General features: G+C 69.7%; 36 protein-coding genes, 2 tRNA genes, 3 pseudogenes and 1 riboswitch. Of the genes and pseudogenes, 13 read left to right on the top strand and 28 right to left on the bottom strand.

Annotated elements, in window-relative coordinates:
* The coding region (locus tag J1M36_RS11780; RefSeq protein ID WP_342358346.1) for a M23 family metallopeptidase at nucleotides 1–543 on the top strand (543 nt) is incomplete at its 5' end.
* 30 nt (nucleotides 544–573) lie between these two features.
* Here the strand turns inward: J1M36_RS11780 and J1M36_RS11775 are convergent.
* The 4 genes from J1M36_RS11775 to J1M36_RS11760 all read right to left on the bottom strand — a co-directional run bounded on the left by J1M36_RS11775 (nucleotide 574) and on the right by J1M36_RS11760 (nucleotide 3,994).
* A tRNA-Ile gene (locus tag J1M36_RS11775) sits at nucleotides 574–647 on the bottom strand.
* A 69-nt stretch (nucleotides 648–716) separates the two neighbouring features.
* Entirely contained in the window at nucleotides 717–1,871 is a 1,155-nt protein-coding gene (locus J1M36_RS11770) for a glycosyltransferase (protein WP_206479803.1), read from the bottom strand.
* 21 nt (nucleotides 1,872–1,892) lie between these two features.
* The gene (locus J1M36_RS11765) at nucleotides 1,893–2,843 is read right to left on the bottom strand and encodes a DMT family transporter (protein WP_241247077.1); all 951 of its coding nucleotides are present in this window, start codon (nucleotides 2,841–2,843) and stop codon (nucleotides 1,893–1,895) included.
* Nucleotides 2,844–3,082: 239 nt separating this feature from the next.
* Nucleotides 3,083–3,994, bottom strand: a complete 912-nt coding sequence (locus tag J1M36_RS11760; RefSeq protein WP_206479800.1) for a phage holin family protein — start codon at nucleotides 3,992–3,994, stop codon at nucleotides 3,083–3,085.
* Between the two features lie 241 nt (nucleotides 3,995–4,235).
* Here J1M36_RS11760 and J1M36_RS11755 point away from each other — a divergent pair, with 241 nt between their 5' ends.
* From J1M36_RS11755 to J1M36_RS11740, 4 genes are all read left to right on the top strand, one after another.
* Nucleotides 4,236–4,529 (top strand): hypothetical protein, encoded by a 294-nt coding sequence (locus J1M36_RS11755; RefSeq protein WP_206479792.1) that lies wholly within the window; start codon nucleotides 4,236–4,238, stop codon nucleotides 4,527–4,529.
* Nucleotides 4,530–4,537: 8 nt separating this feature from the next.
* Complete coding sequence (locus J1M36_RS11750; protein ID WP_206479777.1) at nucleotides 4,538–4,921, top strand: M20/M25/M40 family metallo-hydrolase; 384 nt, start codon at nucleotides 4,538–4,540, stop codon at nucleotides 4,919–4,921.
* 90 nt (nucleotides 4,922–5,011) lie between these two features.
* Complete coding sequence (locus J1M36_RS11745) at nucleotides 5,012–5,437, top strand: hypothetical protein (RefSeq protein WP_206479767.1); 426 nt, start codon at nucleotides 5,012–5,014, stop codon at nucleotides 5,435–5,437.
* A gap of 182 nt (nucleotides 5,438–5,619) precedes the next feature.
* Entirely contained in the window at nucleotides 5,620–5,811 is a 192-nt protein-coding gene (locus J1M36_RS11740) for a hypothetical protein (RefSeq protein WP_064846732.1), read from the top strand.
* 21 nt (nucleotides 5,812–5,832) lie between these two features.
* Here the strand turns inward: J1M36_RS11740 and J1M36_RS11735 are convergent, their stop codons facing one another.
* Both J1M36_RS11735 and J1M36_RS11730 read right to left on the bottom strand, forming a co-directional pair.
* A complete protein-coding gene (locus tag J1M36_RS11735) occupies nucleotides 5,833–6,633 on the bottom strand; it encodes an ABC transporter ATP-binding protein (protein WP_064846733.1) in 801 nt (266 codons plus the stop codon).
* A gap of 44 nt (nucleotides 6,634–6,677) precedes the next feature.
* Nucleotides 6,678–7,793, bottom strand: a complete 1,116-nt coding sequence (locus J1M36_RS11730; RefSeq protein WP_064846734.1) for an ABC transporter permease — start codon at nucleotides 7,791–7,793, stop codon at nucleotides 6,678–6,680.
* Nucleotides 7,794–8,047: 254 nt separating this feature from the next.
* On the opposite strand from J1M36_RS11730, the gene J1M36_RS11725 reads away from it, so the two are divergent.
* Nucleotides 8,048–9,493: a sensor histidine kinase gene (locus J1M36_RS11725; RefSeq protein ID WP_241247076.1), complete on the top strand. Its 1,446-nt coding sequence runs from the start codon at nucleotides 8,048–8,050 to the stop codon at nucleotides 9,491–9,493.
* A complete protein-coding gene (locus J1M36_RS11720; RefSeq protein WP_206399340.1) occupies nucleotides 9,414–10,037 on the top strand; it encodes a response regulator transcription factor in 624 nt (207 codons plus the stop codon). Before J1M36_RS11725 ends, J1M36_RS11720 begins: the two co-directional genes overlap by 80 nt.
* Here J1M36_RS11720 and J1M36_RS11715 read toward each other — a convergent pair.
* The 13 genes from J1M36_RS11715 to J1M36_RS11655 all read right to left on the bottom strand — a co-directional run bounded on the left by J1M36_RS11715 (nucleotide 10,006) and on the right by J1M36_RS11655 (nucleotide 25,810).
* Nucleotides 10,006–10,368, bottom strand: a complete 363-nt coding sequence (locus J1M36_RS11715) for a hypothetical protein (RefSeq protein ID WP_206479765.1) — start codon at nucleotides 10,366–10,368, stop codon at nucleotides 10,006–10,008. The two genes, J1M36_RS11720 and J1M36_RS11715, sit on opposite strands and share 32 nt — an antisense overlap.
* 264 nt (nucleotides 10,369–10,632) lie before the next feature.
* Nucleotides 10,633–10,908: a hypothetical protein gene (locus J1M36_RS11710; RefSeq protein ID WP_206479763.1), complete on the bottom strand. Its 276-nt coding sequence runs from the start codon at nucleotides 10,906–10,908 to the stop codon at nucleotides 10,633–10,635.
* A 141-nt stretch (nucleotides 10,909–11,049) separates the two neighbouring features.
* A tRNA-Asn gene (locus J1M36_RS11705) sits at nucleotides 11,050–11,125 on the bottom strand.
* 107 nt (nucleotides 11,126–11,232) lie between these two features.
* Entirely contained in the window at nucleotides 11,233–13,203 is a 1,971-nt protein-coding gene (gene dnaG, locus J1M36_RS11700) for a DNA primase (RefSeq protein ID WP_206479761.1), read from the bottom strand.
* Nucleotides 13,204–13,402: 199 nt separating this feature from the next.
* The gene (locus tag J1M36_RS11695) at nucleotides 13,403–14,737 is read right to left on the bottom strand and encodes an aromatic acid/H+ symport family MFS transporter (RefSeq protein ID WP_342358345.1); all 1,335 of its coding nucleotides are present in this window, start codon (nucleotides 14,735–14,737) and stop codon (nucleotides 13,403–13,405) included.
* On the bottom strand, nucleotides 14,734–16,053 hold the full coding sequence (locus J1M36_RS11690) for a deoxyguanosinetriphosphate triphosphohydrolase (RefSeq protein ID WP_193519821.1): 1,320 nt from the start codon (nucleotides 16,051–16,053) through the stop codon (nucleotides 14,734–14,736). Before J1M36_RS11690 ends, J1M36_RS11695 begins: the two co-directional genes overlap by 4 nt.
* A gap of 5 nt (nucleotides 16,054–16,058) precedes the next feature.
* Nucleotides 16,059–17,243: a tRNA dihydrouridine synthase DusB gene (gene dusB / locus J1M36_RS11685; RefSeq protein WP_064846741.1), complete on the bottom strand. Its 1,185-nt coding sequence runs from the start codon at nucleotides 17,241–17,243 to the stop codon at nucleotides 16,059–16,061.
* Nucleotides 17,224–18,075, bottom strand: a complete 852-nt coding sequence (locus tag J1M36_RS11680; protein WP_241247075.1) for a hypothetical protein — start codon at nucleotides 18,073–18,075, stop codon at nucleotides 17,224–17,226. The genes dusB and J1M36_RS11680 overlap by 20 nt, the downstream gene beginning before the upstream one ends.
* Nucleotides 18,076–18,158: 83 nt before the next feature.
* Nucleotides 18,159–19,520 carry a galactokinase family protein gene (locus J1M36_RS11675; protein ID WP_206479759.1) on the bottom strand — a complete coding sequence of 454 codons (1,362 nt, stop codon included), beginning with the start codon at nucleotides 19,518–19,520 and terminating at the stop codon, nucleotides 18,159–18,161.
* Between the two features lie 60 nt (nucleotides 19,521–19,580).
* A complete protein-coding gene (locus J1M36_RS11670; RefSeq protein ID WP_206479757.1) occupies nucleotides 19,581–20,993 on the bottom strand; it encodes a sugar porter family MFS transporter in 1,413 nt (470 codons plus the stop codon).
* Nucleotides 20,994–21,935: 942 nt separating this feature from the next.
* Nucleotides 21,936–22,913, bottom strand: coding sequence for a GNAT family N-acetyltransferase (locus J1M36_RS11665; protein ID WP_098053320.1), 978 nt, complete (start codon nucleotides 22,911–22,913; stop codon nucleotides 21,936–21,938).
* A 7-nt stretch (nucleotides 22,914–22,920) separates the two neighbouring features.
* Complete coding sequence (locus J1M36_RS11660) at nucleotides 22,921–24,303, bottom strand: glycine--tRNA ligase (RefSeq protein ID WP_098053321.1); 1,383 nt, start codon at nucleotides 24,301–24,303, stop codon at nucleotides 22,921–22,923.
* Nucleotides 24,304–24,613: 310 nt separating this feature from the next.
* Nucleotides 24,614–25,810, bottom strand: a complete 1,197-nt coding sequence (locus J1M36_RS11655) for an acyl-CoA dehydrogenase family protein (protein ID WP_098053322.1) — start codon at nucleotides 25,808–25,810, stop codon at nucleotides 24,614–24,616.
* Nucleotides 25,811–25,914: 104 nt separating this feature from the next.
* Between J1M36_RS11655 and J1M36_RS11650 the strand changes: the two are divergent.
* Nucleotides 25,915–27,101: pseudogene (locus tag J1M36_RS11650) on the top strand (AMP-binding protein).
* Between the two features lie 126 nt (nucleotides 27,102–27,227).
* Nucleotides 27,228–27,746, top strand: a complete 519-nt coding sequence (locus tag J1M36_RS11645) for a MarR family winged helix-turn-helix transcriptional regulator (RefSeq protein ID WP_064846749.1) — start codon at nucleotides 27,228–27,230, stop codon at nucleotides 27,744–27,746.
* A gap of 82 nt (nucleotides 27,747–27,828) precedes the next feature.
* Here the strand turns inward: J1M36_RS11645 and mmsB are convergent.
* From mmsB to J1M36_RS11630, 3 genes and pseudogenes are all read right to left on the bottom strand, one after another.
* Nucleotides 27,829–28,745, bottom strand: a pseudogene (mmsB, locus tag J1M36_RS11640) (3-hydroxyisobutyrate dehydrogenase).
* A 157-nt stretch (nucleotides 28,746–28,902) separates the two neighbouring features.
* The gene (locus J1M36_RS11635) at nucleotides 28,903–30,399 is read right to left on the bottom strand and encodes a CoA-acylating methylmalonate-semialdehyde dehydrogenase (RefSeq protein ID WP_206479756.1); all 1,497 of its coding nucleotides are present in this window, start codon (nucleotides 30,397–30,399) and stop codon (nucleotides 28,903–28,905) included.
* A 122-nt stretch (nucleotides 30,400–30,521) separates the two neighbouring features.
* Nucleotides 30,522–31,457, bottom strand: coding sequence for a DMT family transporter (locus J1M36_RS11630; protein ID WP_193519712.1), 936 nt, complete (start codon nucleotides 31,455–31,457; stop codon nucleotides 30,522–30,524).
* 145 nt (nucleotides 31,458–31,602) lie between these two features.
* On the opposite strand from J1M36_RS11630, the gene J1M36_RS11625 reads away from it, so the two are divergent.
* Nucleotides 31,603–31,839, top strand: coding sequence for an RNA-binding S4 domain-containing protein (locus J1M36_RS11625; protein ID WP_064846925.1), 237 nt, complete (start codon nucleotides 31,603–31,605; stop codon nucleotides 31,837–31,839).
* 4 nt (nucleotides 31,840–31,843) lie between these two features.
* Here the strand turns inward: J1M36_RS11625 and J1M36_RS11620 are convergent, their stop codons facing one another.
* Nucleotides 31,844–32,497: an alpha/beta hydrolase gene (locus J1M36_RS11620; protein ID WP_064846924.1), complete on the bottom strand. Its 654-nt coding sequence runs from the start codon at nucleotides 32,495–32,497 to the stop codon at nucleotides 31,844–31,846.
* Nucleotides 32,498–32,572: 75 nt separating this feature from the next.
* Between J1M36_RS11620 and J1M36_RS11615 the strand changes: the two genes are divergently transcribed.
* Nucleotides 32,573–33,421, top strand: coding sequence for an SGNH/GDSL hydrolase family protein (locus J1M36_RS11615; protein WP_206479753.1), 849 nt, complete (start codon nucleotides 32,573–32,575; stop codon nucleotides 33,419–33,421).
* A gap of 110 nt (nucleotides 33,422–33,531) precedes the next feature.
* Here the strand turns inward: J1M36_RS11615 and J1M36_RS11610 are convergent, their stop codons facing one another.
* The 4 genes from J1M36_RS11610 to J1M36_RS11595 all read right to left on the bottom strand — a co-directional run bounded on the left by J1M36_RS11610 (nucleotide 33,532) and on the right by J1M36_RS11595 (nucleotide 36,964).
* Nucleotides 33,532–34,689, bottom strand: coding sequence for a homoserine O-acetyltransferase (locus J1M36_RS11610; RefSeq protein ID WP_085106630.1), 1,158 nt, complete (start codon nucleotides 34,687–34,689; stop codon nucleotides 33,532–33,534).
* Between the two features lie 2 nt (nucleotides 34,690–34,691).
* Nucleotides 34,692–36,080 carry a bifunctional o-acetylhomoserine/o-acetylserine sulfhydrylase gene (locus J1M36_RS11605; protein WP_206479751.1) on the bottom strand — a complete coding sequence of 463 codons (1,389 nt, stop codon included), beginning with the start codon at nucleotides 36,078–36,080 and terminating at the stop codon, nucleotides 34,692–34,694.
* A gap of 76 nt (nucleotides 36,081–36,156) precedes the next feature.
* A riboswitch (SAM riboswitch) is annotated at nucleotides 36,157–36,277 on the bottom strand.
* Entirely contained in the window at nucleotides 36,242–36,583 is a 342-nt protein-coding gene (locus J1M36_RS11600) for a hypothetical protein (RefSeq protein WP_206479749.1), read from the bottom strand. (Overlaps the previous riboswitch by 36 nt.)
* A gap of 75 nt (nucleotides 36,584–36,658) precedes the next feature.
* Nucleotides 36,659–36,964, bottom strand: a complete 306-nt coding sequence (locus J1M36_RS11595) for a hypothetical protein (RefSeq protein WP_206479746.1) — start codon at nucleotides 36,962–36,964, stop codon at nucleotides 36,659–36,661.
* A 280-nt stretch (nucleotides 36,965–37,244) separates the two neighbouring features.
* On the opposite strand from J1M36_RS11595, the gene J1M36_RS11590 reads away from it, so the two are divergent.
* A complete protein-coding gene (locus tag J1M36_RS11590) occupies nucleotides 37,245–37,883 on the top strand; it encodes a VOC family protein (protein WP_064846920.1) in 639 nt (212 codons plus the stop codon).
* 51 nt (nucleotides 37,884–37,934) lie between these two features.
* Here the strand turns inward: J1M36_RS11590 and J1M36_RS11585 are convergent, their stop codons facing one another.
* Nucleotides 37,935–38,699, bottom strand: a complete 765-nt coding sequence (locus J1M36_RS11585; protein WP_342358344.1) for a CPBP family intramembrane glutamic endopeptidase — start codon at nucleotides 38,697–38,699, stop codon at nucleotides 37,935–37,937.
* Nucleotides 38,700–38,767: 68 nt separating this feature from the next.
* Here J1M36_RS11585 and J1M36_RS11580 point away from each other — a divergent pair.
* Nucleotides 38,768–41,102 (top strand): annotated as a pseudogene (locus J1M36_RS11580) (S9 family peptidase).
* Nucleotides 41,103–41,187 lie beyond the last annotated feature (85 nt).

Here is a 41,187-nt window from a genome sequence, read left to right as displayed (position 1 = left end):
CCCGTGCACCCGCCGTTTCCCGCACGCCCGCCCGGACGGTCCCCGCACCACGCCGTGTACTGCGCTGTGATGGCCGCGGTCCTCGCGCTTGGCTCGCTGCTGACCCACCCCGCGGCGTGGGCCTCTCCCGACTGGGCCTGGCCCGTGTCCCCGCGCCCGTCGGTGAGCCGGCATTTCGAGGCTCCCGCACAGAAGTGGCTGCCCGGCCACCGGGGTGTGGATCTACACGCTCCCCCGGGCACGCCGATACGTGCACCGCAGGACGGGGTCGTGAGTTTCGTGGGTGTCGTCGTGGACCGGGAGGTCCTCACGGTGGAGCATGGCGAGGGGCACAAGTCCTCATTCGAGCCGGTGTCCTCGTCCGTGCGAGTGGGTGACCGGGTGAGCCGGGGGCAGGTGATCGCCAGCGTGGCCACTCCCGGCCACGGCCCGGGCGGGGATGCGGTGCACTGGGGTGTGCGGGAGAACGGGGAGTACGTGAACCCGTTGCTATTCGTGGCGGACCTGCGGCCGTCGGTGTTGTTGCCGGTCCCCGGTGAGTGAGACCACAGTGAGCCGGCGTGGCATGTCCTGTAGGGCGGGTGGGGCTTGAACCCACGACCAAAGGATTATGAGTCCTCTGCTCTGACCAGCTGAGCTACCGCCCCCTGTGCGACCGCGAACGGATGTCGAGGTCGCCGCCCTACGCTACCGCATGCGCGGCGTCGCAGGGCCCGTCACGCCTCCCCGCCGGTGTAGAGCCGCTCGAACGTATCCAGTGTCTTGGCGAAGGAGTGGCGGGACACCATGTCCCGGCTGCGCTCGCCCATGGCCCGCCGCTGTTCGGGCGGGGCATCGAGGACCAGTTGCAGCTTGGTCGCGAGGTCCCCGGAATTGCCCGGGGAGAAGAGGTACCCGTTGCGCCCCTCGTCCGCGAGGTGGGGCAGCGCGCGGGCGTTGGCGAGCACCACGGGGGTCGAGGCGCTCATGGCCTCGAGCGTCACGAGGGACTGCAGTTCCGCTGTCCCGGGCTGGCAGAACACGTCCGCGCGGAGGTAGGCCGTGCGTAGCTGCTCGTCCGTGAGGAACCCCAGGAAGTGGACCCGGTCCGCGACACCGTGTTCGTGTGCGAGTTTCACGAGCCGGTCCAGCTGTTCCCCCTCCCCCACGATCTCGGCGTGGACGTTCTTCTCCCGCGGGATCAGGGCCATGGCCTCGATGAGTTCGTCCACGTTCTTCTCCACGGCCAGGCGTCCGCAGAACAGTACGATCGGGTGGTCCGGGTGCTCGATCTGCTCCCCCGCGGCGGCTTCGTAGTCACCGGCCTGGATCCCGTTGGACACCGCGATCGCCCGATCGGGGACACCGTTGTCGACCATGGTGCGCACCGCGAGCGGCGTGGGTGCGGTGATGACGTCGCAGCGGCCGTACACGCGGGCGATGTCCCACCACGAGACCTTGCGGTAGCCGCGCACGAACCACTGCGGGAACGGCAGGAACGGCTCGATGTTCTCGGGGATGAAGTGATTGGTCCCCACGACCCGGACACCACGGCGCACGGCCTCACGGACCACGAGTCGGCCCAGGATGTAGTGGCACTGGACGTGGACCACGTCCGGGCGGACGTCGTCGAACAACCGCGCGACCTCCCGCACGATCTCCCACGGGAAGCACAACCGGAAGTAGGGGTGGGTGAACGCGTGGTGGGAGCGGAACCGGTGCTCGGTCACCCCGGCGTCGTCCATGATCCGGGACGGGCCGCTCGTGGGCATGGGTGCTGCGACGTGGACCTCGTGACCCCGTTCCAGCATGCCGCGCGCGAGGCGGCGGGCGAACTGCGCGGAACCGTTGATGTCGGGCGGATAGGTCTCAGCGGTGATCAGTATTCTCAAGGCCTTGTGTTCCGTAGGGGATCAGCGATCGGTGGCGCGTTCGGTTCGTCGGGGTGTCGCCGTGTCCGCAACCGCCCCGCTGGTCACCGCGTCCTGCTGGGCGCGTGCGGCCGCCCGGCGTTGCAGGACCTCGGGGTGGTGTCGCGAGAGCACGACCACGCCGACTATAGCAACGAGACCCGCGAGCCCCATGGCCGTGCCGAGTGCCCCGGTGAAGGAGTCACCGGCCTCTCCCAGGACCACGAGACCCAGGGCCACACCCACCATGGGGTCCACCACGGTGAGCCCGGCGATCACGAGATCCGGTGGTCCGCACGAGTACGCGCACTGCACCATCCACCCGCCCAGCGCGGCGGCGACCACGATCATGAGCACGCTGGTCCACCGGATGTCCGCGAGCCCGCTGGACGTGATGGTGGTGGCGGTCAACCGGACGAGCACGGCCACGAAGCCGTAGAGGAGCCCCGCTCCCAAGACGTAGAACATGCTGATCCGGTGCCGGCGCACGAATAGCTCGCACACACCGATGAGCACCACGAGGCCCAAGAGCAGGGCGACCACCGTGTTCTCGGCACGCGTTCCGGGTACGTGGGTGGGATCCGTCCCGATCACGGCGCACACCACGAACGTGGCTCCACCCACGCTGCACAGGGCTACGGCGAGCCACGTGCCACGGTTGATGATCAGGTGGCGGTGCCGGGCGTGCAACAGCGTGGTGATGACGAGTGCGATCACCCCGATGGGCTGCACCACGGTCACGGTCGCAAGCGAGAGCGCCGCGACGTTCAGCACCGTTCCGAGGCCCAGCAGCGCGAGTCCGCTGAGCCAGCGTAGATTGCGCACGAGGGGCCACAGCCCCCGCGGCGTCAACGGTCCCTCGGTGTGCCCGGTGACCGCCACGGATTGCGTCTGCGTACCGAGCGCGAGGCACACCGCCGAGCTCAGTGCCAGAGCCACCGCGATCCACTGCATCACCGATTCATCACGTCCTCCGTCACGGTCTCATCGTAGAGCTCGGGGGCGCGGCGGGCCTGGGAGTTCACCGCATGTTCGCACCGGGGCACGAGGGATCCCATACCGCCGGATGAGACGCACCGGAGCCGGAGGAGTCGCGCACCCGAGTACGCCCCCGGACACGGTGGAGGCCGGGTCGCGACGATGGCGACCCGGCCTCCGGCACGGCTGGCGACTCACGCGAGCCGCGCACCCGATTACTTCTTGAGCAGCTTGCGCAGGAACACCAGGAACGCGGACCCGGCGGCCACAGCGACCGCGAGGGGCTGCCAGCGCTCGCTCAGGACGTCCTGGGCGGACGTGGAACCGGCGGGACGGACCCCCTGGGAGCCCCCCTTGGACGCAAAGGTCTGCTTGACCGACTCCTGGGTCTGGGTGAACGTGCGCTGGGTGCGGTCCACGAAGCCCTGCGTGGCGGCCTGGACGGAATCGGCGCGGTTCTGGGCGTCGTCGCGCAGGCTCTTGAGGTGCTCGCGGCGCAGCTTGAGGCGGTGGCGCAACTGCTCCTCGGTGGGCTTGACGGGCTTGACCTGGTTGAGGTCGTTGGCCGCCTCCTCCTTCTCCCGCTGCTTCTTCTGCTCGGTCTCGTTCATCTCACGCTGGACACGGCCCTCATTGTACGCGGAGCCCTCCTTGACCACACCGACGTCGTAGCGCAGCCCGAAGAGGGCCTTCTCGGGCATGAGCGGCAACGCGCTCTTGATCTTGGCGACCCCGATCAGCGCGAGCACGGCCAGGATGATGAGGAACAGCAGCGCGAGCAACAGCGCGGCCAGCCACGCGGGCATCACGTGGGACAGGCCCGCGATGGCGGCACCGATCAGGGCGATGACGGCGAGCCCCAGGAACACGAGACCGACCACCGCGAGCGCGGCGCCCACGCCCACCTTGATGCCCTTCTCCTTGAGCTCCAGGAACGCGAGCTGGGCCTCATCTTTGAGCTGCTTGGGGAGCAATCGGGTGAAGACCTTGACGACGTCCATGATGGACGCGGCACCCGGCTTCGTGGTGGTGCGAGTTCTTGCCCCGGACGTGTGTCCTGTGTGGCCGGATGAATGCCCGGTGCTGCCGGACGAGTGACCGCTGTTGGGGTCCACTGCATGGCTCATGCCGCCTCCGATGAGTACGTGGTGGTGCTGAACGGTTGATCTGATTTCAAAATACCATTCGGCCGCGCGCCCAGCGGGCAGGGACGGGCGCGACACCTCGGGCGTGACGGGGCTCGGAGCAGGTCAACCACGGGGGGCTGTGGAAAACTGAAATCGTTCATTGAAAGCAGATTCCTCCACATAAGTCAACATTGTGAGCTATTCAAAATCACGCATGATTCACCAAAGATCTTATTTTTGGGTGATTTCTTCGAGAGGGTTCACGGCCCCGCAGATCGAGGTCCCCGCGTCCGACGTCATCGACTGGCGCCGCCACATCCACGCCCACCCGGAGCTGTCCTACAAGGAGCACGCGACATCCGACTTCGTGGTGGAGACACTCCCGAGCTTTGGCCTCTCCCCCGAGCGCCCCACCGAGACCTCGGTGACGGTACTGATCCAGGGCCGGGGGCCGGGTAGCACAGTGGCGTTGCGCGCGGACCTGGACGCCCTGCCTTTGCAGAGGAGACCGGGGACTCCTTCGCCTCCACGGTGAACGGTGTCATGCACGCGTGCGGTCATGACGGCCACACGGCCATGCTGCTGGGCACGGCCCGGGTGCTGGGCACGGCCCGGGTGCTGAGCGGCCTCACGGACAGTTTCGACGGCGCCGTCACGCTGATTTTCCAGCACGCAGAGGAGACTCCCCCGGGCGGCGCCAAGGAGCTCGTGGGTCAGGGCGTGCTCGAGGGCGGGGACGCGATCTTCGGGGTGCACATGGCGAACCAGGCCACCGGCACGATCTCCGTGCGCAAGGGTGTCACCTCCACAGTGGCGGGCGGCTTCTTCGCGACCATCAAGGGCCAGGGTTCCCGCGCTTCCATGCCGCAGAACTGTGCGGACCCGGTGCTGGTCGCCGCGCAGATCGGCTACGACGCCGCGGTGTAGGCCCTGGGCGAGGACAAAGTCTCCTGGGGCCCGGGCACGTCCGCCTCCGACGACTTCGCGTACTTCGCGCGGGAGGTCCCCGCGTGCTTCGTGTTCCTGGGCGGTGGCATGGCCGAGGACCGGCTGCCCTCCATGAACCACCACCCCAAGTTCGGCATCAGGGAAGAGGCCCTCGAGGCCGGCGTGCGCACGGAGGTGCAGATGGCCCTGAATGATCCACGTTCCACTCCCGCGTACGACGGACACCCGACCATGAATCTCACGAGCACCCAGAAAGGCATCTTCGTCACGCTCGTGCCGGCGGCGCCGGAGCTGCCGGGCGACGGCGCGGCGTCGTCCTCTGCCGCGGCAGGCACGGAGGAGGGTGCCAACTCGAGTGCGAAGAAGGACGTCTCGATCCTCGACGCCTGGAAGAATCGCAACTCCCTGGTGCTGGGGCTGTGCCTGCTGCTCAACAACCTGGTGGGCGTGGGGCTGCTGACCTGGCTCGCCACGATGTACTCGCAACAGTTCTAGATCACCCCTACCGGGTGGCAGTACATGGTCGTGATGCTCGGTTACGGGCTCTCGTTGTGGATCGCCACCTCCACCGGGCCCGGCGTCGTCAAGAAGTGGTTCGAGAACAACGAGAAGGTGTTCATGCTGATCATGTTCGTGATCGGCGCCGTCGTAGACGCCGGGGGGGCACGACCGCGTTCGTGGTACTGGGTGCACTGCTCGTGCTCGGTGGTCTCGCTCCGTTCCTGCTCCGGGAACCCCGCACCCCGCTCGATCCGCAGGGTCCGCGCGCGGCGGGGCCCGATGCGGACGCCACGACACCCCCGGGCGAACCCCACGCGGGCGTGGACGCGGCCGCGGGCACCACGGGCCGACCCGACTCCCGGCGGTGAGCCCCGCCGGGAGAGGGCCCGTCAGGCCACGGTGGCAGCGACGCGACCGCTCGCCGTCGTGGCCTGTTCCGTGTCCAGGTGACCGTCCTGCATGCTCACGCATGCGTCCGCGAGGGGGACGAACTCGGTGTCGTGCGTGACCACGAGGGACGCCAGGCCGAAGGTGTGGGTCAGATCCGCGAGCAGTTCCATGACGCTGTGGGACCGCGCGTGGTCCAGCGCCGCGGTGGGCTCGTCCACGAGCAGCAGGTGCGGCCTGTTCATGAGCGCCCGGGCGATGTTGACGCGCTGACGCTGCCCACCCGAGAGCTGATGGGGGCGGCGGTCCGCGCAGTTCTCGAGCCCCACCTGTGCGAGCAGTTCGCCCGCCCGAGCGCGGGCCCGCGCAAGCTCCTTGCCCCTGGCCCCGGCCACGTGCGCGGCGAGTACGAGTTGTTCGCGGGCGGTCAGCGAGGCCAGGAGATTGGGTTGCTGGAACACCATGCCCGTGTGCTCCCGGCGGACCCCGGCGAGTTCGCGTTCGGGGAGCTCCTCGAGCCGACGGCCCGCCACGGACACCGAGCCGGAACTCGGGCGGACCAACCCGGCGGCCACGGCGAGCAGCGAGGACTTGCCGGACCCGGACGGGCCCACGAGCGCCGTCATGGTGCCCGCGGCCAGCTCGAGGGACACACGGTCCAGAGCTCGCACCGTGCGGGGTTCGCCCTGCTCGTCCGTGCCGTCCGGGTACTCCAGGCAGAGGTCGGTCACCCGGAGGGCGGGATCATCGGTCGAGTACTCATGCGGCCCGTCCGGGCGTGCCGCTGCGGTGTGGTTGTCCATGGGGTCTCCTGCGCGGTGACGGGGGTGACGATCGGAATGCATGCTCAGTTGCCTCCCAGGGCGATCATCGGATCCACGGTGGACACGCGGCGCACGACGAGCACGGACCCGATCAGTCCCAGCGCCAGGACACCGGCCACGGGCAGCGCCATGGTCGCAGCGCTCAGCACGAACGGGACCACGGACCCGGCGAGCGCACCGCCGGCGATCCCCAGGCCGCCGCCCACGAGCACGCCGATCGTGAGCACCACGACGGCCTGGACCAGGGAATCCCGCACCACGTAACCACGGCTCGCGCCGAGAGCGCGCAGCACAGCAATGTCCCGGGTGCGCTGGATGGTCCACACGGTCAGGAAGGAGATCACCACCAGGGCGCTGATGCCGTAGAGGAAGCCCTGCATCATGCGCAGCGAGCCCTGCTCCGACTCGTAGGCGGGCAGCGCCGCGAAGGCGTCCCCGGTGTCCATGGCCACGGTTGCGGTGCGCTCCGTGACCCCCTCGGGCACGGTGTCCGTGGTGAGGGCCAGGGCGGTGGCCTGCTCGGGGTCGTCGGTGTGGGCCACGGCGGGAAAGTCCCCCATGCTGAGCCACACGACCGGCACGTGGCTGTAGTACTCGTCCGCCACGACCCCGGTGACCTTCAGGGACGTGCCGGCCAGGGTCACCGCGTCCCCCACGCCCACGTTCATCTCGCGAGCCAGCGTCTCACTGAGCACGGCGGCGCCGTCCTGTGGGTGGGTGACCCCGTTGACGGCGCTCAGCCCGGGCGCGAGCCGCGAGCCCGGTTCGAGCGCGACACCGGCCACGGAGGTGGCCGATGTGGCGTCGGCGGAGGAGTTCGCCCCGTCCCCGGCCCGCGCGGTGGTCTGCACGAGGCCGAGCCGCTCCACGTGGTGCGCGCCCACGGTGTCACGCCACGCGCGCGTTTCGTCCGCGGTGATCCGGGACGTCGTGAAGGACGGGTCGGACGCGTCCCCCGCCGGGGCACTGAGCACGAACCGCTGCGCCTGCAACCGTTCCAGGGCCGAGGTGTTCTGGTGGCCTAGCCCGTTGGTCAACCCGGTGAGCAGTACGAGCAACAGCGTGATCAGGGCCACGACGGTCGCGAGCAACGCGAACCGCCCCTTGGCGAACGTGATGTCCCGTAGGGACAGGTACATGGTGATCTCCGATGGGTCGAGAAACTGTTCCCCTCAAGCTTCGCGGGACGCGGCCGCCGGTGGATCGCCCCGCGGGTGGAGACCGTCCAGCCCCTCGGGGGATGCCGCGCTCAACCAATCGGTTGACCCGGCGCGCTCGTCCCGTGCGTAGCATGGCGGGAGGTCGGGCTGTCTCGTGAGCTGCGGCGGCATTGCCCGGAGCAGTACACCGTGCTGAGATCGGGATGCCGCGCCCCCATCGGCACCACGCTTCGATGACGCGCTCGTCACCCGGCCACGACGACGCCGTCCCCGGCGCAGCACCCGATGACACGACCACCGCACGACCCGGAAGGAGCCCCCGAGTGCGCGAGGACCTCTCCACCCCCGCAGTGCTGAGCGCCCTGCGGGTCACGTTGCACGTGAGCTTCGCGGCGCTGTTGGTGCTCGCCGCCGTGCGCGCGGTGCTGCACCTGAGCCGGGCCCCTGGCGGCGGGGCGATGATCGCCGTCGTCCTGGGACTGAGCGTGCTGCTCGCGGCGGTCTACCTCGCGGGGACCCTGGTGGAGAACCGTGTGGCGCGGGGTCGTGCGAGCCGGGAATCCCTGCGGTGGGGTCCCGGGTGGCTCGGTCTCATCGCGGCGCTGTGGGCCGCGCTGGCCCTGCTGAGCCCGGACTTCTCGTGGGTCGCGTTCCCCCTGTTCTTCCTGTGCCCCGTGGTACTGCCCACCGCGGCGGCGCTGGTCGCGATCGTGGTGCTCACCGGCGTCGTGGTGCTCTCCCAGTACCTACATGCCGCCCCGGGGGCGTTCGCGGCGGGAATGGCGCTCGGACCCGCGATCGGTGCGATTGTCGCGCTGCTCGTGAGCTTCGGGTACCGCGCACTGTACGAGGACACCCGCCGCCACGTGCGCGCGATCCGCGATCTCGAATCCACGCGAGCTGAGCTGGCGCGCCAGGAACGGGACGCGGGGACCATGGCCGAGCGCGACCGGTTGTCCCGCGAAATCCACGACACCCTGGCCCAGGGCCTGACCTCGATCGTGCTAGTCTCACGGGCCGCACAGCGCTCGCTGGAGCGCGCGGAGCTCGACGCGGCCCGCGCGCAACTGGCCACGATCGAGGACACGGCCGCGGCCGACCTCGCGGAGGCGCGTCGGTTCGTACGGGACCTCGCCGCACCGGCACCGGGTGACTCCCTGCCCGCCGTCCTCGCGGAGGTGTGTCACCGCACCCGGGAGGCGGCCCGCGCCGTGGGCGCGCCGCTCACGTGCGAGTTCACGGTGGAAGGTGCCGTCCCCGAACTGCCCGCCCCGCAGCGCACCCTGTTCGTGAGGGCAGCGCAGTCCACCCTCGCGAACGTGACCTCGCACGCGCGGGCGTCACGCGCCGTCGTGACCCTCGCGGGCTGGGACGACGCCGTGACGCTGGACGTCGTGGACGACGGCGCGGGCTTCAGACCGCGTTCCGCCGCCGACGACGCACGCAACGACAGCTTCGGACTGGCCCACCTGCGACGCCGCGCGCACGAGCTCGGGGCCGTCCTGACCGTGGAGTCCGAACCCGGCGCCGGAACGGCTGTGAACCTGCGGTTGCCCCTGCCCGCGCCCGAAGCCACCCGCCCCCTGCCGAATGGAGATCATGACCACCCGCGTATTGCTCGTGGACGATCATCCCGTGGTGCGCGCCGGGCTGCGCGCGGTGCTCGAATCGGTGGGTGACATCGTGGTCGGCGCCGAGGCGCCGGACGGACGCGTGGCGCTCGAGATGCTGTCCCACGCGGGCGGCTCCGTGGACGTGGTGGTCATGGACCTGCAGATGGGTTCCGGGATGGGCGGGCTGGACGCGACCCGGCGCATTGTCGCGGCGGGCGGGCCCCCGGTGCTGATCCTCACGACCTACGACACCCAGGCGGACATTGTCGCCGCGCTCGAGGCCGGCGCGACCGGTTACCTCCTCAAGGACTCGCAGCCCGAGACCATCGGTGCCGCCGTGCACGACGCCGCCGCGGGCCGCCCCGTGTTGTCCCCCTCCGTCACGGCGCGGCTCATGCAGCGGGTGCGTTCCCCCGGCACGTCGCTGAGCGCGCGGGAGATCGAGATCCTGCGCGGGCTCGCCACGGGCGCGTCCAACAGGGCCCTGGCCAAGGAATTGTTCATCTCGGAAGCTACCGTGAAGACGCACCTTGTACACATCTACGACAAGCTCGGGGTGGACAACCGGACGGCGGCGGTCAACCGTGCGCGGGAAGAACACCTGATCTGACGGATGCGATCACCGCGGCGATCCGCTCGGGGTGATCCACCATGACGAAGTGACCGCTGCGTCGTCGCAACACGATCGTGTGCACGGGCGCTTCCCGGGACAGGTAGGTGGCCCGGGCGAGCACATGGCGCACCCACCGGGTGGTCCCGATCCGCGGCAGCCGTCCGTTCGCGGCCACCACCAGGACGTCCAGCTCCGGGTCCAGGGGCGTATGGGCGGCCAGTTCCTGCAACCGGTTCATGCACGCCACGTAGCCCGCGAGTTCCCGCAGGGACCCCATGAGGAAGTTCGGGGATGTCAGATCTACGCGCAGCTGCGGCCACGAACGCATGAGGCGTCCGCGTCCGGGCACGAGTCGCCCGGCCACGACGGGGCCCACCACACGCCACGCCGGAGCAGCACACGATGACCGGCCCGGAGCCCGCATCGAGGATCCGTACGGGGCCGCCCATAACTTCGTGGGTGCTGACATGATCCCCGATGCCCGACGGCGCGGAACCGTTGTCCTTTTCGTTGCGAGTTCCCGTGAGCGCAACCGCTGGGCGACGGGCACACCGGCCGCGGCGATGAGCCACACCGCGATTGCGAGAGGACATCACTTCGCGGGCCCGTTCGTCCCTCGCGTACCGTTCGGGAGAGCGCGCCACAGGGTCCGCAGCCGCGCAGAGGAGAACGCCGTCACCCCGGTGAGCACCACCCCGACCTCTGCGTCCACGGTTCGCAGTACGGTGGCCCCGGGGGGGTCCGCGACGACGTACTCGGACACGAAGGACGTCCACGGGTGCAGTTCCCGGTTCACGAGCGGATAGAGGACCCACACCGAGTACAACAGCGCCGCTACGGCGCACAATCGGCGAGAAGCCAGAGTCACGGAACCGGGTCACCCGGCTGAGTCGTGGGCCGCACATACGGAACAGCCGCCGAGTCTACTAGGCCGCGGCGGCTCCCGGAGGCGGGCGCCGCCCTGGATACGACGAAGGCCCCCTTCCGTACTGGAAGAGGGCCTCCGTGGTGGCTCCCCCGACTGGACTCGAACCAGTAACCCTTCGATTAACAGTCGAATGCTCTGCCAATTGAGCTACGGGGGAATGTACGCACTGCTGCGCAACGAGACGATACTTTACCGCCCCGTCGCGGCTTCCTCAAATCGAATCCCCGCCACCACCCGCAAGCGCCACACCCCTCTGAGTCGGGGTCACACCCCGGTGAGGCTGCGCCGCTGCAGTTCGAGGTCCAGCAGTTCGCGGTTGAGCTGTTGGTACAGCTCGGGTTCCCGTTGCGCGTTCAACCGGTTGAGGTGGGCCAGTTTGTCCGACTTCGCCCGGTTGATGTGCATCTCCACGAGCGAGGTGAGCACGCCCACCGCGTAGTTGCGCATTTGTTGCTCGGTGGCCGCGGGTAGCGGCGTGACGGACAGTTGTGCGAGGTAGCCGTGCAGCGGTTCGGGCAGGTGGGCGCGCACGTGTTCGAGCCACGTGCGACCGCCCTCACCGTGATAGTCCTCGTCCGCGCGGGCGGCCACCACGGCATCGTGCAAGACCTGGTGCACCCGGTACGTCATGCCGGCGGAATCGAAATGCTCCCAGTAGCCGTCCGGCACGAGGTCCGGGAGCTGGAGCACCACTTCGAGCGCCTCCCGTTCCATCCGGGACACGGGTTCGCGCGGATCCGGCAGCTCGGGCGCCTCGGGCCGGTGGTTCTCACCGGGGGCTGAGCCAGGCCCGGAGACAGGCCCCGAGCCATGCCTCGATCCGGCCGAGTCACCGCGGTGGCCACGAGCATCCGGACGGTCCGGGGTCGACCCCTGACCGCGCCCCCGCCCCGGTTCTCCCCGGCCGTTCTCACTGCGGGAGGCGGCGTCGACGGCGCGCAGCACCTCGTCCGTCTCGATCCCCAGCCACCCGGACAGCTCCCGCGCGTACGCGGGGCGCAGGGCGGGGTCACGGATCCCGGCCACGATCGGGGCGCACGCCCGCATGGCGCGGAGCCGACCCTCGAGGCTGTTGACGTCGTACTCGCGGATCGTGGCTTTCAAGGCGAACTCGAACAGCGGGGTGCGGGACTCCACGAGATCACGCACGGCCACGTCCCCGCGGGTCAGGCGCAGGTCACACGGATCCATCCCGTGGGGCTCGACCGCCACGTAGGTCTGGGCCACGAACCGCTGGTCCTCGTGGAAGGCGCGCAGCGCGGCCTTCTGTCCGGCGGCATCGCCGTCGAACGTGAACACGACCTCTCCCCCGGCGGAGTCGTCCGAGAGGAACCGGCGCACGATCTTGATGTGGTCCGCGCCGAACGCGGTGCCGCACGTGGCCACCGCCGTGGTGATCCCGGCCAGGTGGCACGCCATGACGTCCGTGTACCCCTCCACGACCACGACCTGTTTGGTCTTGGCGATCGGCCGTTTGGCCAGGTCAATGCCGTAGAGCACCTGGGACTTCTTGTAGAGCTGGGTCTCGGGGGTGTTGAGGTACTTGGGGCCGGGATCGTCGTCGTAGAGCTTGCGTGCCCCGAACCCGATGACCTCCCCCGCGACCGCGCGGATGGGCCAGATCAGCCGCCCCCGGAACCGGTCGTAGAGTCCGCGGTTGCCCTCCGAGACCATGCCGGTGAGCTTGAGTTCCTGGTCCGTGAACCCGTGATTGCGCAGGTGCTGCAACAGGTGGGACCACCCCTGCGGTGCGTAGCCGATCCCGTAGGTGCGAGCGGCGTCGTGATCGAAACCTCGCTCCCCCAGGAACCGCTGGGCCGCGGCGGCCTGCCGGGTGTAGAGGTTGCGTTGGAAGAACTCCGCGGCCACCTTGTGTGCGTCGAGCAACCGCTGTCGACGCCCTACTTCCTCCCGGTTGGATGCGGAACCCTGCTCGTAGTGCAGCTCGTACCCGATTCGGGCGGCCAACCGTTCCACGGTCTCCGAGAACGGCGTGTGGTCCATTTCCATGAGGAAGGAGATGACGTCCCCGGACTCGTCGCACCCGAAGCAGTGGTACGTGCCCAGTTGGGGGCGCACGTGGAAGGACGGCGTGCGTTCGTCGTGGAAGGGGCAGAGTCCCTTGTACGAACCGATGCCCGCGGGCTTGAGGGTCACGTACTGTTCCACGACCTCGCGGAGGTCCGTGCGCGCACGGACCTCGTCGATGTCTTCACGCTTGATCAGTCCGGCCACTCGGCCAGTTTAGGCACCCCGTCAAACCGGATCGCGCACTCGTCACGGATGTGCAGCGGCCCCCGCACGGTGCGCTCGTGGCGCAGCGTGCGGGAGCCGCTGCAGCGGACCGGAACGACTGGTTAACGGGCCCGCGAGGACACGCGATGACTCCGGCCACGGCGTCACCGAACGGTCCTGCGACGAACAGGGCGCGGGGTCAGCGAGCCGCCGGGGCGTCGTCGTTCCCGCCGACCACCATGCGGCGGTCCGGGGCACCCACGGTCTTGGAGCCGACCATGGCCAGGCTGCCCAGGGCACCGACCGCGGCGAACGCGAAGAAGCCCCACGGGTACGCGAGCCCGGCACCCAGCAGCGTGCCGCCCACGATGGGACCGCTGATCGCGCCGAGACGCCCCACCCCGGCGGACATGCCCAGGGCGGTCGCGCGCACGCGCGGCGGGTGGTTGGTCGCGGTGAACGCGTACACGAGCACCTGGGAAGAGAACACGAAGCACCCGGTCAGGAACACCATGACGTAGATCCCGGCCACGGGCAGCCGGATCGCGAGGGCCGCGAGCAGCACGGCCGAGGCCGCGAACCACATGATGCTCGCGATGCGGGGGGTAATCCGGTCCGCCACGCGGCCACCGATCCACAGCCCCACCACGGCGCCCACGTTGAGGATGAGCAGGAAGCCCAGCGCGTTGCCGAGGTCGTAGTCCGCGGCGCGCATGATCTGCGGCAACCACGTGTTGAGCCCGTACACGAGCAGCAGACCCATGAAGGACGCGATCCAGATCACCACGGAGTTGCGCGCGTACGTGCCGCTCAACAGTAGGGCCGCACCCTTCTTCTCGGCCACCACCTGGGCCGACGGCGCTGCGGCACCGCGCGCGCCCGAGGCCGCGGGGGCGGCGTCGCCGATCTCCAGAGGCACGTTGTAGTGCGCGGCCACCCGGCGGGCATCCTCGAGGCGGCCCTTGGACGCGAGGTAGGACGGGGACTCGGGCAGGAACACGAGCATGAGCGGTACGAGGATCAGGGCGGGCAGCGCGCCCACGATGAACATGGTGTGCCACGTGAAGTGGGACAGCACCCAGATCGCAAGCGCTGCGGTGAGCACGGCACCCACGTGGTAGCCGGTCATCATGACCGTGGTGGCGTTGGAGCCGCGGCCGGGGCGGGAGAACTCGGTGACCATGGAGATGCCGGTGGGCAGGCAACCGCCCAGGCCCAGGCCCGCGAGGAAGCGCAGGATGCCGAACCACAGGACGGTCGGGGCGAACGCGGCGGCGAACGTGAGCACCGAGAATACGATCACGGCGCCGATGAGCATCTTGCGCCGGCCCCAGCGGTCCGTGAGGTAGCCCATGCCCAGGGCGCCGACCATCATGCCGAACAGACCGGCGGTCGCGACCGCGGTGGCCTCACCGGTGGTCATCCCCCACGCCTGGTCCGCGAGCAGGGCGGGCATCACGGCGCCGAGCACCACGGCGTCGAAACCGTCCAGGGACGAGATGTGGGGCGCAGAATCGATGCCGCCGGACCTCACCAGAGCGGCTTGTCCCCCGTGCGCCAGTTGGTGCCCCGGATCCGGTCGTGCAGCGCGACCGCGGAGCGGTCCGTGAGGCACGCGATCTGATCGACCACAAGCCGCAACCGGGCGGCTTCACTGCCGGGGCCGTCCCCCAGGGCACGCCAGTCCGCGGCGAACTCGGGGGCCAGGAACCGCCCGTCCGTCTGCATCAGGGCGTCCACGAGGATCGTGAGGATCTCGTGCTGGTTGTCGTAGAGGGGCAGGGCGTCCCGCACGGTCATCACGAACGCGGTCGCGATGCCCTTGAGCACCCCGATCTCCAGCTCCGTCTCGCGCGGGACCACGAGGGACGCCCGGTACCGGGTGAGCCGGTCGTCCCCGGCCACGTCCCGGGTGGCCGCGACCGCGGACATCGCGAACCGGCCGATCAACTGGCTCGTCATGTTCTTCAGTCGTGCCAGATCCGCGCGTGTCCCGTGCAGACGGGGAATCCACACGGATGAGGACTCGAGCCGGGACAGCGCGGCGTCGAGCTCGTCCTCCGTGGCCGCGGGCAGGTACCAGCTGCGGGTGCACTCGATGACCCGGTGGCGGTGCGCGGGTTGCGTGAGGTTCTCGAGCTGCAGGGCGTGGGCCGCGACCGCGTCCTCGACGTCGTGGACGCTGTAGGAAATGTCATCCGCGAGATCCATGACCTGGGCCTCGATGCACTTGCGTCCGGGCACCGCGCCCGCGCGGAACCACTCGAACACAGGCAGGTCGTCCTCGTAGACTCCGAACTTGCGGTTGGGGCGCCCGTCCGGCCGGGGCGGGGCGTCCGCCGCGCTCCACGGGTACTTGCACGTGGCGTCGAGTGTCGCGCGGGTAAGGTTGAGCCCCGCGGGCTCCCCCGACGGCGCGATGATCTTGGGCTCGAGCCGCACGAGCAGGCGCAGGGTCTGGGCATTACCCTCGAAGCCCCCGATCCCGCGGGTCAGCTGCGCGAGCGCCGTCTCACCGTTGTGCCCGAACGGCGGGTGACCGAGGTCGTGGGACAGGCACGCGGCGTCCACGACGTCCGGATCGCACCCGAGCGCCTTGCCCAGCTCGCGCCCGATCTGGGCGACCTCGAGCGAATGGGTGAGCCGGTTGCGCACGAAGTCGTCCGACTGCGGCGAGACCACCTGGGTCTTGGCCGCGAGCCTTCGCAGCGCGGAACTGTGCAGCACGCGCGCGCGGTCCCGCTCGAAGTGACTGCGATGGCGGTTGTGGTGGTTCTCGGCGACGAACCGCTCGGTGTCAGTGGGCTCGTAGCCCGGGGGCAGGATCGCCAGACGGTCGGGGGTGTGCAGTGGGATCAGCCTCCCGAGACGTCGAGCTCGGCGGCCGCGAGACCCAGCCGTTCGGCGTCGCCCAGGATGCGGGAGTCAAGCCAGCCGTCCGGCAGGTGGGGCTTCTTAGGCGAGCCCGCTCGGCCCCGAGGCCCTTCGACGTCCGCGCCCGGGTAGGGGGCATCCAGGTCGAGTTCGTCGAGCAGTTCGCGCAGCGCGGCGAGTGTGGGCACCTGCGCCATGCGGGCGCGTAACTGCCCGCCCACCGGGTACCCCTTGAAGTACCAGGACACGTGCTTGCGGATCTCGCGGCAGCCCTTGAGTTCGTCCCCGAACTCCTGGGTGAGCAGCTCGGCGTGGCGGTACACGGTCTCCGCGACCTTGCGCACACCCGGCCGGTAGCGGCGCGGGCTGCCCTCGAAGGCTGCCTGCAGGTCCCCGAACAGCCACGGCCGGCCCTGGCAGCCCCGACCCACGACGACGCCGTCCACGCCCGTGTGCTCGACCATGCGCACCGCGTCCTCCGCGGAGAAGATGTCCCCGTTGCCCAGCACGGGGATGTCCGGGAGGGCCTCGCGCAGCCGCGCGATCGCATCCCAGTCGGCGTGGCCCGAATAGTGTTGTTCGAGGGTGCGCCCGTGCAGGGCCACCGCGGCGATCCCCTCATCGCGGGCCATGCGCCCGGCATCCAGGAAGGTCTGGTGTTCGCCGTCGATGCCGATGCGCATCTTGACGGTCACGGGGATCTCCCCGGCCTCGCGCACCGCCGTGCGGATGATCGCGCGGAACAGGTCGGTCTTCCACGGCAGGGCGGAACCACCCCCGCGCTTGGTGACCTTGGGCACGGGGCACCCGAAGTTGAGGTCGATGTGGTCCGCGCGATCCTCCTGCGCGACCATCCGCACGGCCTTGCCCACGTTCACGGCGTCCACACCGTAGATCTGGATGGATCTCGGGGTCTCGTGGGGGTCGTGGTCGATGATCCGCAGGGACTCGGGGCGGCGTTCCACGAGTGCCCGCGCCGTGACCATCTCGGTCACGTACAGTCCCCCGCCGTACTCCCGACACAGGGTGCGGAAGGACTTGTTCGTGACCCCGGCCATCGGCGCCAGGACCACGGGTACGTCCACGGTCAGCCGGCCCAGCTGTAGGGGTTTCAAGTTCAACACGGCCGGTTCACGGTCCGCGGTCTCAGTCGTCTCGGTGCTCATCGTGGGCCATTGTCTCATTCGTCCGCTGCCCGGCGTCGCGGTCGGTGCGCGCGGACGCGTCCACCTGCTCGAGTCGCATCGCGAGCTTGAACGCGCGCACCTGCTTGTCCCTGCGACCCAGGGTCTTGTACACCGCGCCCAGGTCCCGCAGACATTGCACCCACTCGCGGGTGTGGGCCTCCGGCTCGGGCAGCGCGGGGTAGAGGTTGCTTGCGGTGTGGAGGGCGTGGGCAACGTCGTTCCAGGCCATCATCCCCTCGGCGAGCGCCGCGAGCCCTTTCCAGCACATGATCTGCCCGGCCACGTCCCCGCGCGCTTCGCAGCCCGCGAGCACGGTCTCGTAGTGCTCGGCCGCGAGTTTGCGCCGCCCGGCCGCTTGCGCCGCGGTGGCCAGGTGGGACACCCAGCGCAGGTCCTCCCGCGTGACGAAGCCCGCACCGTCCCCGGCGGGTCGCGCCGGATCCACCCCCGCCGCCGCGGCCCCCTCCTGGAACTCGCGGTATGCGTCCCACGGGCGCCCGGCCAGCAGCAACACGTCCCCGAGGTTCTCGAGGCACTGCACCCGCGCTCCCAGGGATCGCGCCGACCGTGGCGCGCGCTTGTACTGCGTCGCGGCCAGACGGTAGTGGTGTTCCGCGTCCGCCCAGTCGCCGGCGTCCCGCGCGAGATTCCCCAACCACGACGCCGCCTGGCCCGCTTCCAGCCACGCCTCCCCGAGTCGCGCCGTACGCAGGGCCGCCTCGTAGTGATCGCGTGCCGTGGCGGTGTCCCCGGACGACGACGCCGCCCGGCCCCGTTGCAGCCTGCGCGCCACCCTGGCCCGTGCGAACATGCGCCCTCCTCCTGTGCTCCTACCGCGTGATTCTTCCAGCCCCGATCGTTGCCCCGTGCAACCGATGCCGCAGGGGCGCGGGGTCAGAGGACCCTGCGGGCGGCGTCGGACGGGGTGAGCGTGAGGAACAGCGGATCGAGGAACCCGTTCTCCGCGAACCGGTGCTGCACCGCGCTCGCGAGTCGCTCCACGTGGGTCTCGGGAGCCAAGGCGATCACCGAGCCCCCGAAACCGCCGCCCACGACCTTGGCACCCAAGGCCCCGGCGGCCAGGCAGCCCTCGACCGCCGTATCCAGTTCCGGGACCGTGACCTGGCAGTCGTCCCGCATGGACTCGTGGCCCGCCACGAGCAGCTGACCCACGGCCGCCCAGTCCGGGTCCGCCTCACGCAGGAGTCGGGCGATCTTCTCCGAGCGCACCATCTCGGTCACGGAATGACGCAGGCGCAACCGGGTCCCTCGGGGGTCCTCGGCCAACGGGGCGCCCGCCCCGAGCAGGTGGTCGAAGCGCTCGAGGACCGCCGCGGCGTCGTCGAACCCCGGATCCTCGGGCAGCGCGTCGCGCAAGCGGGAGACCCCGAGCACCGCGGCAGCGGCCTCGCACTCGGCGCGGCGGGAACTGTACTGACCGTCGGCCAGTTTGTGCGGGGCGGACGTGTCCACGGCGAGCCACGTGAGACCCGCGAGCGCGGGATCGGCGGGCAGACGGGCGACGTCGAAATCGCGGCAGTCCAGCGCGAGCAACTGCCCGGCGTGCGAGCGCAGGGACGCCGTCTGGTCCAGGCCGCCGGTGTTGGCGCCCACGATGTAGTTCTCCGCGTCCATGCAGGCTCGGGCCAGGGCGCGGCGCAGGGTGTCGTCCGGGTGGTCGTCGCCCGTGCGCAGCGAGAACAGGGCGAGCGCGACCGAGCACTCGAGCGCCGCGGAGGACGCGAGTCCCGCGCCGATGGGCACGGTCGAGTCCACGAGCAGGTCCGCGCCGAAGTCCGCACCGAGCGCGAGTCCGGGCACGGCCTCGTGCTCGGAGTGCCCCGCGGCCACGCGGTTCATCCCCCACGCCACGCCCGCGGCGTAGCCGAACCAGCCATGGATGGCTCCGGGTTGGACGTCACTCACCCGGGCCGCGCGCAGTTCACGGTCCGCGACGGAGGCGTCCGTGTCCTGGAGGGACTGCGCGTGCAGCATCCCGTCCGTGCGGGGTGCTGCGGCGGTCAACGTCACGTACTGGTGGGCGAAGGGCAGGCACATCCCGCCCGAGTAGTCGATGTACTCGCCCATGAGATTCGCGCGGCCGGGCGCGGCCCACACCCCTGCGGGCGGGCGGGCGTAGACCTCCTCGAACTTCGTGCTCAACCGCTGCGCCCGCTCACGCACGTCCGGTTGCGCGACCCAGCGCGGGCGCGCGAAGTCTTCCGGGATGGTGGTTTCGCTGAGCTCACAGGACACGGACGGTTCCTCACATGGTGTGGACGGGGCGTCGTAGGACGACTGACGAACCATTGTCCCCTACCCGGCGCGGAAGTAGCGCTCCAGCTCCTCGAGGGACTTGTCCTTGGTCTCCGGGGCCACGCAGTACACCCACACGATCGCTATGAGCTGGAGCACCACGAAGATCATGATCGTGTACCCCACGCCCAGCGCGTCCGTGAGCACGGGGAACGTGAGCCCCACCAGGAACGTCATCATCCACAGGATCCATGCGCACACACCCATGCCCACGCCGCGCACGTTGAGCGGGAAGATCTCGGACATGTACAACCACGTCACGGTGCCGATGCAGCACTGCATGAACCCCACGAACACCACGATGCACGCGAGGATCACCCACGCGCGCGCCGGACTGCCCTCGGGGATCGTCAGGTAGGACACCGCGAAGCCCGTCAACGACGTTGCCGTCCCCACCAACCCGGTCAGCAACAGTGTCCGGCGGCCCACGTGCTTGAGCAGGTACATGGCCAGGGCCACAGCCACGACCCCCATGATCCCGGGGATGATGTTGGCGTAGAACGCCCCGTTGCCGCCGAAGCCCACGTCCTGCAGCACCGTGACGCCGTAGTACTGGATCGCGTTGATCCCCGAGATCTGGTTGATCACGGCCATGGACGCGCCCAGCACGAAGATTCGCCTGATCCACGGGACGCGGACCAGATCCGTGATCCGGGCCGCGGGGCGGTGCTCGTCCTCGTGGGCGAGTTCCAGGACGGTCTCGCCCTCGCGCCGGTCGTAGGAGTCCTCGCGGATGCGGCGCAACACCTGGAACATCTTCTCCACCGCTCCGTGGCGGGCCAGCCAGCGGGGGGACTCCGGCACCACGATCATCCCGATCCACAGCACGAGCGCGGGGACGGTCGCGAGCACGAGCATGACGCGCCACACGTGCGGGAGGTGCCCGAACGCCGTCGCCAACCCCGCGTTGAACACGAAGGCGAGCGCCTGGCCGCCCACGATCATCAGCTCGTTCTGAGCGACCACGCGACCGCGCAGGTGCGAGGGGGCGAGTTCGGCGAGGAACACGGGCACGATCACGGAACACGCGCCCACGGCCATCCCCAGCAGGCAGCGGAACATCACGAGCACCGCGACGGTGGGTGCGATCGAACACCCGATCGTGGCGACCACGAAGACCACAGCCAGTATCATCAGCACCCGGCGGCGGCCGTAGCGGTCGGCGAGCTTGCCGCCGAACGCCGCGCCCCACGCCCCGCCGAACGGCAGGATCGAGGCCACGAGACCCTCAAGGAACGGCGTCAACCGCAGATCCGCCACGATGGACGGCAGCGCTCCGTTGATCACCCCGGTGTCGTAACCGAACAGCAATCCGCCGAACGTGGCCACCGTGGCGATCAGCCGCAACCGGCCGTTCATCTCCTGGCGTCGCGGTGGCTCCGTGCGCGACGGACTCGCCTGGGTCTCGGGCATGGGACTCCTTTCCTCCGTGAACGTCTTACCACGAACGACGCATTGCGTGGCCCGCGGGGCTGCTCGGCGCCGACCCGCTCGACGTCCTGTCGTCAGGTCAGTCCTCGGTGCCCGCGATCCTGGCCGCGGGCTCCACCGCCGTGGCGCTCGCGAGCGTGGCCGCGTGGCTCGTGACGGCCGTGCTGTCCCGGGACGAGCAGCACGCGGAGGCCTCGTAGGCCGAGACCGGGCGGCGGCGGTCAGTTCGCACCGGGGCCCGAACGGATCCCGTGATCGTGGAGCTCGTCCCGCAACGCGCGCCACATCCTGTCATACGTGAACCGCTCGGTGACCACGGCCCTACCCGCCTCCGCGAGCGCCTCCCGCTCGGCCGGGTGGCGCAGACGTCGACGGCCCGCTGCGTCCCGTCGTCGGGGAACAGTTCCGGTGCGCAGCCGAACGGGATAGCGGCCACCTGATCGGCCCGGAACCCTGCATCCACGAGGATGTTGATCTGGTTCCGGCTCAGCGTGAGGATCAGATCCACCGCCGAGAACCGGCGGACGAGCGTGCGTCTGCGATCGGGATCCGCTCGTCGGATCCATTCCACGAGCCAGCACGAGATCATCACCAGGGGTGTGCCTGCGTACGGCGGCACGTCCCGCCGCTTGAGCTGCGCGGCGAGTGCCGTGACGGGTTCGAAGCACCCCCAGGACGAGTTCGGCGTTCCGCACCCCGGGCACGGCCCTGAGGGGCACGTCCACCATAGTGTGGGTCCGATGCTCCACGACGTCCCGCAGTTTCCGGGGTAGCCTGCCGCGCAGGGGTCGGACACCGGTGACCGGGAAACCCGGACCCGGAAACAGGTCGATGCCGTACGGGCACGCCGTGTGGTCACCCGCGTGGAGAACCAGTGTCCTCACCGCACCCGTCCTCCCCCCGCACCGGCTTGGACCGGCGGCCTTACACGCGGTCGTCCACCAGCGTGACCGTTTCCGTGACCACGTGCGCGACCCCGGCCTCCAGCAGGTTGTCCACCACGGCCACGAGCGGGGTCATGGAGTCGTCCACCTCGAGCTCTACGGGGTAGTCCCGGACCAGCAGGGCCAGCAGCGTCTCCACGGCCGCACCCGCCTCACGCGCGGAACCGTCACCGGAAGAGGCGCCCGGCACGTAGCCCAGCAACACGTCCGCGGCTTCGAACCGGGTGGCCCGGTCCTCGGGATCCTGCGGATCGAACGGGCGGTAGCTCACGGCGAACGCGGTAATCGGTGCGGGACCGTCACTCCCCGGAGCGCCCGCGCGCAGCACCAGGGCTCCGAACGCTCCGGCGGTGTCCGAGAGCAACTGCCGGTTCACCGCGCCGATCCCGATCTCCGCGACCGGGTCCCAGTCGTGGACCGAGCGGTAGAACTCCCACACGGCGCGTGTTAGTTCCACGGAACCGGTCGCGAGATCTTCCACGGAGCGCACCCACGAGCCGTCCGCGGTCTGTCCGAGCGCGGGTTCGGGCAGGGCACCCGCGGCCACGCGCACCACGCGCGAGCGCATGGCCGGGGTCAGGCCCTCCGCCTTCGCGAAGCTCTCCCCCGCGGAGCCGGGGGTCACGCGGGAGCGCAGCGCCGTGACGCTCGACGGCGCGTCCGCGGCCACTTTCCGCAAGCGTGCCAGGAGCTCCCGGCCGATGCCTTCGTGCTGCCGGTCCGGAGCCACCTCCACGTACGCCCACAACCGGCGCGGGTGCCACGGGGACTCGTAGACCACCCCGGCCGCGACGGGCACGCCGGCGTCGACGGCCACGAGCGTGCGGGAGAACGCGGCGTCGTCGTCGGCACCCAGTCGCGCACGGAAGGCCTGCGCGGGTGCCGACGGCGCGTCCGGCCAGACCTCGAGCAGACGCAGGTCGTCGTCCTCGCGCCACGGACGGTACTCGATGCTCATGCGGTGCCTACTTCTCGAGGTGGTCGGCGAGGTACTGCTGGACGCGGTCCAGACCCACGCGCTCCTGGGTCATCTCGTCGCGTGAGCGCACGGTCACGGCCTGGTCCTCGAGGGTGTCGAAGTCCACGGTGATGCAGAACGGCGTGCCGATCTCGTCCTGGCGGCGGTAGCGGCGGCCGATGGCCCCGGCGTCGTCGTAGTCGATGTTCCAGCGCTTGCGCAGCTCGGCGTCCAGGTTCTGCGCGGCGGGGCGCAGGTCCTCCTTCTTGGACAACGGCAGCACGGCGGCCTTGACCGGAGCGAGGCGCGGGTCCAAGCGCAGCACGGTGCGCTTGTCCACGCCGCCCTTGGTGTTGGGGGCCTCATCCTCCACGTATGCGTCCACGAGGAACGCCATCATGGAACGGGTCAGCCCGAATGACGGCTCGATCACGTACGGGGTATAACGCTCTCCCGAGGCCTGGTCGAAGTACTGCATCTTGGTGCCTGAGTGTTCGGTGTGGTTGCTCAGGTCGAAGTCCGTGCGGTTGGCCACGCCCATGAGCTCGCCCCACTCGGAGCCCTGGAAACCGAAACGGTACTCGATGTCGATCGTGCCGTCCGAGTAGTGCGCGCGGTCGTCCTCGGGGACGTCGTAGCGGCGCATGTTGTCGGGGTTCACACCCAGGTCCACGAACCAGTTCCAGCACGCCTCGACCCACTCGTCGAAGTACTGCTTGGCCTCGTCCGGGTGGATGAAATACTCGATCTCCATCTGCTCGAACTCCCGCGTGCGGAAGATGAAGTTGCCCGGGGTGATCTCGTTGCGGAACGCCTTGCCGATCTGCCCGATCCCGAACGGGGGCTTCTTGCGCGCCGCGGTGACCACGTTGAGGAAGTTCACGAAGATGCCCTGAGCGGTCTCCGGGCGCAGGTAGTGCTTGCCCTCCTCGTTGTCCACGGGACCCAGGAAGGTCTTCATGAGCCCCGAGAACTGCTGGGGGTCGGTCCACTTGCCGTCCTGGCCCGTCTCGGGGTCCTTGACGTCCGCGAGCCCGTTGACCGGCGGGTGCCCGTGCTTGGCCTCGTACGCTTCGAGCAGGTGGTCCGCGCGGTAGCGCTTGTGGGTGTGCAGGGACTCCACGAGCGGGTCTGTGAAGGTCTCCACGTGCCCGGAGGCTTGCCACACCGCAGACGGCAGGATGATCGAGGAGTCCAGGCCCACCATGTCCGCGCGGCCGCGCACGAAGGTCTGCCACCACTCGCGCTTGATGTTCTCCTTCAGTTCCGCACCCAAGGGCCCGTAGTCCCACGCGGAGCGCGAACCGCCGTAGATCTCACCCGCCTGGAACACGAAGCCCCGGCGCTTGGCCAGGGAGATGACATTGTCCAGGGTGGATTTGGCAGTCATGCGGTCTCACGTCCGTTTCTCGCCCGACCGCTGGCTGCGGCCGCGCGTGGAGTACTGGGTGGGTCGTTCACGGCGCCGACGACGACGCCGCGGGGCCGCCCACGCGGGACCGGCACCGAAGGGTGCGGGTGCGGTGGGGACGAGAACGCCCGACGGCGCGCGAAGGCGCTGTCACCAGGGTAACGAGGATGCCGAATCCCCGCCTAACCGCGCGGCCCTCGCTCATGAGGGACCGCGCCCGGTCGGTCACGACCCCGGGCGCGGTCCTGCGGGCACGGCTTCCCCCTTCTGGTCGTCAGCTCCCGGCCACTCAGACGAACGCGGAAACCCCCGTGAGCGCCCGGGAGACGATGAGCGAGTTGATGTGGTAGCTGCCCTCGTACGTGTAGATGGCCTCGAGGTCCCCCAGGACCTTGGCGATCTCGTAGTCGCTCAGCAGGCCGTTGCCGCCCAGGGCGTCACGCGCCAGTGAGGCCGAGCGCCGGCCGAGCCGGGTCGCGGTGGACTTGGCGAGGGCCGCGTGCATCATGTCCATCTCGTCGCACGTTTGCAGGCGGGTGACTTGCACCATGAGCGCGGAGCTCGCCGCGAGGTTGCCCGCGATCTCCGCCATGGCCTGCTGGACCATCTGGAAGCTCGCGAGAGGCTTGCCGAACTGTTCCCGCCGCAGGGTGTACTCGCGCAGGACGTCCAGGATGGCCTGTTGGGCGCCCACCGCTTGCCACCCGACCCATGCGCGCGAGTCCTTGAGCAGCATGTTGGCGGCGTCGAAACTCACGGCCCCGGGGAGCAGGGCGTCCGCGGGGACACGCAGGTCCGTGAACGTCACGTCCGCGTTCTGCATGATGCGCAGACCCATCTTGTTGCCGATCTTGGTCGCGGCGTACCCGGGTGTCCTGGTGGGCACGGCGAAACACTTGACCTGACCGTCGGCCGTGTCCCGCGCCCACACGAGGGCCAGTTGGGCCACGGTTCCGGCGCCGATCCAACGTTTTCGACCGTTGATGGCCCACTCGTCACCCTCGCGGGTGGCGGTGGTGGCCAGGCCGCCGGCGATGTCCGAGCCGTGCTCGGGTTCAGTGAGGCAGAACGCCCCGATCGTGGAGAGGTCCGAGAGCCCGGGGAGCCACGTGTCCTGTTGCTGCTGCGACCCCAGTTCCACGAGGGTCCCCACTATCAACTCGTTGTGGATCCCGATCAGCGCGGACAGGGACACGTCCGCCCGGGCGAGCTGCGCATGCACGAGTCCCTGGAACAACCGGGACGAGCCGTCCCGGAACAGATTGCCCAGGCCGAGCTCGGCGAGCCGGGGCAGCATCTCCAGGGGCAGGTGCTCCCGGTTCCACGGGTCGATCGACTGACGGCGGACGTTGTCCTGCAGGTGCTTCTCGATCCCCGCCAAACGGGTGCGTTCGTCATCGCAGAGCAGCTGCTGGATCTTCAGCAGGTCCACTCCGGGGAGCTCGGACGCGGCACGGGGACGAGAGGAGGTGATGGCGGTGGTCATCCTGGCCCTCGGGTGCTCGGTAATCCAATGGTGATCTTTTCAACTATAGACCGTCCAAGTACATATCTGTGTCACAGATCACATTAATTCGAGGGGGGCCGGTCATGACCGTCACGGACGAGTTTCGCGCCGCACGCTACCACCTGGTGTCGCTCCAGCAGGAGTGGGAACGGGCCCGGGAGGAGTTCGTGTGGCCGCGCGTCGATCACTTCAACTTCGGCCTGGACTGGTTCGACCAACTCGCCGCATCCCCCGAGCGCCGGGACCAGGACGCGCTGATCATCCTGGAGGAGGACGGCTCCCGCCTGACCCGCACGTTCGCGCGACTGAGCCAGGACTCCGCGCGGGTCGCCAACTGATTGCGCGAGCACGGTGTGCGCCGCGGGGACCGCGTGATCCTCATGCTCAACAACCAGGTGGAGCTGTGGGAGTGCATGCTTGCGTGCATCAAGCTGGGGGCGGTGGTGATCCCCTCGACCACCCAGATGGGACCCACCGACCTCACGGCCGGGTGGAACGCGCCGGCGCCTCGCGGGCGGTGGGCGGCGTGGAGGATGCCGCCAAGTTCGCCTCCGTGCCCGGGGACTACGCGGTCGTGTACGTCCCGGGGGTCCGGGCGGGTTCCGAACCGGTCGCCGCCCCCGAGCTTCCCCACCGCACGTGCCTGGACTACCGGGACGCGTACGCGAGCTCGGACGAACTGGAACCGGACTCGCCCACGGGCGGGGACGCTACCCTGCTGCTGTACTTCACGTCCGGGACCACGTCCACGCCGAAACTCGTGGAGCACACCCACACGTCCTACCCCGTGGGCCACCTCTCCACGATGTACTGGATCGGTCTGGAACCCGGTGACATCGTCTCGGTGGACGAGAACGGGGTGTTCAGCTACATGGGCCGCTCCGACGACGTGTTCAAGTCCAACGACTACAAGATCTCCCCGTTCGAGCTCGAGTCCGTGCTCGTGGAACACCCCGCGGTGCTGGAAGCGGCCATCGTCCCCACCCCGGACGAGCTGCGCCTCGCGGTCCCCAAGGCCTGCGTCACGCCCGCGCCCGGCCGCATGGCCGACGCCGCGACCGCCACGGAGATCCTGGCCTACTGCCGCACCAAGGTGGCACCCTACAAGCGGATCCGCCGGATCGAGTTCCTCGAACTGCCTAAGACCATCTCGGGCAAGATCCGTCGCGTGGAACTGCGCTCGGTGGAGACGCGGCGCTCCGAATCCGGCCGAGCGCCGGAGGGGTACGGGACGGAGTACCGCGAGGAGGATCTGTCCCTGGACCAGTAATGGCCGCCCGGTGACGGCCCTCCCGTGACGGTCGCCCGGTGACGGACGTTCGATGACAGGCCCTTGGTACCCTGACCGGGCCGCGGGAGGGCACCGACGGCATCCGATGAGGAAGGCGGGTTCCCTATGTCGACCACTCCCGGGCTCCCCAGGGACCCCATTGCCGAGGCCCAACGCAACTGGATGCGGCACGGGTGGGAGGACACCGCCGCGCCCATGGCGGCGGTCACGGCCATCATGCGCGTGCAACAGATCCTGCTGTCCCGGGCCGAGGCCGTCCTCAAACCGTTCGGGCTCACATTCGCGCGCTACGAGCTGATCGCGCTGCTGAGTTTCTCGCGCGAGCACCAGATGCTCATGAAGAAGGCCAGTGCCCTGTTGCAGGTCCACCCGACCTCCGTGACCAACGCGGTGGACCGCCTCGAGGACGCGGGCCTGGTGCGCCGCGAACCGCTGCCCAGTGACCGGCGGGCCATCACCATCGTGCTCACGGATCGGGGGACGGCCGTAGCCGCCGAAGCCACCGAGGCGCTCAACCGTGACCTGTTCCGCGACACGGGGTTCGCGCCGGACGAGGTGGACTCGCTCATCACGATCCTGCGGCGCTTCCGCGCACACGCCGGGGACTTCGCGATCGAGGGCTGACGCCCCTGCGACGCCAGGCCCCGCCATTTAAGCCCCGCCGCGCACGCTCCCCGCTCAATCCTTGCTGGTCAGGCCATGCCACTCAGGCCCCGCGCTCGCTCTCGGCGCGGATGGTCTCGATGATCCCCGAGAAGTCCCGGTGGGCGCCGTCGCCGGCCGCGAACTCGCGGTACAGCTGCGCGGCGAGCGGGCCCATGTGGGCCGCGACCCCGGTATCGGTCAGTGCGGAGACGGCCAGGTTCAGGTCCTTGGCCATCAGGGCTCCGGCGAAGCCCGGCCGGAAATCGCGGTTGGCGGGACTCGCGGGAACGGGCCCGGGCACCGGGCAGTTCGTGGTCAGGGACCAGCACTGTCCCGAGGCCTGCGAGACGACGTCGTACATCGCGTCGTGCGTGAGCCCCAGTTTCTCGGCGAGCACGAACGCCTCGCTCACCGCGATCATGGACACGCCCAGGATCATGTTGTTGCAGATCTTCGCGGCCTGCCCCATGCCGTTGCCCCCGCAGTGCACGATCCGCCCGCCCATGATCTCGAGCAGCGGGAGCACCTCCCGGTATACGTCCTTCGGGGCGCCCACCATGAACGCGAGCGTTCCCGCCTCCGCCCCGACGACGCCGCCCGAGACCGGTGCGTCCGCCGCCCGGTGGCCCGCCGCCACGGCGAGTTCGGCGACGTCCTGCGCGTCGGAGATGTGAGGAACGTGGTCCCGGCGGGTGACGCCGCGAGCAGACCGGGCGCGGCGTCGTCGCCCGTGTAGGCCTGCCGGACGTGCCGACCCGAGGGGAACATGGTGATGACGACCTGCGCCTCACGGACCGCGGCCGCGGGCGAGTCCACCACCGTGACCCCGGCCGCGCGGGCGGCGTCCATCGCGGCGGGGACCACGTCGAACCCCAGGACCGGGACGCCCGCAGCCACCAAGTTGGCGGCCATGGGCCCGCCCATATGGCCCAGGCCCAGGAAGGCCACCCGGAGATCTGTTGTGCCGGAGGTGTTCATGGTGCTTCCTGACGGTTCGGAACCCGGGGGTTCGGGACGTTCGGTTCGGGCGTTCGGCTCGGGTCGCGAAGTGCGGGTCGCGAGGCGCGGGACCTATGGGGCGGGAACCACGGGCCGGGCCCCGTGGAAGGGAACCCGCGGGCGTCCGCGGGCCCGCTCAGCTGCCGGCGGGCATCACGAAGCTCGAGCCCTCCTTGGCCCCGGAGGGCCAGCGCGTGGTCACGGTCTTGGTCTTCGTGTAGAACTTCAACCCGTCCGTGCCGTGCTGGTTGAGGTCGCCGAAACCGGAGGCCTTCCACCCGCCGAAGGTGTAGTACGCGATGGGCACGGGGATCGGGACGTTCACGCCCACCATCCCCACGTCCACCCGGGACGTGAAGTCGCGCGCGGTGTCCCCGTCGCGCGTGAAGATGGCCACGCCGTTGCCGTACTCGTGCTCGGAGGGTAGGCGCAGGGCCTCCTCGTAGTCCTCGGCACGCACAACACACAGCACGGGGCCGAAGATCTCGTCTTTGTAGATCTGCATGTCCGGTGTGACGTGGTCGAACAGGGTGGCCCCGACCCAGAAGCCGTCGGGGTGACCCGCGACCTCCGCGCCGCGCCCGTCTACGAGCAGCGTGGCGCCCTCCTGCTCACCGATGCCGATGTAGCGCTCGATGCGTTCCTTGGCGTCCGGGCCCACGACCGGGCCGAAGTCCGAAGCCGGGTCGAGGGACGGGCCCAGGGTGAGTTGGTCAATGCGCTCGCGCAGCAGGTCGACCAACCGGTCTGCGGTGGCCTCCCCCACGGGCACCGCCACGGACACCGCCATACAGCGCTCCCCCGCGGAGCCGTAGGCGGCGCCCATGAGGGCGTCCGCGGCCTGCTCGAGGTCCGCGTCCGGCATGATGACCATGTGGTTCTTGGCGCCCCCAAAGCACTGGGCGCGCTTGTTGTGCTGCGCGGCAGCCACGTAGATGGACTGGGCGATCGGACTCGAACCCACGAATCCCACGGCCTTGACGCGCGGGTCCTCGATCAGCGCGTCCACGGCGGTCTTGTCCCCGTGGACCACGTTCAGCACGCCCTCGGGCATCCCGGCCTCGACGGCGAGTTCCGCGAGCCGCACGGGCACGGACGGGTCGCGTTCCGAGGGCTTGAGCACGAACGTGTTGCCCGCTGCGAGCGCGATGCCGGTCTTCCACAGCGGGATCATGGCCGGGAAGTTGAATGGTGTGATCCCCGCGACCACGCCAAGGGGCTGGCGGACCGAGTGGACGTCGATCCCCGTGCCGGCGTTCGCGGAGAACTCCCCCTTGAGCAGGTGGGGTGCCCCGGCGGCGAATTCCACGACCTCGACGCCGCGCTGAATGTCCCCGCGCGCGTCCTCCAGCGTCTTGCCGTGTTCGTTGGACAGCAGCTCGGCCAACTCGTCCGCGTTCTCGTTAATCCGGTCCACCCATTTGAGCAAGAGCCGCCCCCGGCGTTGGGGGTTGAGCGCGGACCATACGGGGAACGCCTCCTGGGCCGAGGTGACGGCGCGCTCGACCTCGTCCGCGGTGGCCAGGGGCACCTGCGCCGCGACCGTGCCCCGCACGGGGTTGTAGACGTCCCCGAATCGCCCGGACTCCCCCGGGACGCGTGTGCCTGCGATGAAATGTGGGATCTGGGTCATGGTCGTCTCTTTGCGGCGCTCCATTGTGACGTGCGTCTCACGAAAAATCTAACGACAAACCATTACACGTGCAATCAATCGTGGGGCGACGGATTCCCGACCACACCACGCAGAATCGCGCCTCAGGAACTGCGGTGTGAACCCCACGGGAGTGTGACGACCACGAGGCCCACGAGGGTGGCCAGCGTGCCCGCGACCGTGACGGGGGTGACCACGGTGGCCGCGGTGGGCACGGCGACGTCGAGCACGAGCGCCCCCAGCAGCATGCCCGTCACGAGCCCCAGGCTGGTCTGCAACACACCCACGTGCCGGGCCAGCACCGCCCCGGCGGCCACGAACACGATGCCCAGGATCCCGCCCGTATAGAGCCACCACTCGTGGGGCCACTGCACGGGGCCGGGGCGCGTGAGCCAGCGGGCCACACCGGCCACGACCACGAGTGCCACGGTCCCGGCCGCGAAGTTCGTGAGCGTGGATGTGAGGGGCGTCCCGGTGGCCGCGGCAATGTGAGCGTTCCACGCCGTCTGCACCGTGTTGAGCACACCCGCCAGAACCGGCAACGCCACCGCGCCCACGAGCGCCGGGGTGGACATGTGCAGGGGACCCGCCGAGAACCGCGGCACCATGGCCACGGCCACGGCGGCCAGGATCAGGACGGTGCCGAGCACCCTGTAGCGGCTCAGCGGTTGCATCCCGCCGGGGCCGATCCCCCACCGGTCCACGAGCATCCCGCCCAGGGACTGGCCCACCACGAGACCCAGGATGAACACGGACACGCCCAGCAGCGCCGTCGTGAGCGTCTGCGCGATCACGAGGTACGCGCCGAAGACCCCGGCCAGGAAGTACCACCAGCGGATCCGCCGCGTACGCAGCACGCCCGGCAACCGCGCCGCGCCGCGCCGGCCCGCAGGCAGTAGGACGGAGCCCACGAGCAACACTGCGCACCCGATCCCGAAGCTCACGAGCGCGGCGAGGTACGGGTCCCCCATGGCGCGGCCCAGCGCGCCGTTGAACCGCGACTGGACGGCCAGGCACGAGCCCGCCAGGATACTCAGCACGACCCCCGTGAGAAGGACGAGCGGGCTCCGGGCGTGCGCGTGTGGAGCCACGCGCCTTATCGTCGGCAGCGTCAGATGGTTATAAGAGACAGGGGTGGGAGAAGTCACCGATGTAGGCTACTCCCGAGCCTGCGAGGATGGACCCATGCATCACGACGACTACGAAGAACTCCCGATCCGTGACGAGATGATCCGATTGGGCCAAGCGCTCAAGCTCGCGAACCTCGCGGAGGACGGCCAACACGCCAAGCACTTGGTGTCCGAGGGGCAGGTCACGGTCAACGGCGCGGTGGAACTGCGCCGCGGCGCGCAACTGCACGCCGGAGACGTGATCGCGGTGGTCGGGGCGGAGCTGCCGCCCGTGCGCATCGTGACGGGCTGACGCCCTACGAGGTCGCGTCCACGGCGGCCTGGAGATACTCCTTAATGTGCGCGAGTTCCTCCGGGCAGACCCCGTGACCGATGCCCCGGTACTGGATCTTGGTCAGCTCGGTGTGATCGTTGGCCCACTCGGCGGTGCCGTCTACGAGCACCGAGGTGATCACGGGGTCCTCCGGGTCCCGGCCCCAGAACATGCGCAGCGGCTCGGCGCGCAGCCGGTCGTCCCGGAAGAAATCAGCTTGGGCGTCGTCGGGCGCCACGGGGATCACGAACCCGGACATCCCCACGACGGCGTCCACGAGCTCGGGGACGTGACGCGCCACGGTCGTGGCCATGGCCATGCCCTGGGAGAACCCCAGTAGGAAGACGTGCGTGTGCTGCTGGGACTCTTCGCGCAACCACTCGATCACGGCCTCGGCCGCGGCGACCACGGCGTCCGTGGTGAACGCGAGATCTGCGGCCAGCGGGAACCACTGGAACCCCATGCCCGCACGCTGCGGTGCGCGCACGGACGCGTACGTGTAGCCCTGCGGTAGCGCGAAGCTCAGGGCCATGAGGTCTTCCTCGTACGAACCGTAGCCGTGGAACATGACCACCAAGGGTGTTCCGGCGCGGTCCTGCGGTTCGTTGTTCCAGATCACGTGGGGAGCTTGCTGCATGGTTCCATCCTGACATGCCCACCCGGCACTGCCCGCGGGCCTGAGTCGTTCAGGCGGGTGTGTTAGAAACCGGGTATGGATAAGAGCACGCACTCCCGAGCCCCCTCCGACCCGAAGCACCCTTGGCACCGCATGGTCTCGATCGGCGATTCTTTCACGGAGGGCGTCGGCGATCCCGACGACGCCGTACCCGGCGGTGTGCGCGGTTGGGCCGATCGCGTGGCCGAGGAGCTCGCGCGCCACACCGACGACTTCGCGTACGCCAACCTCGCGATCCGCGGTCGGCTCTTCCAGGGCATCGTGGACGAACAGCTGGAACCGGCCATCGAACTGCGCCCGGACCTCGTGACCATCAGCGCGGGCGGCAACGACATGCTGCGACCCGGTGCGGATCCGGACGACATCGCGGTGCGGCTCGACGCCGTGATCGAGAAACTCGCCGCCACGGGTGCCACGGTCACGATGTTCGACGGCCCGGACATCGGCAACACCCCCGTGCTGCGCAGCATCCGCGGGCGCGTGGCGATCTTCAACGAGAACCTGCGCGTGGTGGCCGCCCGGCACGACGCCGTGATGGTGAACCTCTGGGGACTGCAGCAACTGGGGGAACCTGCCATGTGGGCACCGGACCGGTTGCACTTCTCGCCCCTGGGCCACCAGCTCATCGCGTGCGAGGTCCTGGACTCCCTGGGGGTCGAGCACGACCTGGTCCCCGGCGAGCTCGGGGACCGTCCCGTGCGCACGTGGCGCGAGGCGCGTCGCGAGGACCTCGTGTGGGCCGGGAAGTACCTGGTCCCGTGGGTCGGCCGCCGGATCCGGCGTCGCAGCTCCGGGGACAACATCACCGCCAAGCGCCCTTCGTTCGGGCGCACCACGATCCCCGGTGCGGGCGAGGGCATCCCTGTCGAGGACCGGGAGGCCTGAGCCGGCCCGGGGCCGGGTCACCCAGTCCCGCCAGTCAGGGCCGCGCTCACTGAGGCCGGCCCGTTCCCACCGGGTCTCACCGCTGAAGCCGACCCGTCAGGGCTCCATGCTCAGTCCCGCAGCACGGTCTCCCGCAGCAACATGCCCACCTGCGGGGTCTCGATGAGGAACCCGTCGTGCCCGCTCGGGGACGTGATCGTGTGCAGCTCCTGCTCCCCCGGCAGCGCAGCCACGAGTTCGGCGGATTCCGAGGGGAAGAACAACCGATCGGAGTCCACCGCGGCCACGAGCCACTCGCACCGGGTGCGGGCGAGGACGTCCCGTAGCTCGCCGCGGCCCCGAGCGACGTCGTGCGACATCAAGGTCTCGTTGACACTCAGGTACGAGTTCGCGTCGAAGCGGCCCGCGAGTTTGGACGCCTGGTGGTCCAGGTAGCTCTCCACCTGGTACCGACCGCGGTCCGCGACGTGGGTGGCCTCGGGGTCCTCACGGGGTTGGGGTTCGCGGCCGAAGCGCGTCTCCAGCTCGTGCGCGCTGCGATAGGTGATGTGCGCGATCCGCCGCGCGAGCCCCAGACCCGCCTCCGGGTACTCGCCCGCGTAGTAGTCGCCGCCCCGGAAGTTCGGGTCCTGGCGGATCGCGAGCGACTGTGCCTGTCCCCACGCGAGCTGCTCGGCACCCACGCGCGCGTTGGCCGCGATCACGGCGCACGCGGCCACCCGATCCGGGTGGGACACGGCCCACTCGAGGGCGCGCGCCCCGCCCATGGACCCGCCGATCACGAGCCGCCACCGGGAGACTCCGAGCGCCCGCGCGAGCAGGGCCTCCGCGGTCACCGAGTCCCGCACGGTCACGCGCGGGAAACGCGAGCCCCACGGGACGCCGTCCGGTGCGGGGCTCGCGGGTCCCGTGCTGCCGTAGCACCCACCCAGGATGTTGGCGCACACCACGAAGTAGCGGTCCGTGTCGATCGCGGCACCCGGGCCCACGAGTCCGTCCCACCAACCGTCCGCCGCGGCGGCCGCGCCCTCGGGAGCGCTCGCGGCGTCCTCATGCCCCGCACCACCGCGCGCCACGTGCGTGTCACCCGTGAGCGCGTGCTCGATCAGCACCGCGTTGGAACCGTCCGCCGCGAGCTCGCCCCACGTCTCGTACGCGAGGTGCACGTCCGGCAGCCGGAACCGGGACTCGAGCACGAGCTCGCCGAGTTCGGCCCGCCGTACGACGCCGTCGCGCCGCGTGCGCGGCCCGTTGCCCACGACCGTCATGGTCAGTTCCCCGTGTCCTCCGCCGACGACGCCGCGTCGCCGGCAGCGTCGCCGCGCGCACCCACCGCGGCGAATCCGGACTCGAGGTCCGCGAGGATGTCGTCGATGCCCTCGACACCCACGGACAGCCGCACGAATCCCGGTTCCACGCCGGCCGCGAGCTGCTCCTCGTCCTTGAGCTGGGCGTGCGTCGTGGAGGCGGGGTGGATCACGAGGGAGCGCACGTCACCGATGTTCGCCACGTTGGAGTGCAGGCTCAGGGCGTCCACGAACGCGACACCGGCGTCCCGGCCGCCGTCGAGCACGAAACCGAGCACCGACCCGGCACCCTTGGGCGCGTACTTCAGGGCGCGGTCGTGCCAGCGCGAGGACTCCAGACCGGCGTAGGACACCGAGCGCACCTCGGGGCGGGCCTCGAGCCACTCGGCGACCTTCTGCGCGTTGGCCACGTGACGTTCCATGCGCAACGACAGCGTCTCGATGCCCTGCTCGATCAAGAACGCGTTGAACGGAGAGATCGAGGTCCCCAGATCGCGCAGCAACTGCACGCGCGCTTTGAGGATGTACGAGAGGTTGACGCCGAAGGCCCCGTCGGCACCGAGATCGCGGGCGTAGACGAGTCCGTTGTACGTCTCGTCCGGTTGGTTGAAACCGGGGAAGCGCTCAGGGTCCCGCGAGTAGTCGAACGCTCCGGTGTCCACGATGAACCCGCCGATCGCCGTGCCGTGGCCGCCCAGGAACTTGGTGGCCGAGTGCAGCACGATGTCCGCGCCCCACTCGATGGGCCGCACCAAGTAGGGCGTGGCGATCGTGTTGTCCACGATGAGCGGGACACCCGCCTCGTGGGCGATCCCGGCGATCGTCTCGATGTCGAGCACGTCGTTGCGGGGGTTCGGGATGGATTCACCGAAGAACGCCACGGTGTTCTCGCGCACCGCGTCCCGCCACTGCGCGGGATTGTCCGGGTCCGAGACGAACGTGGTCTCCACGCCCATGCGCGGCAGCGTGTGCTTGAGCAGGTTGTACGACCCGCCGTACAGGGACGGGCTGGCCACCACGTGGGTTCCGGCGCCGCCCAGGTTGAGGATCGCGAGCGTGGCCGCGGCCTGTCCGGAGGAGACCATCAGGGCCCCCACGCCGCCCTCGAGGGACGCGACCCGGTGCTCCACGACCTCCGTGGTGGGGTTGGTCAGGCGCGAGTAGATGGGACCCATCTCCTCGAGCGCGAACCGGGCCGCCGCCGTGCGGGCGTCCGGGAACACGAAGGACGTGGTCTGGTGGATCGGCAGGGCGCGCGACCCGGTCACAGGGTCGGGGTTCTGGCCCGCGTGGATCTGTCGGGTCTCGAACGACCAGCCCTGGGGATTGTCGGGGGTGGGAGCGGTGCTCATGGCCGTACTCCTTCTCGGAAGGATCAGGGGTCCGGTGGCGATCCGCACGGTGCCCGTGCTGTGACCGGGCACCAATGACCCGCGCTTGCCGCACGACGTCGGTCGACGCCACGGCCAGGTCCTCACCCAGGGCACCCCACCGCGGAAGGGAGGGTTGCCGGTCAGCTAGCTGGGGCTTCGCGCTGACTCTCGTGACCTATTACCTCATTGTCCGAACCCGGCGGGGCGGGAGTCAAGCCGGGGACGCTGCGAGCGGGCTCGGGGTCAGTGGCCGCTCGTTCCTGCTGTTCCATCTCCCGGGTGTGCAGTTCCCGGTCCTTCGTCTCACGTGGATGGAAGTAGAACAGACCCGTGAGCACCGCGATCACGAACACCGCGAGCATCACGAAGAACAACGGCCCCACACCGGTCAGGTAGATGACGGGGATGGCCAGCGCCGTGACCAACCCGCCCCCGAAGAACGGTTCGAACACCAGCTGCTTGTCACCGAACGCCTCGAACACCGGGTCTTGGCCTCCGGGTCCACCACGCGCATGAGGATCAGCCCGGTGGCGGTCACACCCATGGACGGGTGGAAGTCACCGATACCGCGCCCGAACCAATAGCGACCGATGATGCGGGGTGCCAACCACAGGAAAATGGCCACGTTGAACGCGATGCCGACCACCGCCAGGATGGTGAACGCCGCCAACCACGGCCGCGATGGACATGTGCCGGGAGAACGGTTCCACGGAGGACGGGCGGCTGGTCATGGTGCCGGCGGGGTAGTACTCGTCGCTGCGGAACAGGCTCTGGACCCAACCCACCTTGACGCGCACGAACTTCCCCAGGAACAGGGCGACTCGGAGGATCAGGAGTGTGAAACCGACGGCATTTGCGGACACGGGAACCACCTCGTAGTGATCGGGATCGATATCGGTCTCAGGTCATATAGCGAGGGTTCGGTCGGAGACTCCCCGGCTGATGCTGCGAACTCCAGCCTCTGAGACGCGCGTCTCGTTGACCTGGACCAACACAGTCCCCGCCCGAATCAGCCGTCCCGATGCCAGGTCTCGGGAGGTGCGGAGAGCCGGCCCTGCCCACCGGACCGGGCGGCGCAGGTCACACACTCGCCGGGCTCGCGCTCGATTTGGTGGCCCGTGTGGCCGGTGCCACCATGGCGTCATGAACTTGGATCACGTTTCCTTCGCGGCTCAGCCCGACGGCCTCGAGGCCACCACCGAACGCATCGCGAACCGGTTGGGGATCGAACCGGTCAAGGGCGGTGTGCACCCCCGTTTCGGCACCCGGAACATGATCCTGCCGCTCACCGACCACCAGTACGTGGAGGTCGTCACGGTGCTCGAGCACCCCGCCGCGGAGAAGGCGCCGTTCGGTCAGGCCGTCCGTGCCCGTTCCGACGCCGGCGGCGGCTGGCTCGGCTGGGTCGTAGAGGTCCCCGACCTCGCGCCCTTCGAGGCCAAGCTGGGCCGCCCCTCCGTGCCCGGTGGCCGGTTGTTCCCCGACGGTCGGCAGCTCGAATGGCATCAGATCGGCGTGAAGGGTTTGATCTCCGACCCGCAGTTGCCGTTCATGGTGCACTTCGATTCCGAGGACGAGATGCACCCGTCCCAGGCGCGGATCACGGACGTCCGGTTGAGCGGGATGGAGATCGCCGGCTCCCCCGACCGCGTCACGGAGTGGCTCGGCGGTCCCGTGGAGGACGTCCTGGGCTCGCTGGACGTCACCTGGTGCGCCCCCAACGGCACCCCCGGGGTCATGGCCGTCTCGTTCGACACCCCGGACGGCACCGTCACCATTTGATCTGGTTCCCTTCGGTGCGGCCGACGACGCCGCTCCGCCCGGTCTCCGGCATCAGCCCGCGAGCAGTTGCGGGGCCAGGAAGCCCACGGTGTCCAGGAGGGCGTGGGCGATCAGCAGCGGCATGAGTCGACCGCCGCGGCGGTAGAGCCACACGAACACGAGTCCCATGACCAGGTTCCCGAGCGTGGGTCCGAACCCCTGGTACAGGTGATAGCTGGCCCGCGCCACCGCGGAGGCCACCGCCACGAGCCACCACGACCATCCGAGGGATCGCAAGCGCTCGCACAGGAACGCCACCACGATCATCTCTTCCACGATCGAGTGGCGCAGCGCGGAGAGCACGAGCAAAGAAACCGCCCACCAGGTCTGCTCCATGGTGGATGTGGTGATCTGCGCGGTGATCTCCAGGGACCGGCCCACCTGATAGAGCACCAGGGTGCCGCCGCCCATCACCGCGAACAAACCCATTCCCCACAGCGTGTCCCACACGGGTCTGCGCCCATCCACCCCGATCCTGCACAGCACGCCGGGGATCCCCCGCGCCACCCCGGCCATGAGGTACAGGGCCAGCAGCACGGGGACGAGCGCGAAGCCGATGCCCGTGAGCTGACGCAACGCGTCGATCAGGGGGACGCTGCTCAGGGGCCGGTTGAGCGTCGTCGTGGTGTCGGCCAGCGAGGACCGCATGAGCACCTCGGCCAGATCCAGCACGGCGTAGACCGCGGACGCCCCGAGGGACACGCCGAGCACCAGGACGATCTGAAGCCACGTGTCGGCGCGCGACATGCCGCGCTGCGAAGGGGTGGGAGTCTGCACGGGACCATTGTGGCCGCTCGCGAGCGGGACCACGTCTGCGCGTCCCCACCCGTCCCTAGACTGTGGGCATGACTTCCGAGCAGCTGTCCTATCCCGTGGCCCCGAGCCGCCCGGTGGAACGCACGTTCCACAGGCACACCTTCGCCGATCCCTACGAGTGGCTCCGGGACAAGGACTCCCCCGAGGTGCGCTCGCACCTGGACGCCGAGAACGCCTACGCGGAGGCCACGACCGAGGATCTGGCGCCCCTGCGCGAGCGGATCTACGGGGAGATCAAGGACCGCACGCTCGAGACGGACCTGTCCGTGCCGTCGCGTCGCGGGGACTGGTGGTACTTCACGCGCACGGTCGAGGGCGGCGCCCACCAGATCTTCTGCCGCGTCCCGGTCACCGACCCCGCGCAGTGGACACCGCCCACCGTGGAACCGGGCACCGCACTGGACGGCGAACAAACCCTCCTGGACGCTAACGCCGCATCCCAGGAGCACGACTTCTACGCGCTGGGCGCCTTCAGCGTGTCGGAGGACGGCTCCAGGTTGGCCTGGTCCGAGGACACCGCAGGTGACGAACGGTTCACGATCCAGGTCAAGGATCTCGCCACGGGACAACTGCTCGCGGACCGGATCGAGCAGACCTCGTACGGCGCGTTCCTCACACCGGACGCCTCCCAGCTGATCTACATCGTCGTGGACGAGTCGTGGCGGCCGTGGCGCGTGTACCGGCACGTCATCGGCCGGGACGCATCCTCCGACGAGCTGCTGTTCCAGGAGGACGACCCCGGCCTGTGGCTCGGGGCCGAGCTCTCCGCGGACAAGCGGTGGCTCATGCTGTCCTCGTCCTGCTCCGAGTACAGCGAGTACCGGATCCTGCCGTTGACCGAGCTGACCGGCTCCCCCACGGATGAGCCGGTCGCCGATGCGTCCGACGACGCCGCTGGGCCGGCTTCCCTGCCCTGGCGCGTCATGATCTCGCGCGAGGACCGGGTGCTCTACGAGGTGGAACCCCTCACGGTGGCCGGCCAGGACTACGTGCTCCTGACCCACGACGCGCACGCCCCCAACGGCCGGGTGAGCCTCATGCCGCTCGGGCACGCGGGCCGTGCCCTCGCGGACCTCGAGCTCACGGACGTCATCCCGGCGTCGGAGGACGTGCGGATCGAGTCCTGTGTTCCCACCGCCACCCACCTGGTCGTGGCCCTGCGCGCGGACACCACGCCCCGGGTCCGCCTGATCCCGCGCCGCGCGGTGGACGAGATCGTTGCGGGCCCACGCGAGGCCGTGCCCTCGACATCGGACACGGGCTCAGGACGCCTTGCGGAGTCGGACGACGCCGCGGCGTCGAGCGCGGCGGCCGGTGCGGCGTCGCCGTCGCTGCTGGACGGGGCCGAGGCCGCGTTCGACGAGGAGCTCTACACGAGTGGCGTGCTCTCCGCGGAGTACGAGAACCCCGTGGTGCGGGTGTCCTACACGTCCTTCGTGACGCCGCCGCGCGTCTACGACATCCCCACGGCCGAACCCGGCGAGTCCGGGACGAACGAGTACGGCGTGGGCGAGCCCGTCCTGCGGCGCGAGGCCACCGTGCTGGGCGGGTACCGCAGCCAGGACTACACCGTGGAACGGGACTGGGCCGTGACCGAGGACGGGACCCGGATCCCCGTGAGCATCGTGCGCCGCGCGGACCTGGACCCCCGCACCCGTGCTCCAGTACGCCTACGGGTCCTACGAGATCAGCACGGACCCCGGCTTCTCCGTGTCCCGGTTGTCGCTGCTGGACCGGGGCGTGATCTGGGCGGTCGCGCACGTGCGCGGCGGTGGCGAACTCGGCCGCGGGTGGTACGAGAACGGTAAGAAGGACACCAAGACCAACACGTTCACCGACTACGTGGCCGTCACCCGCCACCTCGCCGCCCGCCCGGACGTGGACGCCCAGCGGATCGCCGTGATGGGTGGCTCGGCCGGCGGCCTGCTCGTGGGAGCCGTGCTCAACCTCGCGCCCGAGCTGTACTGTGCGGCGCTCGCGGCGGTCCCGTTCGTGGACCCGCTGACGTCCATGCTCATGCCCGAGCTGCCGCTCACCGCCCTCGAGTGGGAGGAGTGGGGCAACCCCGTGGACTCGGCCGAGGTCTACGAGTACATGCGTTCGTACTCCCCCTACGAGAACCTCCGGGACGCGGACTACCCGCCCGTCCTGGCGGTCACGAGCCTCAACGACACCCGCGTGCTGTACGTGGAACCGGCCAAGTGGGTCGCCGCCCTGCGCACTCATGCCCGGCACCCGGAGACCGTGGTGCTGCGCTGTGAGATGGCGGGCGGCCACGGTGGCGCGTCCGGACGCTACTCGCAGTGGAAGGACACCGCCTGGGAGTACGCGTGGCTCGCGCGCTACCTGGGGGTCGCGGCCTGATCGGGGGAGCCGTCCGGGGCCAGGGCATCGCGGGTGGCGGAGCTGAGCCAGTCCCCCACCTCACCGCGCAGCACCAGTTCCGCGG

The organism is Kocuria sp. KRD140, from assembly GCF_017168375.1.
GTDB lineage: Bacteria > Actinomycetota > Actinomycetes > Actinomycetales > Micrococcaceae > Kocuria > Kocuria marina.
The sequence above is the reverse complement of the archived record's forward strand: the minus strand, read 5'-3'. Positions and strand labels throughout refer to the sequence as shown.

Excerpts from the sequence above, each read along its gene's own strand:
- J1M36_RS11765 (WP_241247077.1), bottom strand. The coding sequence starts at position 2,843 with ATGCAGTGGATCGCGGTGGCTCTGGCACTGAGCTCGGCGGTGTGCCTC.
- J1M36_RS11760 (WP_206479800.1), bottom strand. The coding sequence starts at position 3,994 with ATGAGCCATGCAGTGGACCCCAACAGCGGTCACTCGTCCGGCAGCACC.
- J1M36_RS11750 (WP_206479777.1), top strand. The coding sequence starts at position 4,538 with ATGCACGCGTGCGGTCATGACGGCCACACGGCCATGCTGCTGGGCACG.
- J1M36_RS11735 (WP_064846733.1), bottom strand. The coding sequence starts at position 6,633 with ATGGACAACCACACCGCAGCGGCACGCCCGGACGGGCCGCATGAGTAC.
- J1M36_RS11730 (WP_064846734.1), bottom strand. The coding sequence starts at position 7,793 with ATGTACCTGTCCCTACGGGACATCACGTTCGCCAAGGGGCGGTTCGCG.
- J1M36_RS11725 (WP_241247076.1), top strand. The coding sequence starts at position 8,048 with ATGACGCGCTCGTCACCCGGCCACGACGACGCCGTCCCCGGCGCAGCA.
- J1M36_RS11720 (WP_206399340.1), top strand. The coding sequence starts at position 9,414 with ATGACCACCCGCGTATTGCTCGTGGACGATCATCCCGTGGTGCGCGCC.
- J1M36_RS11715 (WP_206479765.1), bottom strand. The coding sequence starts at position 10,368 with ATGCGTTCGTGGCCGCAGCTGCGCGTAGATCTGACATCCCCGAACTTC.
- dusB (WP_064846741.1), bottom strand. The coding sequence starts at position 17,243 with ATGAGCACCGAGACGACTGAGACCGCGGACCGTGAACCGGCCGTGTTG.
- J1M36_RS11680 (WP_241247075.1), bottom strand. The coding sequence starts at position 18,075 with ATGTTCGCACGGGCCAGGGTGGCGCGCAGGCTGCAACGGGGCCGGGCG.
- J1M36_RS11670 (WP_206479757.1), bottom strand. The coding sequence starts at position 20,993 with ATGCCCGAGACCCAGGCGAGTCCGTCGCGCACGGAGCCACCGCGACGC.
- J1M36_RS11665 (WP_098053320.1), bottom strand. The coding sequence starts at position 22,913 with ATGAGCATCGAGTACCGTCCGTGGCGCGAGGACGACGACCTGCGTCTG.
- J1M36_RS11660 (WP_098053321.1), bottom strand. The coding sequence starts at position 24,303 with ATGACTGCCAAATCCACCCTGGACAATGTCATCTCCCTGGCCAAGCGC.
- J1M36_RS11655 (WP_098053322.1), bottom strand. The coding sequence starts at position 25,810 with ATGACCACCGCCATCACCTCCTCTCGTCCCCGTGCCGCGTCCGAGCTC.
- J1M36_RS11645 (WP_064846749.1), top strand. The coding sequence starts at position 27,228 with ATGTCGACCACTCCCGGGCTCCCCAGGGACCCCATTGCCGAGGCCCAA.
- J1M36_RS11635 (WP_206479756.1), bottom strand. The coding sequence starts at position 30,399 with ATGACCCAGATCCCACATTTCATCGCAGGCACACGCGTCCCGGGGGAG.
- J1M36_RS11625 (WP_064846925.1), top strand. The coding sequence starts at position 31,603 with ATGCATCACGACGACTACGAAGAACTCCCGATCCGTGACGAGATGATC.
- J1M36_RS11620 (WP_064846924.1), bottom strand. The coding sequence starts at position 32,497 with ATGCAGCAAGCTCCCCACGTGATCTGGAACAACGAACCGCAGGACCGC.
- J1M36_RS11615 (WP_206479753.1), top strand. The coding sequence starts at position 32,573 with ATGGATAAGAGCACGCACTCCCGAGCCCCCTCCGACCCGAAGCACCCT.
- J1M36_RS11610 (WP_085106630.1), bottom strand. The coding sequence starts at position 34,689 with ATGACGGTCGTGGGCAACGGGCCGCGCACGCGGCGCGACGGCGTCGTA.
- J1M36_RS11605 (WP_206479751.1), bottom strand. The coding sequence starts at position 36,080 with ATGAGCACCGCTCCCACCCCCGACAATCCCCAGGGCTGGTCGTTCGAG.
- J1M36_RS11590 (WP_064846920.1), top strand. The coding sequence starts at position 37,245 with ATGAACTTGGATCACGTTTCCTTCGCGGCTCAGCCCGACGGCCTCGAG.